Source organism: Micromonospora sp. ATLC16 (assembly GCF_057196645.1).
In genome coordinates this window covers 1-57,205 of the sequence record NZ_JBXUOW010000013.1, presented here as the reverse complement: position 1 = coordinate 57,205, position 57,205 = coordinate 1, and the positions used below count along the sequence as shown (strand labels likewise).

The window sequence follows — 57,205 nt, the reverse complement described above, 5'->3', positions numbered from 1 at the left end:
CGGATCTGCTGGGCGCAGAGCACGTCCAGCATGGCGGCGCAGCCGGCCGGTGCGGCGATCGGGCCGGGTCGGCTCGCGCCGGTGGCGACGGCACCGAGCAGCGCGGCCAGATCGGCGGCGGTGACCAGGTTGGTGATCTGGGCCTCGCGGGCGGCGAAGTCCTCGATGCCGCGCCCGGTGACGCTGTGCCGAGCGCCGGCCAGCCGCCAGACCTCGGCCACCGCGGGCAGGCCGACGTGTTGGATGACCAGGTTGGTGGCGAGGTTGCTGGAGCGGACGATCATCCGTTCGGCCAGCCAGCGCAGCGACGCCCGCCCGCCGAGGCGGTCCCACACGGCCCCGTCGTTGTCGTACGCACGGCGGCAGGAGTACGGCGGGGCGTCCGGCCGGGCGGAGGTGAACCGGTTGACCACCTCGACCGGGGCGTCCAGGTCGAGCTGGCCGGCCTCGGCGGCGCGGTGCAGGGCGGCGAGCACGGCCAGTTTCATCGTGCTCGCCGCGTAGTGGGTGGCCTCGGCGTACCGGGTCCAGGTGGGTGGGGCACCGAGGTGCCCCGCGTACACCGAGATGGTGCCGGGCTCCCGGTCCAGCCGCGCGTGGAGATCGGCTGCGGCCATCGGTCGCCTCAGCCGGCGTGCTTGCGGCGGGCTGCGGTGCGGGCCCGCTGGGTCTGGTCGAGCACGACCTTGCGGATGCGCACGGCGGCCGGGGTGACCTCGACGCACTCGTCCTCGCGGCAGAACTCCAGCGCCTGCTCCAGTGACAGCTTGCGCGGCGGAATCAGCTTCTCGGTCTCCTCGGAGGTGGAGGAGCGCATGTTGGTGAGCTTCTTCTCCTTGGTGATGTTGACGTCCATGTCGTCGGAGCGGGAGTTCTCCCCGACGATCATGCCCTCGTACACCTCGGTGCCGGGCTCGACGAAGAGCGTGCCGCGCTCCTGGAGGTTCATCATGGCGAACGCGGTGGCGGCGCCGGAGCGGTCGGCGACCAGCGAGCCGTTGTTGCGGGTCCGCAGCTCGCCGAACCACGGCTCGTACGACTCGAAGACGTGGTGCAGGATGCCGGTGCCCCGGGTCTCGGTGAGGAACTCGGTGCGGAAGCCGATCAGTCCACGGGCCGGTACCAGCCACTCCATCCGGATCCAGCCGGTGCCGTGGTTGACCAGCTGCTCCATCCGGCCCTTGCGGGTGGCCAGCAGCTGGGTGATCGCGCCGAGGTACTCGTCGGGCGCGTCGATGGTGAGCCGTTCCACCGGTTCGCAGGTGCGCCCGTCGATCTCCCGGGTGACCACCTGGGGTTTGCCGACGGTCAGCTCGTAGGACTCGCGGCGCATCTGCTCCACCAGGATGGCCAGGGCGAGCTCGCCGCGGCCCTGCACCTCCCAGGCGTCCGGTCGCTCGGTGGGCAGCACCCGCAGCGACACGTTGCCGACGAGTTCCTTGTCCAGGCGGTCCTTGACCATCCGGGCGGTGACCTTGGCGCCCTTGACCCGGCCGACCAGGGGCGAGTTGTTGGTGCCGAGGGTCATGGAGATCGCCGGCTCGTCGACGGTGATCAGCGGTAGCGGGACCGGGTTCTCGGCGTCGGCGAGGGTTTCGCCGATCATGATCTCGGGGATGCCGGCGACCGCGATGATGTCGCCCGGGCCGGCACTGTTCGCGGGCTTGCGCTCCAGACCCTCGGTCATCAGCAGCTCGGAGATGCGGACCCGCTGGGTGCTGCCGTCAGTGCGGCACCAGGCCACCGACTGGCCCTTGGCGATGGTGCCCTGCCGCACCCGGCACAGCGCGAGGCGGCCGAGGAACGGGGAGGCGTCGAGGTTGGTGACGTGCGCCTGCAGCGGGGCGTTCTCGTCGTACGCGGGCGGCGGGATGGTGTCCAGCAGGGCGCGGAACAGCGGCTCCAGGCTCTGGCTGTCGTCCGGCACCGAACCGTCGGCGGGCTGGGTCAGCGAGGCGATGCCGTCGCGGGCGCAGGCGTAGACGATCGGGAAGTCGATCTGCTCCTCGTCGGCGTCGAGGTCGAGGAAGAGTTCGTAGGTGTCGTCGACGACCTCCTTGATCCGGGCGTCCGGGCGGTCCACCTTGTTGATCACCAGGATGATCGGCATCCGGGCCTTGAGGGCCTTGCGGAGCACGAACCGGGTCTGCGGCAGCGGCCCTTCGCTGGCGTCGACCAGGAGCACCACCCCGTCGACCATGGTCAGGCCACGCTCGACCTCGCCGCCGAAGTCGGCGTGACCGGGGGTGTCGATGATGTTGATGGTGACCGGGTCCGAGCCGTCGGCGGGCAGGTAGCGCACGCCGGTGTTCTTGGCCAGGATGGTGATGCCCTTCTCCCGTTCCAGGTCCATCGAGTCCATCACCCGCTCGGTCACCTCGCCCCGGGCGCCGTAGGCGCCGGACTGCCGCAGCATGGCGTCGACCAGGGTGGTCTTGCCGTGGTCGACGTGGGCGATGATGGCGACGTTGCGGAGGTCCGTGCGAAGCTGCATGAGCTCCATCCTCCCGCCTGCGCGGTAGCCGCGTGGCGTCGGGGTCACCGGAGAGCGGGGCGGCACGGTGACGGAGGGGACTGTCACACTTGCAGGGCAGTTCTGCCGAGGTGATCCGGGGGCGCCGTGCACGATCTGCTCAGTTCGGTGCAGAGCCTGCCACCGTGGCTGATCTATGTGGTGGCGGCGCTGATCGTGGCCGCCGAGACGGCCCTGATCATCGGTCTGGTCGCGCCCGGTGAGGCGACCCTGCTGCTGGTGGGCTTCCTCACGTACACCGGCACGGTGCGATTCGGACCGGCGTTGCTGGCGATGATCGCCGCCGCCGCGCTGGGGGACGCGTTGGCGTTCCGTGCCGGCCGGCGCTACGGGCCCCGGCTGCGGGCCAGCAGGTGGGGTGCCCGGGTGGGGCCGGAGCGCTGGGCCCGAGCCGACGCGATGCTCGACCGGATGGGTGGGCGAGGTGTGCTGACCGCCCGCTGGGTGGCGTTCGCCCGCACGCTGGTGCCCCGACTGGCCGGTGCGGCCGGCATGCCGTACCGCCGGTTCGCGCCGTGGAACCTGGCCGGGGTGAGCACCTGGGTGGTTGCCTCGGTGCTGGTCGGGCAGCTGGCCGGAGAGTCGTACGAGACGGTCTCCCGGCTGCTGGGCCGGGCCACCGGGGCGGTGCTGGTGCTGCTGGCCGCGCTGGTCGCGGTGGTGCTGGCCGGTCGCTGGCTGGGCCGGAACCCCGATCCGGCCCGGGCGTTGCTGACCCGGGCGGCCCGGCTGCCGCCGCTGCGGTGGCTGTCGGCCCGTTACGGACTGCTGTTCTTCCTGCTGAGCCTGCGCCTCGGGCCGGCGTGGGCGTTGCTGGCGAACCTGGCCGTCGGGGTGGTGCTGCTGTTCGTGGTGGCGCTGGTGATCGCGTGGGTCCTGCGGGTGGTGGTCCGGCACAGTGGGTTGGCCCTGGTCGACGGGGCGATCGCGGGCTGGTTCGCGGCGCGGCGTACACCCGATGCGGTGGAAGCGACCCAGGCGGCGGTGTCGCTGCTGCGTGGCTCGTCGCTGATCGTGATGGTGGCGGTGGTGGCCCTGGTGCAGGCATGGCGGCAGCGACCCTGGCGGGCGGACCTGCTCAGTGTGGTCGGCACGGTGGGTGCCTTCGTGCCGCTGGTGGTGCTGGCGGCCGTGGCGGACCTGGCCGCCGGTGGGCGGGTGGTCCTGTTCTCCACGCAGAACGTGGTGGTGACGGCGAGCCTGTGCACGCTGGCGTGGTTGCTGTCGCGAGGTGCCCGTTGGCCGGTGGCGGTGGCCGCGTGGACGGTGGCGGCGGTCGGCGTGGTCACCATCGGCGGTGCCCGGCTGTACCTGGGGCTGAGCACGGCCAGCGGCACGGTGGGCGCGGTGCTGCTCGGTGCCGCCTGGACGGCGGTGTTCATGGTCGCCTGGGCCACCCGGGACCGTGCGGTGACCGGCGGTACGTCCGCCGCCGGGTGAGGCGGGCGCCGGGATCCCGGCGGCGGTCGCGGGGCCACGCGCGACGGGCGGTAGCTGTTAGTGTGCGGCGAGTTCGTCAGCGCCAGAGGAGGTCGACATGGGACGCGGCGTCGCACGGTGGGGTGTCGCGGTGGTCGCCGCGATGCTGCTGCTCATCGGCGGTGGGTGTGCCAAGGTGGACACTCCCGCGGCGGAGGTGCCGGCTCCGGTCGCACTTCCGGAGGAGTTGCCGGACGCCGCGGGGGAGCCCACCGGCTCGCCGGCGCCGGAGGAGGCGTCGGCGACACCGTCGGCAGCGGAGGCGATGGGCGCCGCGCCGAAGGCCACACCCAGCGCCAGCGCGTCTCCGTCGGCGGCGAAGCGGAGCGCGAAGCCGAAGCGCACCACGGCCACCGCTCCGCGGGCGGTGCCGAAGCCGCCGACGGAGACGGAGGTGCCGCCGGATCCGCCGAAGCCGCCCTCAAGCGGCGACTGCAAGCCCAGCTACAAGGGCGATCAGGCCAGCCGCGCAAAGGTCAAGGCGGCGTTGACCGACGCGGCCGGGCGCACGTACTGGCCGACGTCGGCGCCGGACATCCGCGTTCCGCTGAATCTGATCAAGGCGACGGCGTGGCAGGAGAGCGGTTGGCAGTCCAACATCGTGGCCTGCGACAAGGGCATCGGCCTGATGCAGGTGATGCCGGAAACCGCAGCCTGGATGAACCAGCGTTTCGGGCAGAGCTACGACGTGTGGGACTACCGGGACAACGCCTACCTCGGCGGCACCTTCCTGGCCTGGCTGACCAAGTACATCGGTGACATGTACTTCGACGCCGACTACCGGCTCGACGCCGACCTGTGCACCGCCGAGCTTGACTCGTGCCTGTTGAACGCGGTCATCGCCGCGTACAACTACGGGCACGGCGAGGTGGCCCCGGAGAATGAGCCGCTGAACATCCCCAACGCGAGCTACGTGCGCAACGTCCGGGCGTTGATGACGGAGTGCGTCTGCCTCGGGTTCTGACCGTCGCCGATCCGGCCGGGCCACCAGAAGCGTTCCCCGAGCACGAACGCCAGGGCCGGGACGACGACCGTGCGGACCAGGAGGGTGTCCAGCAGGACGCCGAGGCAGACGATGATCCCGATCTGGGTCAGGGTGATCAGAGGTAGCACGCCGAGGACGGCGAAGACAGCGGCCAGCAGGATGCCGGCGCTGGTGATGACGCCGCCGGTGACCCGCAGCGCGGAGAGCATGCCCTGCCGGGTGCCGACGGTGCGGGCATCCTCGCGGGCGCGGGTGACCAGGAAGATGTTGTAGTCCACGCCGAGCGCCACCAGGAAGACGAAGGCGAGCAGCGGCACGGTGGTGTCCAGTGCGGGGAAGCCGAGCACGTGGTCGAAGAGCAGCCAGGCGCCGCCGAGGCTGGCGAAGTACGACGCGACGACGGTGACCACCAGCAGCACCGGGGCGACCAGGCCGCGTAGCAGCAGGATCAGCACGGCGCCGACCAGCAGCAGGATCAGCGGCAGGATGACGCGCAGGTCCTCGGCGTCGGCGGCCGACGCGTCGTACGTGCCGGCCACGCTGCCGCCGACGATGGCGCCGGTCGGGGTGTCGCCGCCCGCCGGGGCGGGCGGCGCGGAGTCCGGTACGGCGGCGACCGCGTCCCGCAGGGCCTCCAGCGTCCGGTCGGAGGCGGTGGTGCCCGGTTCGGCGTCGAGCACCACGTCGACCTGGGCGACGGTGGGGCCGGCGGTGCCGGGACGGGCGGAGGCGACCCCGGGCACCTCGGTGGCGGCCGCGGTGACCGCCGGTACGGTGTCGGGTCGGGTCATCACCGCGACCGGCTGGGTGGTGCCGGCAGGGAAGGCGCTTGCCAGGGTCTGTGCCCCGGCGACCGCTTCCGGCTGTACCCGGAACTGCTCGGTCTCCGACAGCCCGGTCCGCAGGCCGAGGCCGCCCAGGGCGAGTGCGGCCAGCAGCAGCGTGGCCAGTGCCGCGACGGGAACCGGGCGGCGGATCACGGCGGCACCGAGTCGACCCCAGACCCGGCCCTCCCGACCTTCGCTGCCGACGTGCGGTACGAACGGCCAGAACAGGCGCCGCCCGAGTAGCACCAGCGCGGCCGGCAGCAGGAGCAGCGCCGATGCCATGGCCAGCAGGATGCCGGTGGCGCAGGCGACGGCGAGGGCCCGGTTGAGTTCCCGCTCGCTGAGCAGCAGGGTGAGCACCCCGAGCATGACGGTGCCGCCGCTGGCGAGGATCGGTTCGGCGGTGCGGCGCAGCGCAGCCCGCATGGCCGCGAAGCGATCCGCTTCCCGGCGTAGCTCCTCCCGGTAGCGGGCGATCAGCAGCAGGGCGTAGTTGGTGGCGGCGCCGAAGACGAGGACGCTGGCGATGCCGCTGACAGCGCCGCCGGCGTAGTTGATGCCGACGGCGGGGATGACCGTGTCGAGGGCCCGCAGCGCCACCTGTTCGGTGGCGGCCACCACGGCCAGCGGCACCATCCACAGCAGCGGACTGCGGTAGGTGACGAGCAGCAGCAGCGCGACGACCGCGGCGGTGACGGCGAGCAGGGTGGTGTCGGCGCCCTCGAAGACCTTGGTGAGGTCGGCGGTGAAGGCCGGCGCGCCGGTCACCTCGACGGTCAGTTCGGCCGGTAGGGCGGTCAGCGCATCCCGAACCTCGGCCACGGTGGCGGCCACCGCTTCCTGACCGCCCTCGGTGCTCAACGGCACGGCGACCAGGGCCACCGTGCCGTCGGGAGACAGCTGCGGCGGGGAGACCTGGCCGCCGACGGTGAAGCCACCGAGGGTGCCGGTGCCGCTGGTGACGGCGGTGCGGTCGCCCTCGGTCAGCGACGCGCCGTCATCGCGGGTGACCACGACGATGGCCGGCTGGACGTCGCTGGCGGGCAGTTCCTCCTGCAACCGCTCGACCTGGGTGGACTGCCAACGGTCGGACAGGCCGGTGGCGGAGACGGGCGCCGGGTTGTCGGGGGCGGGCAACCAGAAGACAGCCGTGCCCACGGCCAACGCCGCGAGGATGGTGGACAAGGCGCTCAGGCGACCGCCCGCCACCCGGGTGAACACGGACATCGAGGACGACCCCCAGTCGACAAAGTATCTAGACTGTCGAGATTCTCGCCTATCAAGAAATACACTGCAACAGTGTGACGGCAGAGAATCTCGACGGCCGAGACGAGACTTCGGCTCGGGTTATGCTGCGAGCCCGGACCTCGGGAGGAAGCGGCGGCAGGTGGCAGCTCACGGTATGTACCGCAGGCGCGACACACGCCGGGACGTGCTGATCGCCGAGATCACGGCTGAGCTGCGGCGCTACGGCGTGGACGCGCAGCACGTCGGACACGCCTTCGCCGGCCAGCACGGCCTCAACGCCACCGACCTGCAGGCACTGATCGCCGTGATGGACGCCGAGCTGCTCGGCGATCCGATCACTCCCGGCCGGCTCGGCGAGCACCTCGGGCTCTCCTCCGGCTCGGTCACCGCCCTGATCGACCGGCTGGAACGCGCCGGGCATCTGCGCCGTGACCGGGCCACCATGGACCGACGCAAGGTGCTGCTGCGCTACGCCCAACGCGGCGCCGAGCTGGCGATGGGCTTCTTCCGGCCGCTGGGCGAGCGCACCGACCGGGTGATGGCCGGCTTCCGTGACGATGAGCTGGAGGTGGTGTACCGGTTCGTGACGGCGATGGGAGCCTCGCTGAGGGAGCACCGGGACGAGGTCCGTGCCGCCCGGACCGAGCCACACCGACGCCGGTCGGAGTGAGTCGTGCTTGATCGTCTGGCGGCCGGGCTCGCCGCCGCCGCCCTGCGACTGCCCCCGGCGCGGACCCGACGGGTCACCGTCACCCGGGACGTCGCGCTGCGGGTACGCGACGGAGTGACGCTGCGCACCGACCACTACGCGCCCGACCTGCCCACCGCGCCCACCGTGCTGATCCGAACCCCGTACGGCCGGGCCGGACCGATGCGGCTGCTCTGCCGACTCGCCGCCGAGCAGGGATTCCACGTGGTGATCCAGTCCTGCCGGGGCACCGGCGGCTCCGGCGGTGCGTTCGAGCCGTTCGTGCACGAACGCGACGACGGCCTGGACACACTCGACTGGCTGCGCCGGCAGCCGTGGTGGACCGGCGCGTTCGGCATGTTCGGCGCCAGCTACCAGGGGTTCGTACAGTGGGCCCTGGCGGCGGACGCGGGCCCGCAGTTGCGCGCGATGGTCGCGGTCGCCACCGCCTCGACCACCCGCGACTCAACCTACGCCGGGGAGTCGTTCGCCCTGGACACGGTGCTGACCTGGGCCGAGCTGCTCCAGGCGCAGACCGTCCCGTGGCTGGCCCGTCAGTGGGAGCTCAAGCGTGGCCAGCCGAAGCTGACCGCCGCCCTGTCGCACCTTCCGTTGATCGAGGCCGACCGGGTCGCCACCGGGGTGACCGTGCCGTTCTTCCAGGAGTGGCTGCGGCACCACACCCCACTGGCCGACTATTGGCGCAGTCGGGTCTTTGACGACCGACTTCACCTGGTCAGCTCCCCGGTGGCGATGGTCAGCGGCTGGCACGACATCTTCCTGCCGGCCCAACTGCGCGACTACACGACGCTGCGGGCCACCGGTGCCCGTCCGCGTCTGGTGATCGGGCCGTGGACGCATGGCAGCCCCGGGCTGTTCATCGCCGCCCTGCGTGAGGGACTGAGCTGGCTCGACCTCCACCTGTCCGACGACCAGGCCGGTGATCGGCGGGCAGCAGGTGCCGTCCACCCGCCCGACACCTCCGTGCGGGTGCACGTCGGTGGCGTCGGTGGCGGCTGGCGTGACCTGCCCGACTGGCCGCCGCCCGCCGACGCCGTGCGGTGGCACCTGCAGCCGGGGGCGGCCCTGAGCCCCGGGGACCCGGTGCCGTCGCCGCCGGACGGGTTCTGGTACGACCCGGCAGACCCGACACCGTCGCTCGGCGGTCCACTGCTGGTGGCCCAGCGGGCCGGACCATTCGACAACCGCCCGGTCGAGGCCAGGCCCGACGTGTTGACCTGGACCAGCGAGCCGTTGGCCGCCGGCATCGAGGTGATCGGGCCGGTACGCGCCGAGATCCACCTGCGCAGCGAGCTGACGCACCTGGACGTGTTCGTGCGACTGTGCGACGTGGACGAGCGGGGACGCTCGTGGAACATCTGCGACGGGCTGGTCCGACTCGATCCGCAGCGGTTTCCCGCCGACGACACCGGCGCCGTCACGGTGCCGGTCGAGATGTGGCCCACCGCCCACCGCTTCGCCACCGGGCACCGACTGCGGTTGCAGGTCTCCGGCGGGGCACATCCCCGCTACGCGCGCAACCCCGGCACCGGCGAACCCCTCGGCGCGGCTGTCACGCTCCGTGGTGGATTTCGGGAGATCCTGCACGACCCGGATCATCCGTCCGCAGTGGTCCTACCGGTCGTCCACTCTGCCTCTCAGCCTTCTCCAAGCTGAATCGAAGCGCCTCTGAGCTGGGCATTCTCCGATTGCCCGAGCTATCGTGGTGTCACGCCCGGCGCCGTGCACCCGATTGGCCGGGCTCGCCGGTGAGTATCCACCGCGCACGCGGTGTCACCGTCGCGCCTGGTCCCCAACACAAGCGAAGGGGGATCAATGACGCGGGCCCCGGCAAATCTGCTCGCCGTTCGTAGTCTGTTGCTTGCGCACCTCAACCGCGATCCCAACCGCAGTCGAGACGACGACCTCGAACCGAACGAGGTCGGCATCGTCGGCGACGCCAACCATCGAGGGGGCTACCACTGCGGGTCGGACCGGGTCGTCACCAACGACTACTCGGTGGTCGAGTCGCCCCGCGACCGCAACGGCCTCACCCTGGACGCGGCCGCCCTGGACGTGGGGACGTTCCGGCTCAACTCCGGTGGCCGTACCCACACCCTGTTCACGTTCTCGACCTGGTGCGTGGCGCAGTGCGCCGCCAACGCCCCGGACACCCGTGACATCCGCGAGATCATCTATTCGCCGGACGGCAAGGTGGTCCGGCGCTGGGACCGGCTCGGTCGCCGTAGCACCGGCGGCCGGTCCCACCTGTGGCACACCCATTTCAGCTTCTTCCGGGACTCGATCAAGGCGAACCGCGACCAGCGGCCGCTGTTCCGTCGCTACCTGACCGCGATCGGACTGCTGAACTCCGAGGAGGGGAAGAACGACATGACACCCGAGGAACACAACTGGCTCAGGACCGTCCACCGCAACCTCACCGTCCTGGACGGACGCAACCCGGTCGGGCAGATCTACACCCGGATGGCGATGGGCGAGGATCACAAAGATCCCGACTTCCGGGTCTCCCACCCGACACTGCGCACCATCGGCACCCAACTCACCGCGCTGCAGAGCACGTTGGAATCGCTGATGAACCGGGACTTCACCGACGAGCAGGCGATCGTCACCGGGGTGCTGGCCGGTCTCACGCCGGAGGAGATCGCGGCGGCGATCCCGCCCACCGTGGCGCAGCAGGTCGTCAGCGAGCTGAGTCGCAGGCTGGCGGCCTGAGGCGACGCCCCGACGAGTGGCGGCCGGTGCCGGCCGCCACTCACCGCCGTGCGATCAGCCCCGTCGGACCGTACGAGTCAGAGCGGGCGGACGTTGTCCGCCTGTGGGCCCTTCTGCCCCTGGGTCACGTCGAACTCGACCTTCTGGCCCTCGGTCAGCTCGCGGTAACCGCTGGACTGGATGGCCGAGTAGTGGACGAAGACGTCGGGCCCTCCGCCGTCCTGCTCGAGGAAGCCGAAGCCCTTTTCGGAGTTGAACCACTTCACGGTGCCGGTTGCCATGCGTACTCTCTCCCTGTTCCATGCGGGCGACCGCTGGCTTGCGCGCCGGTGATCGCCCAATACCTTCCCGACAGTAACCGGTGAATAGCGGATTTGCCGGGCGAAGCGCCTCAGGTGATGGAGCGGATGGCGCCGACACGACCGGCGGCATCCCGAGGATGGGGAGGAAAGCCGATGCCCACGGTGGCGGCCAGGTCCTAGCGTACGAGGCATGGCGGACCAGCTGGCCCAGGTCGGAGAGCTGCCCCTGGTGGTGCTGATGGTGGTGCTCGGGGTGGTCATGCTCTTCGACGCGGTGCCGCTGTTCGGGGTTCTCGTGCCCGGTGACGTGGCGGTGCTCGCGGTAGTGGCGGTGGGTAGCCCCGCCACCGGGGTGGCGACCTTCGTCGCCGTGGTCACCGGATGCCTCACCGGTTGGTCACTGAGTTTTCTCGTCGGCCGGCGGTGGGGCGGCCGGCTGCGGCACAGCCGCTTCGGCGGGTGGGTCGGCGAGGCGAGGTGGGTGGCCGCGGAGGCCATCCTGCGCCGCGACGGCGGCCGACTGGTGCTGATCGCGCCCTTCCTGCCGGTGTTCAACGCGCTGCTGCCGCTGGCCGCGGGCGGGTTGCACATGTCGTACCGACGGTTTCTCGGATTCGCGGCGCTGGGCGCGGCCGGATGGGCCGGCCTCTACCTGGTGGTGGGCACCGCGTCGCGGACACTGGCCGGGCTGCTGCCCGCCGGCGCGAGTCCACTGCTGGTGACCACGGCCGGCGGACTGCTGTTGGCGGCCCTGGTGTTGCTCGGCACCCGGCGACGGTTGCGCGCGGTCACCCGCTGACCCGGCTGGTCAGGTCCGGCGAACGCGGCCGGGCGGTCCTGGAACTGATCGAACCGAGGGCGGCCGTCGCAACCGTGCGGCAGGATCGTGCAGGTCCGCAGAGCTGCACGACGCTTCCGTGGGGAGTTCCGCCATGAGCGCCGCACCGCCACTCATTGGTCGCTACTTCGCGCTCGCCGGCGAGGCCGACAGCGACGCCTACTTCGCGCTCTTCGCCCCCGACGCCGTGGTCGAGGACGAGGACAGGACCTACGCGGGCCTCGCCGAGATCCGGGCCTGGCGGCAGGAGGTGCCGCTGGTGTCGTACGAGATCACCGACGTGGCGCAGACGCCGGAGGGGACGGTGGTCACCGCCACCATCACCGGCGACTTTCCCGGCAGCCCCTTCGCCGGCCTGCGGTACCGCTTCGAGGACTACGACGACAACCAGATCCGACGCCTGCGCATCGCTCCCTGACCGGCGCGAGGGTCACCAGCCGCGGGCGCGCCACTCAGCCAGGTGGGGGCGCTCCGCGCCGAGCGTCGAGTCCCGGCCGTGCCCGGGGTAGAACCAGGTCTCGTCCGGCAGCCGGTCGAACAGCTTGCGCTCGACATCGTCGATCAGCGCGGCGAACCGCTGCGGATCCTGGTCGGTGTTGCCGACCCCACCGGGGAAGAGACTGTCGCCGGTGAAGAGGTGCGGCACGCCGGCGGGGTCGCGGTAGAGCAGCGCCACCGAGCCCGGGGTGTGTCCCCTGAGGTGGATGACCTCCAGGGCGCAGTCGCCGACCGGCACGACATCGCCCTCGGTGAGGGTCTGCGCCTCGATCGGCAGCCCGTCCGCGTCGTCGGCGTGCGCCAGCGCGCGGGCGCCGGTCTTGGCCACCACCTCTTCCAGACCCACCCAGTGGTCCATGTGCCGATGGGTGGTCACCACCGCGGTGATCCCGGCGTCGCCGATCAGTTCCAGCAGGCGGGGCGCCTCGTTCGCGGCGTCGATCAGCACCTGTTCGCCGGTGCTGCCGCAACGCAGCAGGTACGCGTTGTTGTCCATCGGTCCGACCGACACCTTGGTGATGGTCAGCCGGTCGAGTTCGCGTACCGCCGGCGGGCCGCCGGGGGTGACTTCTCCGCTGTAGGTCATGGCTTCCTAGATCCATTCGGGCGGGTGTGGCAACTGCCCGTCGGGGGTGACGGTCAGGGTGGTGCCGGGGTCGCGGCCGGTCAGCCATGCGGCGAGTTCGGCCGCCGGACCGGCGACGACCGGTGCCTGTGCCCGGTCGCCGAGCACCAGTTCGTGGCTGCTGCCGTCGAAGCGCAGCACCATCGCCGGTACGTCGCTCCGGTCGGCGAAGCCGCTGGCGACCTCGTGCAGCAACCGGTGACCGAAGTCCGGTGACCAGTCCGTGGGCCGGTAGCCGGCCGCCAGGTCGACGTGGTGGATCTCCAGCTCCCGCAGCCGACCCCAGACGAGCAGGGCCGCCGGCCGCGAGCCGTGTCGGGTCTCGACGGTGGCAGCCCACGCCGGCACCGGCATGGCGGCGACGGCCTCGGCGAACCGGTCCGCGCTGCGCCGCAGGTCGTCCAGCTGTTCCTCCGGGCTACGCGGGGCCCCCGCCTCGATGTCGGCGGTCCGGGCGGCGGTGCTGGCGTACATCGGGATCGGCTCGCCGGTGCGGGCCGAGGTGAGCAGGTTGACGAAGCCGTCGGCGTTGCGGCACACGTGGGCGAGCACGTGCCCTCGGGTCCACCCGGGCAGCAGGGACGGCGCCGCGAGGTCGGCGGCGTCGAAGGTGGCGGCGGTCCGCAGCAGGCGGGCCGTGGCGTCCTCCACGTCGCCGGTCAGCAGCAGCGGATCCATCGTCACGGTGCTGACCCTAGCGGCCCCGCGCCCACCGCGTCGCCGGGGAATTCACTTCCGGCGTGGCACGGTGCGACCTACCGTCTGTGCCAGCGACCCCCTCGAACCCGGGTCCGGGACGTAGCCGCCTTGTCTGCTGCCTCGCGGCCCGGTCTCACCGGGGAGGTCGACCAGGTTCGTGCGTGACGCCGGAGCGGAGGAGGTGGTGGTCATGCCGGTCACCGCACCCATGTATCACCCGCGCCGACACTGAACGAGGAGCCATGACCATCTCGCTGACCGCCCTGGGCTGGGACACCGACCGGGCGGCCCATCTGCGACGTATCCGTACCGGTCAGCGCCCCGGCCGGGTGGCCCGCGTCGACCGCGGCGTCTGCACCGTGCTCACCGACGACGGGCCGGTGCGCGCCTCGACCGGCGGGACCGTGCTGGCCGCCGCCGTCGGCGACGCGACCCGGCTGCCTGGCGTCGGCGACTGGGTGCTGCTGTGCGCCTGGCCCGATGGGCGGGTGACGGTGGAGGCGGTGCTGCCCCGGCGTACCGCGTTGATCCGGCGCACCGCCGGCAAGGACGCCAGCGGCCAACTGCTGGCCGCCAACCTGGACGTGGCCGCCGTGGTCGAGCCGGTGCACCCGGCGCCGGATGCCGCCCGGATCGAGCGGCTGCTCTCCCTGGTCCACGAGTCGGGTGCCCGGCCGCTGGTGGTGCTGACCAAGACCGACCTGGCGGCCGATCCGGCAGCGGTGGCGCGTCAGCTCGCGGCTCTCGCCCCGGGCGTGCCGGTGCTGCCGGTCAGCGCCGAGCACGGCGCCGGGCTGGAGCCGTTGCGCGCCGAGGTCGGCCCCGGCCGCACCCTCGGCCTGCTCGGACCCTCCGGCGCCGGCAAGTCCAGCCTGGTCAACGCGCTCGTCTCGGCGGTGGTGATGCCCACCCAGGCGATTCGTCGGGTCGACGGCAGGGGTCGGCACACCACCACCTGGCGGTCGCTGGTGCCGCTGCCGGGCGGCGGCGCCGTGGTGGACACGCCCGGGGTCCGGGCCGTCGGCCTGCTCGACGGCGCGACCGGGCTCGACCGCGCCTTCGCCGACATCGCCGAGCTGGCCGCCGGCTGCCGGTACGGCGACTGCGGGCACGAGGCCGAACCCGGCTGCGCGGTGCGTGCGGCGCTGGATGCCGGTGCGCTGACCGCCCGCCGCTACGAGAGCTGGCGTCGGCTGCGACGGGAGATCGCCCACGAGACCCGTCGCCGCGCCACCCGTGTGTCCCGCACCACCCGCCGCACCTCCCACTAACCACCCACCCCACCCGGTTCGCGATCATGCAGTTCTGGTCGTCGGTACGAGTGATTTGACCGCTTTGGTGCATGCCACAACTGCATGCTCGGCGCAGCTGGGGTGGGGGCGGGGTGGGGCGGGGTGGGATGTGTGGATGGGGGAAGTTGTCGGGGGTCGGGTCTACAGTTGCCGGGGCGCACTCTCCGCGCTGACACAACCGCTGGGGTCACCTCAAAAGCGGACAGATCTTCCTCTTCATTCTCACCCGGGAGTACACGGACCGTGGCCGACCGTTTGATCATTCGTGGCGCGCGCGAGCACAACCTGCGCGACGTCAGCCTCGACCTGCCCCGGGACGCCCTGATCGTGTTCACCGGGCTGTCCGGGTCGGGCAAGTCGAGCCTGGCCTTCGACACGATCTTCGCCGAGGGGCAGCGGCGTTACGTCGAGTCGCTGTCGTCGTACGCCCGGCAGTTCCTCGGCCAGATGGACAAGCCGGACGTCGACTTCATCGAGGGTCTGAGCCCGGCCGTCTCCATCGACCAGAAGTCCACCTCGCGCAACCCCCGCTCCACCGTCGGGACGATCACCGAGGTCTACGACTACCTGCGGCTGCTCTTCGCCCGCGTCGGGGAGCCGCACTGCCCGGTCTGCGGCGAACGGATCTCCAAGCAGAGCCCGCAGCAGATCGTCGACCGGGTCCTCGCCATGGCCGAGGGCACCCGCTTCATGGTGCTCGCGCCGGTGGTGCGCGGGCGCAAGGGCGAGTACGTCGACCTGTTCGCCGAGCTCCAGGCCAAGGGGTACGCCCGGGCCCGGGTCGACGGGGTGGTGCACCAGCTCACCGACCCGCCGAAGCTGAAGAAGCAGGAGAAGCACACCATCGAGGTGGTGATCGACCGGCTCAGCGTCAAGCCCAGCGCCAAGCAGCGGTTGACCGACTCGGTCGAGGCGGCCCTGGGCCTCTCCGGTGGTCTGGTCCTGCTCGACTTCGTCGACCTGGCCGAGGGTGACCCCGACCGGGAGCGGCGCTACTCCGAGCATCTGGCCTGCCCCAACGATCACCCCCTCGCCATCGAGGACCTGGAACCCCGGGTCTTCTCCTTCAACGCGCCCTACGGCGCCTGCCCGGAGTGCACCGGCCTGGGCACCAAGAAGGAGGTCGATCCGGAACTGGTCGTCCCCGACCCGGAACGCAGCCTGCGCGAGGGCGCGATCCAGCCCTGGGCGACCGGGCACAACCTGGAATACTTCCTCCGCCTGCTGGAGGCGCTCGGCGAGGCCGAGCACTTCGACGTCGACACCCCGTGGCGGGCGCTGCCGTCGCGAGCGCAGAAGACGATCCTGCACGGCTCCGACGACCAGGTGCACGTGCGTTACCGCAACAAGTACGGCCGGGAGCGCTCGTACTACACCGGTTTCGAGGGCGTGGTGCAGTGGATCGAGCGCCGGCACTCCGACACCGAGAGCGAGTGGTCGCGGGAGAAGTACGAGGGTTACATGCGCGACGTGCCCTGCGCGGCCTGCGGGGGTGCCCGGCTCAAGCCCGAGGTGCTCGCGGTCACCCTGGCCGGGCGCAGCATCGCCGAGGTGTGCAACCTGTCCGTCGGTGAGTGCGCCGACCTGCTGGCCGGCATCGAGTTGACCGACCGGCAGAAGCTGATCGCCGAGCGGGTGCTCAAGGAGATCAACGCCCGGCTGCGCTTCCTGCTCGACGTCGGGCTGGACTACCTCTCCCTGGACCGTCCGGCCGGCACCCTCTCCGGCGGTGAGGCGCAGCGTATCCGGTTGGCCACCCAGATCGGTTCCGGCCTGGTCGGCGTGCTCTACGTGCTCGACGAGCCGTCGATCGGCCTGCATCAGCGGGACAATCACCGGCTGATCGAGACGCTGATGCGTCTGCGTGGCCTGGGTAACACGCTGATCGTGGTCGAGCACGACGAGGACACCATCCGCACCGCCGACTGGATCGTCGACATCGGTCCCGGCGCGGGGGAGCACGGCGGTCGGATCGTGCACAGCGGCTCGGTGCCGGCGCTGCTGGAGAATCCCGAGTCGCTGACCGGGGCGTACCTTGCCGGTCGCCGGGAGATCCCGACGCCCAGGGGACGCCGCCCGCAGGCTTCCGGGCGGGAGTTGGTCGTGCACGGGGCCCGCGAGCACAACCTGCGCAACCTGACCGTGAGCTTCCCGCTCGGCCAGCTGATCGCCGTCACCGGGGTCAGCGGCTCGGGGAAGTCGACCCTGGTCAACGACATTCTCTACGCGGTCCTGGCCAACCAGATCAACGGCGCGCGGCTGGTGCCGGGCCGGCACACCCGGGTTTCCGGCCTGGAGCACGTCGACAAGGTCGTCGGCGTCGACCAGTCGCCGATCGGCCGCACCCCGCGATCCAACCCGGCCACCTACACCGGCGTCTGGGACCATGTGCGCAAGCTGTTCGCCGAGACCGCCGAGGCCAAGGTCCGGGGGTACGGCCCCGGCCGGTTCTCCTTCAACGTCAAGGGCGGTCGCTGCGAGGCGTGCTCCGGTGACGGCACCATCAAGATCGAGATGAACTTCCTGCCCGACGTGTACGTGCCGTGCGAGGTCTGCAAGGGCGCCCGGTACAACCGGGAGACCCTGGAGGTGCACTACAAGGGCAAGACCGTCTCCGACGTGCTGGAGATGCCGATCGAGGAGGCGGCCGAGTTCTTCTCCGCCATTCCGGCCATCCACCGGCACCTCAAGACGCTCGTCGACGTGGGTCTGGGCTACGTACGGCTGGGGCAGCCCGCGCCGACCCTCTCCGGTGGCGAGGCGCAGCGGGTCAAGCTCGCCTCGGAGTTGCAGAAGCGCTCGACCGGGCGGACGGTCTACGTGCTCGACGAGCCGACCACCGGCCTGCACTTCGAGGACATCCGCAAGCTGCTGCTGGTGCTGGAGGGCCTGGTCGACAAGGGCAACACGGTGATCACGATCGAGCACAACCTGGATGTGGTCAAGAGCGCGGACTGGTTGATCGATATGGGCCCCGAGGGCGGTCACCGGGGCGGCACCGTGCTCGCCACCGGCAGCCCGGAGGAGGTCGCCGAGGTCGCCGAGAGTCACACCGGGCAGTTCCTGCGTACCGTCCTCAAGCTCGACGGCACGGCCAAGGGCGCCGTGTCGGCCACCGCCCGGGCGGCGAAGGCCAACGGTGGCCGGGGTCGGGGCGGCCGCAAGGCCACCGCCGCCGCGCGCTGACGGGCCGATCCGGCCGGACGGCAGGCCCGTCGGCGGGCGGCGGGTCCGGGTGGCCGATCGGGTGAACCGCCGGGCAGAGTGGTGCGTGCAGGGAGAGTAGCGACACATCATGCACCGGAGTGAGCGACGGAGGGCGAGGCATGAGCGAGCCGCAGGGCAGCGCTGACATGAGCGACGGGCAGGCGCCGGCCGGGCCCGGAGTGCGTACCCGCCGGGCCGTGCTCACGGGCGCGGGAGCGGTCGGCGTGGCGGTGGTCCTGGCCGCCTGCGGCGGTGCGGACGGCGACGGCGGTCAGGACGGCGACGGCGGCGCGGCACCCAGCCCTGGCCCGCAGATCACCAACACCGGCGACGCCGGTGGTGGCGATCGTGAGGGCGCCCAGTCACTGGCCCGGACGACGGACATCCCGGTCGGCGGCGGCGCGGTCTTCGCCGCCCAGGGCGTGGTGATCACCCAGCCCACCGCGGGCGACTTCAAGGGATTCGATCCGGTCTGCACCCATCAGGGCTGCCCGGTGTCGAACGTCGACGGCGGCACCATCAACTGCACCTGCCACGGCAGCAGGTTCTCCATCGAGGACGGCTCCGTCACGGCCGGCCCAGCGACCACGCCGCTGCCGGCCAAGAACATCAAGGTCGACGGCGACCAGATCGCGCTGGCCTGAGCCGGTCGAAGGCCGCCTCCCAGGTCAGGACCACCCGACCGACCTGCCGTATGGACCCGAGGTCCACCCGCAGCCACTGGTTGTCCGACCAGGAACTGGCCCACCGGGTGCCCAGGTCGCTGTCGACGGCGCGCGCCGAGCGGTTCCCGGAACATGCCCCGGACCAGCAGCGGCCACCAGGCGTCGAGGGTCCGGATCGCCTCGGCGTGGACGGGGGCCATCGGACGGGATCATTACATGAAGAACATTCGGTTACTGGATGGTGGGCCGCCCCGCTCAATATTGGAGGGAAGTCGATAAGTGCGTCGCGTGCTGCCGCCCCGCCACGGGAAGAACGGGCATCAGGGGATGATCCGGGCTGTCGGGGGCGGCGACTAATCTCGGAGTGTGGCTGATCCGTCGACCTACCGTCCCGCGCCGGGCACGATTCCCGAGGCACCGGGGGTGTACCGCTTCTACGACGGCACCGGCCGGGTGATCTACGTAGGCAAGGCGAAGAACCTGCGCAGTCGACTCAACTCCTACTTCGCCGACCTGTGGGGGCTGCACCAGCGCACCCAGCAGATGGTCACCACCGCCGAGGCGGTCGACTGGGTCACCGTGGCCACCGAGGTCGAGGCGCTCCAGCTCGAATACCTCTGGATCAAGCAGCACGACCCGAGGTTCAACGTCCGGTACCGCGACGACAAGTCCTACCCCTACCTGGCGGTGACCCTCGACGAGGAGTACCCACGGCTCCAGGTGATGCGCGGCGCCAAGCGCAAGGGGGTGCGCTACTTCGGGCCGTACTCACACGCCTGGGCGATCCGCGAGACGCTCGACCTGCTGCTGCGCGTCTTCCCGGCCCGCACCTGCTCCGCCGGGGTGTTCAAGCGGGCCGGCCAGGTCGGTCGCCCGTGCCTGCTCGGATACATCGGCAAGTGCTCGGCCCCCTGCGTCGGCAGCGTCTCCGCCGAGCGGCATCGCGAGATCGTCGACGACTTCTGCGACTTCATGGCCGGGCGCACCGACACCATGGTCCGCAAGCTGGAACGCGAGATGACCGAGGCCAGCGAGCAGTTGGAGTTCGAGCGGGCGGCCCGGCTGCGCGACGACGTCGCCGCGCTGCGCCGGGCGATGGAGAAGCAGACAGTGGTGCTCGGCGACGGCACCGACGCCGACGTGGTGTCCTTCGCCGACGACCCGCTCGAAGCCGCGGTCCAGGTCTTCCACGTTCGCGGCGGCCGGGTACGCGGCCAGCGCGGCTGGGTGGTGGAGAAGACCGAGGAGTTGACCAAGGGCGACCTGGTCCACCACTTCTGCACCCAGGTCTACGGCGGCGAACACGGCGAGGCCGACGTGCCACGGGAGCTGCTGGTACCCGAGCTGCCCGCCGACGCCGAGGCCCTGGCCGACTGGCTCTCCACCCACCGCGGCGCCCGGGTGACGCTGCGGGTGCCGCAGCGCGGCGACAAGCGGGCCCTGATGGAGACGGTGGAGCGCAACGCCAAGGACGCCCTGGCCCGGCACAAGCTCAAGCGGGCCGGTGATCTGACCACCCGCAGCAAGGCCCTCGACGAGATCACCGAGGCACTCGGTCTGCGGACGGCGCCGCTGCGCATCGAGTGCTTCGACATCTCGCAGATCCAGGGCACCGACGTGGTGGCGAGCATGGTCGTCTTCGAGGACGGGCTGCCCCGCAAGAGCGAGTACCGCCGCTTCATCATCCGTGGTGCCACCGACGACCTCTCGGCGATGTCCGAGGTGCTGCGTCGCCGCTTCGCCCGCTACCTCGACGCCCGCGCCGAGACCGGTGAGGCGGGCGTCGAGTCCGCCGCCGTTGACCGCGCCGCCGCCGACCTCGCCGCCGTGGGCCGCGTCCCCGGGGACACCGCCGCCATTGACTCGGCCGCCGTGGACCGCATCCCCGCTGACGCCGTCGCCGGAACCGACGTTTCCGGCACCACGCCGGCCGTCGTCAACGCGGACGACGGTGACGCAGGCGTCGTCGACGGCAGCGACGAGCCGCGGATCGGGGCGCTTGTCGACCCGACCACCGGTCGGCCGCGCAGGTTCGCGTACCCGCCGCAGCTGGTGGTGGTCGACGGCGGAGCGCCGCAGGTGGCCGCCGCCGCGCAGGCCCTCGCCGAGCTGGGCATCGACGACGTGGCGCTGTGCGGGTTGGCCAAGCGGCTGGAGGAGGTCTGGCTGCCCGACGACGACTTCCCGGTCATCCTGCCGCGCGCCTCCGAGGGGCTCTACCTGCTGCAACGGGTACGCGACGAGGCGCACCGCTTCGCCATCACCTTCCACCGGCAGCGCCGCTCCAAGCGGATGACCACCTCGGCGTTGGACAACGTCCCCGGCCTGGGCGAGGTACGCCGCAAGGCGCTGCTGCGTCACTTCGGCTCGCTGAAACGCCTCTCGGCCGCCACCGTCGAGGAGATCACCGAGGTCCCCGGCGTCGGCCGGCGTACCGCCGAGGCCATCCTCACCGCCCTCCACACCCCCACCCCCACCCCCACCCCCACCCCCACCCCCACCCACGAACCTCCCGCGAGCTGACAACTTCGGCGATGTTGCGGTCTCCACGGCGCCTGAGAGAGCAACATCCCCGAAGTTGCGCAGATCGTGATGGGAGTGGATGGCACCTCAGGCGGGGGCGGCGAGCACTCCGAGGAGCTGCTCGCCGTACTTGGCCAGCTTGTTGTCGCCGACGCCGCTGATCCGGGACAGCTCGGCCAGCGACGACGGCGCGTCGGCGGCGATCTGGCGCAGCGTCGCGTCGTGGAAGATGACGTACGCGGGTACGCCCTGCTCCTTCGCGGTGGCCGCCCGCCAGGCCCGCAGCCGTTCGAACGTGCCGGCCGCCTCCGCCGGCAGCTCGGCGACCACGGTGGCCGCGCCCCGGGGCTTGGCCGCCTTCGTCGGGCGTGCCGCCTCGCGGCGCAGCATCACGGTGCGCCGCCGGCCGAGCACCTCGGCGCTGGCGTCGGTGAGCGTCAGGGTGCCGTAGTCGCCCTCGACGGTGAGCAGTCCCTCGGCGAGCAGTTGTCGAACCACGCCGCGCCACTCCGCCTCGCTCAGCTCCCCGCCGATGCCGAACACGGTGAGCGAGTCGTGCCGATGCTGGGTGATCTTGTCGGTGCTGCGACCCAGCAGGATGTCGATGCAGTGCCCGGCGCCGAATCGCTGGTTGCGCTCCCGGTCCAGCCGGAAGACGGTGGAGAGCAGTTTCTGCGCGGCCACCGTGCCGTCCCAGGACTCGGGCGGCTCCAGACAGGTGTCGCAGTTGCCGCAGCCGCCGGTGGCCGGCTCACCGAAGTACTCCAACAACTGCGCCCGGCGGCAGCGGACCGTCTCGCAGAGCGCCAGCATCGCGTCGAGATGGGCGGCGAGGTTGCGCCGGTGCGCCAGGTCACCCTCGGAGGTGTCGATCATCTTCCGCTGCTGGACCACGTCCTGAAGCCCGTACGCCAGCCAGGCGGTCGACGGTAACCCGTCGCGGCCGGCGCGGCCGGTCTCCTGGTAGTAGCCCTCGACCGACTTCGGTAGGTCGAGATGGGCGACGAACCGCACGTCAGGCTTGTCGATGCCCATCCCGAAGGCGATCGTCGCCACCATCACCACGCCGTCGGCGCGCAGGAAACGCTGCTGGTTGGCGGCGCGGGTGCCCGCGTCCAGACCGGCGTGGTAGGGCAGGGCGTCGATGCCGTTGGCGACCAGGAAGTCGGCGGTCTTCTCCACCGAGGCGCGGGACAGGCAGTAGATGATGCCCGCCTCGCCGGGATGTTCGTCGCGCAGCAGGGCGAGCAGCTGCTTGCGCGCCTCCCGCTTCGGCACGATCCGGTACTGGATGTTGGGCCGGTCGAAGCTGGCCACGAAGTGTCGTGCCTCGGTGAGGCTGAGGCGGGTGGCGATCTCGGTTCGGGTGGCGCTGGTCGCGGTGGCGGTCAGCGCGATGCGGGGTACGCCCGGCCAGCGTTCGTGCAGCATGGACAGGTTGAGGTAGTCGGGCCGGAAGTCGTGGCCCCACTGCGACACGCAGTGCGCCTCATCGATGGCGAACAGGCTGATCCGACCCCGGTCCAGCAGGCTCAGGGTGGCCCGGCTGGCCAGCGCCTCCGGCGCGAGGTAGAGCAGGTCGATCTCGCCGGCCACGAACTCCGCCTCGACCAGCCGGCGGGTGTCCAGATCGAGGGTGGAGTTGAGGAAACCGGCCCGTACCCCGACCGCGGTGAGCGCGTCGACCTGGTCCTGCATCAGCGCGATCAGCGGCGAGACCACCACCGCGACGCCGTCGCGCACCAGCGCGGGAATCTGGTAGCACAACGACTTGCCGCCGCCGGTGGGCATCAGCACCAGCGCGTCGCCGCCGGCAACCACGTGGTCGATGACCTCCCGCTGGAAGCCCCGGAAAGCGTCGTACCCGAACACCCGCCGCAGCACCTCGAGCGTCGCGGTCACCTTCTCGCCGGTGGGCGCGTCGGAGGCGGCCAGATCGGTGACGCTCACGTCGGCGGGGGAGACCATCCGAGGATTCTACGAGCGGCTGTCTTCGGCGCTGCATCTGTGGCAGTTCCGGCGCGGTCGCCTCGGCGTGTCGACGACCTACGGTGCCACGGTGCGAGCCGAGCGGGTCACGGGGTCTGCGGGACGGGGACGCGCTTGGCCCAGCGCACGTCACCGTCGGGGTCGACGTGGCAGAACGCCACCGCCAGACGCGACGGGTCGGTCAACGGCAGGGCGCCGGGCACCATTCGGAAGACGGCGACCAGGCTGCCGGTGGCGGTCGCGCGGGTGCCCACCGCGCCGACGTTGTCCGGGGTGGTGAACGTGCCCTCGGGGTCCTCGCGGGTGGCGGTGTCGGCGAGCCAGGCATACCGCTCGGCGAGCACGTCGTACGCTCCGGCCCAGTTGGAACCGGTGTCGCCGTCGCGGTCCCAGCCGGCGTACGGCTGCACCACCCGGGCGGGTTCCACCCGGCCGTCGAGCAGGATGACCTGGTAGTGGCCCTGGTGGTGCGGCCCGGACCAGCGCAGCCGCAGCACCACGGACTGCCGGTCCGGGTCGCCGATGACGTTGTCCACCGGCTCCGGCCAGCCCAGCGCGACGACCGCGTCCGTCACCCCGTCCGGCTCCGGCAGCACGGCCTCGACGGTCACCGTCACCTGGTCGCCGCCCCGTGCCCACTCGCGTTCCCGGTCGACGTAGCGGTCCACCGTGGCCAGCACGGCGATGGTGACCGACACCAGGGCAACCACCCAGCGCAGCCGCGCCCCGTGCCTGCCCATGGCAGGAGGATAGCCGTGTCGCGCGTCGCGCGCCGTCAGTCAGCCGACACGACGGGTGCGCGCCTCCGACGGCCCTTCGACGCGGCGGCGGTGCGTCCACCGGCACCGGACACCGGCGAGCTAGAGTCGCTGCTTGACCATGCCCGGCCGGATCGGTCGGGGCAGCACGGTTGGAGGGGCAGACGGGTGGGCGAGGCGCACACGACCGGTCACCGTACGGGCGTACCCGGTGAGCAGACCGCGGTGCCCGCCGCCGAGACGGACACCACGCTGGTCGTGGTCACCGGGCTGTCCGGCGGTGGACGCAGCACGGTGGCCCGGGCACTGGAGAACGTGGGCTTCTACGTCGTCGACAACCTGCCGCAGGCGCTGCTGCTGGACATGGCCGAGCTGGCCGTGAAGGCGGGTGGGGCGGCCCGGCGTACCGCGATGGTGCTGGACGTGCGTTCCCGGGCCTTCTCCACCGATCTGGCCGAAGCGATCCGGGAGCTGAAGGAGCGTGGCTACGCCCCCCGGGTGGTATTCGTCGATGCCGACGACGAGGTGCTGATCCGCCGGTTCGAGAGCGTGCGGCGCTCGCATCCGTTGCAGGGCGACGGCCGGCTCGCCGACGGCATCGCCGTCGAGCGGGGGCTGCTGGAGGAGGCCCGCGACCAGGCCGACGTCATCATCGACACCAGCCACCTGAACGTGAACCAGCTGCGCCGTCGGGTCGAGGAGCTGTTCGGCGGGGAGGACGCCCGCCGGTTGCGGCTGACGGTGATCTCCTTCGGCTTCAAGTACGGCCTGCCGCCGGACGCCGACTTCGTGATGGACGCCCGGTTCCTGCCCAACCCGTACTGGGTGCCCGAGTTGCGTGAGCACACCGGGCGCGAGGAGGCGGTCAGCGCGTACGTGCTGGGGCAGGAGGGCGCGGACGCCTTCGTCGACGGGTACGCGGATCTGGTGAACGCCACCACGCCCGGCTTCGAGCGCGAGGGCAAGCGGTACCTGACCGTGGCGGTCGGTTGCACCGGCGGCAAGCACCGCAGCGTGGCGATAGCCGAGGAGCTGGCGGCCCGGCTGCGCCGCGCCGGGCTGGCCGCCAACGCCCAGCACCGCGACCTGGGGCGGGAATGACGATCCGGGTGGTGGCGTTCGGCGGCGGGCACGGCCTGTCCGCCTCGCTGCGGGCGTTGCGGCGCTGCGCGCCGGAGCTGGATCTGGACATCACGGCGGTGGTGACCGTCGGCGACGACGGCGGCTCCAGCGGCCGGCTGCGCGCCGAACGGGGCGGACTGCCCCCCGGTGACCTGCGACAGGCACTGGTGGCCTTGGCCGGGGACCACCCCGCCACCCGGCGCAGCGCGGGGCTGTTCCAGCACCGCTTCGCGGAGCTGACGGCAGGCGGCCGGGTCGACGGGTTGGCCGGGCACGCGGTGGGCAACCTGGTGCTCTGCGGGCTGATGGAGCTGCTCGGCGATTCGGTGGCCGCCCTGGAGCACGCGGGGGCGATGCTCGGCTCGGTCGGCCGGGTGCTGCCGATGTCCCGTCAGCCGGTCGACATCGAGGCCCGGGTCCGCGGGGCCGACCCGGCACGCCACGACGAGGTGAGCACCGTACGCGGACAGCACCAGGTCGCGGTCACCACGGGCCGGGTCGAGTCGCTGCGGCTCACCCCGCAGGCGCCGGCGGCGTGTGTCGAGGCGGTCGCCGCGATCGGCGCCGCCGACTGGCTGATCTTCGGGCCGGGCAGCTGGTACACCAGCGTGCTGCCGCATTTGCTGGTGCCGCAGCTGGCCGCGGCGATCCTGGCCAGCCCGGCTCGGCGGCTGGTCACCCTCAACCTCGCCGCCGAGAAGGAGACCCTCGGTCTCTCCGTCGCCGATCACCTGGCGGCGCTGCGCTGGTACCTGCCGGAGCTGACGGTCGACTTCGTGCTCGCCGACGCGAAGGCGGTCGGTGACCCCGAACCGGTCCACGGTGCGGCAGAATCCCTGGGAGCCCGGCTGGTCCTCGCTCCCGTCGCGGTCGACGACGGCACGCCCCGTCATGATCCGGCTGCTCTGGGCGCCGCCCTGGTGCCTGTACTGGGCGCCGATCGTTAGACACGTACGTAATCTCCGGCGACACGCCGGAACCGGTCCGTGAGGGGACGCACAATGGCGATGACGGCTGCGGTCAAGGACGAGCTGAGTCGGGTCGACGTGCCCAAGCCCTGCTGCCGGCGGGCGGAGATGGCGGCGCTGCTGCGGTTCGCCGGTGGCCTGCACATCGTGTCGGGGCGGGTGGTGGTGGAGGCCGAGCTCGACACCGGCGCGGTGGCCCGGCGGCTGCGGCGCGAGATCGCCGAGGTCTACGGCTACCCGAGCGAGATCCACGTGCTCGCCTCCGGTGGCCTGCGCAAGGGCAGCCATTTCATCGTCCGCGTCGTCAAGGACGGTGAGGCCCTGGCCCGGCAGACCGGGCTGCTCGACGTGCGCGGCCGGCCGGTGCGGGGGCTACCGCCGCACGTCGTCGCCGCCAGCGTCTGCTGCGCGGTGTCCGCCTGGCGGGGCGCGTTCATGGCGCACGGCTCGTTGACCGAGCCGGGTCGCTCCAGCGCCCTGGAGATCACCTGTCCCGGACCGGAGTCGGCGTTGGCGCTTGTCGGTGCGGCCCGGCGGCTGGGCATCACCGCCAAGAACCGTGAGGTGCGCGGCGTCGACCGGGTGGTGGTGAAGGACGGCGACGCGATCGCCGCGCTGCTCACCCGGATCGGTGCCCACTCCAGCGTGCTGGCCTGGGAGGAGCGCCGGGTCCGGCGCGAGGTGCGGGCGACGGCCAACCGGCTGGCGAACTTCGACGACGCCAACCTGCGGCGTTCGGCCCGAGCGGCGGTCGCCGCCGCGGCCCGGGTGACCCGGGCGTTGGAGATCCTCGCCGACGATGCGCCGGAGCACCTGACCTCGGCCGGCCGGCTGCGCCTGGAGCACCGGCAGGCGTCCCTGGAGGAGTTGGGCGCGCTGGCCGACCCGCCACTGACCAAGGACGCCATCGCCGGGCGGATCCGTCGGCTGTTGGCGCTGGCCGACAAGCGGGCCCGCGACCTCGGCATCCCGGATACCGAAGCGGCCGTCACGCCCGACATGCTCGTGGTCTGATAGGACGGCGGGGCGACCACCCGGCGCAGCGTGGCTCGGCGCGCTCGGATAGGGTCGCTGCGTACGGCAAGGGGGCCGGCACCGGCGCTCCCGCCGTACCCACCGCCTCGACGGCGGTCCGGTCCCCTGGACCGCGGCGGGGTGGCCGGGATGAACCGTCAACGGCCGGCTCCAACGGTCGGCGCACACCTTTTCGCCGGCCGAGGGTCTCCACGCCGGCGGACCAGAACGCGAGGAGATGGGACCTGTGACCATCCGGGTTGGCATCAACGGCTTCGGCCGGATCGGCCGTAACTTCTTCCGGGCAGTGCTGGCGTCCGGCGCTGACGTCGAGGTCGTGGCCGTCAACGACCTGACCGACAACGCGACGCTCGCCCACCTGCTCAAGTACGACAGCATCCTGGGCCGCCTCCCGCAGGAGGTCAAGGCCACCGCCGACGAGATCACCGTCGGTGGCAAGTCCATCAAGGCGTACGCCGAGAAGGACCCGGCGGCGCTGCCGTGGGGCGACGTCGGCGCGGACGTGGTCATCGAGTCGACCGGCTTCTTCACCGACGCCACCAAGGCCAAGGCGCACATCGACGGCGGGGCCAAGAAGGTCATCATCTCCGCTCCGGCGAAGAACGAGGACGTCACGGTCGTGATGGGCGTCAACGACGGCCAGTACGACCCGGCCAGCCACAACATCATCTCGAACGCCTCCTGCACCACCAACTGCCTGGCGCCGATGGCGAAGGTGCTGCACGACACGTTCGGCATCCAGCAGGGTCTGATGACCACGATCCACGCGTACACCCAGGACCAGAACCTGCAGGACGCGCCGCACAAGGACCTGCGTCGGGCCCGGGCCGCCGCGCTGAACATCGTGCCGACCTCGACCGGCGCGGCGAAGGCCATCGGCCTGGTGCTGCCGGACCTCAAGGGTAAGCTCGACGGGTACGCGCTGCGGGTGCCGATCCCGACCGGCTCCGCCACCGACCTCACCGTCACGGTCGGTCGGGAGACCTCGGTGGACGAGGTCAACGCCGCGCTGAAGGCCGCCGCCGAGGGCCCGCTGCGGGGGATCCTGACCTACAACGAGGACCCGATCGTCTCCGCCGACATCGTCACCGACCCGGCGTCGTGCATCTTCGACGCGCCGCTGACCAAGGTCATCGGCAACCAGGTCAAGGTCGTCGGCTGGTACGACAACGAGTGGGGCTACTCGAACCGCCTGGTCGACCTGGTGAAGCTGGTTGGTTCGTCGCTGTGAGCATCCGTAACCTCGACGATCTGCTCGCCGAGGGGGTTTCGGGTCGGCGCGTGCTGGTGCGCGCCGACCTGAACGTCCCGCTCGACAAGCAGACCGGTGCGATCACGGACGACGGCCGGATCCGGGCCGTGCTGCCGACCCTCGGCGCGCTGACCGAGGCCGGCGCCAAGGTGGTCGTCTGCTCCCACCTGGGCCGGCCGAAGGGCGCGCCGGATCCGCAGTTCAGCCTCGCCCCGGTCGCCGGGCGGCTCGGCGAGCTGCTCGGCACGCCGGTGCACGCCGCCACCGACACGGTCGGCGAGTCCGCCCGGGCGACGGTGACGGCGCTCGCCGACGGCGAGGTGGCGCTGCTGGAGAACCTCCGCTTCAACAAGGGTGAGACCAGCAAGGACGACGCCGAGCGGGCCGCCTTCGCCGACCAGCTCGCCGCGCTCGGTGACGTGTACGTCGACGACGCGTTCGGGGCGGTGCACCGCAAGCACGCGAGCGTCCACGACGTGCCCGCCCGGCTGCCGCACTTCGCCGGCCGGTTGGTGCTGCGCGAGGTGGAGGTGCTGTCGAAGCTCACCGGCGACCCCGAGCGGCCGTACGTGGTGGTGCTCGGCGGGTCGAAGGTCTCCGACAAGCTCGCCGTGATCGAGGCGCTGCTGCCCAAGGTCGACCGGCTGCTCATCGGTGGTGGCATGTGCTTCACCTTCCTCAAGGCCCAGGGCCACGAGGTCGGCTCATCCCTGCTGGAGGCGGAGATGGTGGAGACCTGCCGCAACCTGCTGGAGCGTTCCGAGGGCAAGATCATGCTCCCGGTCGACGTGGTGGCCGCCGACGCGTTCGCCCCGGACGCGGCGCACGACACCGTGCCGGCCGAGGGCATCCCCAGCAAGCGGGTGGGGTTGGACGTCGGCCCGAAGACGGTGGCGGGCTTCGCCGCCGCGCTCAAGGGTGCCCGGACGATCTTCTGGAACGGCCCGATGGGCGTGTTCGAGATGCCCGCGTTTGCGCACGGCACCCGTGGGGTGGCCGAGGCGATCGCCGGCTCGGACGCGTTCAGTGTGGTCGGTGGTGGTGACTCAGCCGCCGCGGTGCGGGCCCTGGGCCTGGACGAGAAGTCCTTCGGGCACATCTCCACCGGCGGTGGCGCGTCCCTGGAGTACCTGGAGGGCAAGACCCTCCCCGGCATCGCGGCTCTGGAGAACTGATGGCGAGCGCTCCCCGCCGGCCGCTGATGGCCGGCAACTGGAAGATGAACCTCAACCACCTCGAGGCCAACCTGCTGGTGCAGAAGCTGGCGGCCAGCCTCACCGAGAAGCAGCTGACCGAGGTGGAGACGGTGGTACTGCCGCCGTTCACCGACCTGCGCACGGTGCAGACCGTGGTGGAGGGCGACAAGCTGCTCGTCGGCTACGGCGGACAGGACCTGTCACCGCACGCCTCCGGCGCGTACACCGGAGAGATCTCCGGCGCGATGCTGGCCAAGCTCGGCTGCACGTACGTGGCGGTCGGGCACTCCGAGCGGCGGCAGTACCACCGTGAGGACGACGCGTTGGTGGGCGCCAAGGTGCGGGCGGCGCTGACCCACGGGCTCACCCCGATCATCTGCGTAGGGGAGGGGCTGGACGTCCGGGAGCAGGGAACCCACGTGGCGCACTGCACCGATCAGCTCGACGCGGCGCTCAAGGGGCTCAACCCGGAGCAGATCCTCCGCGTGGTGGTCGCGTACGAGCCGGTCTGGGCGATCGGCACCGGCAAGACCGCCACCCCGGAGGACGCCCAGGAGGTGTGCGGCGCGCTGCGGGCACGGCTGGCCGACACCGTGGACCAGGCCACCGCCGACGGCGTGCGGATCCTCTACGGCGGCTCGGTCAAGTCGTCGAACGTCGCCTCGATCATGGCTCAGCCGGACGTGGACGGCGCCCTGGTGGGCGGCGCCAGCCTGGACGCCGAGGAGTTCGCGAAGATCTGCCGGTTCCCGGAGCACATCACCGGCTGATCGCTCGCTATCCTTGACTCCGCCCGTCCGCCGGTCGGTGCCGCCGTGCCCGAACTGTCCGGGCGAGGATCGTAACGAGAGGACTGACCCCCGCCATGCCGATCTGGTTCGCCTACACGTTGATCGTGTTGCTGGTCATCACGAGCGTCCTGCTCGTCCTACTCATCCTGCTGCACCGCGGTAAGGGCGGTGGGATGTCCAGCATGTTCGGCGGTGGTGTCAGCTCCAGCCTGGCCGGATCGTCAGTGGCCGAGAAAAACCTGGACCGCTACACCGTCCTGGTGGGCATCGTCTGGTTCGCCTGCATCATCGGGATCGGTCTCTGGCTCCGGCTTGAGGTGGGTACGGGCGTCTGATTCGACCCCCCGAGGCGTACAATCTGCGCGCGGTCCGTCACCGACGGGCCGCGCGCAGTCCGTTTCACCCGCTGCACCGCGTCGCCCGCCGTCCACCCCCACGACGGCGGTCCCCCTCCGACGACAGGAGTCAGCGCCGTGCCGAACGGCCACGTCATCCGGGGCGCCCGCGTCGGGTCCGCGCCCCCGCGTCCCCCTGAACGCCACCAGCCGGTCCCGTGCCGGTCGGTCAGCTACTGGTGCCGCAACGGGCACCGCACGGACATCCGGATCGTCGCCGACGTGGCGGCACCGACCGTCTGGGACTGCCCGCGTTGTGGGCTGCCCGCCGGGCAGGACGCCCAGGACCCGCCGGGCCGGACCCGGGCCGAGCCGTACAAGACCCATCTGGCGTACGTGAAGGAACGGCGTACCGAGGCTGAGGGGGAGGCGATCCTCGCCGAGGCCCTCGCCGCGTTACGCCGGCGCCGCGGCAGCCGAAGCTAGGGGCGGTCGCCGCCGTCTTCCTCAGCGCAGGCTGCGGAAGCGGGCCGGCAGGTCGGCCGCCGCGGCCCGGTCCAGCAGCCAGAGGGTACGCCCGGTGCCCTGCACGCCGGCCGCCGGCACCTGCACCGGGCCGGCACCGGCCAGCGCCATGCCGACCGCGTGGGCCTTGTCACCGCCGCCGGCCACGAGCCACACCTCCTCGGCGGTGTTGATCGTCGGAAGGGTGAGGGTGATGCGTACCGGCGGTGGCTTCGGGCTGCCCCGCACCGCGCTGACCGGTCGGCTGTCGTAGTGCACCGGGTGCTCCGGGAAGACCGAGGCGACGTGCCCGTCCTCGCCGACGCCGAGCATCAGCACGTCGAAGTGGGGCAGCACGGCGGTGCCGGGCCGGGCCGACCGGGCGAGTTCGGCGGCGTACCGGGCGGCGGCTTCCTCCGGGTCGGCACCCTCGTCCGAGGCCGGCATGGCGTGGATCCGGGCCGGGTCCACCGGCAGCGCGTCGAGCAGCGCCGCGCGGGCCTGGGTCTCGTTGCGTTCCGGGTCGCCGGCGGGCAGGAACCGCTCGTCGCCCCACCAGAAGTCGACCCGGGACCAGTCGACCGCGTCCCGGGCGGGCAGTGCGCCCACCGCCCGGTAGACCGCCGCGGCGATCCGACCGCCGGTGAGTACCACCGACGCCTGGCCGCGTTCGGCCTGGGCGTCGAGCAGTCGTACCACCAGTCGGGCCGCGACCGCCTGCGCCAGCAGGTCGGCGTTGGCGTGGACGGCGACACTCGCCTCACTCATGGTGTCCTTCCGCGACCGCGTAACGGTCGGTGTCGTGGTACCGGAGGGGTGGGAGGGTCAGGAGCCGGTGTTCGTCGTGGCGTGCGCGGTGACGCCGGCCTCGGCCCGCTGGGCGGTGGCCGGATCCTTCCACACGTGCACCCGCTGGCTGGGCCGTCGATCCAGGTTGCTGATCCCGGCGAACGCGCCCAACGCCTCCGCGTACACCTGGTCGGTGCCGAGCCGACGCAGTTCCTCGGCCAGTTCGTCGCCGAGCGGCCGGCGCACCAGCGGCAGGATACGGTCCTCCTGGCCGGCACGCCGGAACGTGGCCACGCTGTCTTCGCGGGTCAGCGTCAACTCGTCACCGTTGGCGCAGCGCAGCTGGACCTCCCGCATCCGGGGAAACTCCCGGGTGCGATCCCAGCGCGGCTTGATACCGAGCCGGCTACGCAGCCAGCCCCGCATCAGCGCGGCAGTCGGGTCGGTCGGCGGTGCGACCACCACCGCCTCGGTCAGCTGCGCGTCCGTGGTGTCGAAGGCGCCGGCCACCAGGGTGCGCCACGGCGTGATCCTGGTCCAGGCGAGGTCGGTGTCGCCCGAGACGTAGTCGCGGGCCCGCTGCCGCAGCGCCGCGATCGGGTCGGCGGCCTGCGCGGAGTCGGTGATGCGCCGGTCCGCGACCACACCGAGGTAGTCGGTGGCGATCTCCTCCGGCGGCTCACCGTGCCACCAGGTGACCACCGGCACGTCCGGCACCAGCAGCGGCATCACCACGGACTCGGCGTGCAGCGCCAGACGCCCGTACATCCGCATCACCACGGCCTCGCAGGGGCCGAGCCGGCCGCCGACCACGATCTCCGCGTCGAGCCGGTTGCGGTCCCGGTCCACGTCGGAGCGGACCACCACCAGCAGCCGGCACGGGTGCGCGGCGGCGGCGATGGTGGCCGCCGCCTCCGCCTCACGAACCCGCTTCTCGTCGACCACCACGATCAGGGTCAACGCCATGCCACTGGCCACCCCGCCGGCGCTGCGCCGTTCCGCGGCGAGCGCCTTGACCACCTCGTTACCGGTGGTGTCCCACAGTCCGATCACCGCAGCCTCCTGCTTCGCTCGCCTCGCGTCGCCTCGCTCCGCTCACCGGCGGCGCAAGCCGCGGCGCTGCTGAGCCCGATGATTCGCTCGCTCACGCCCGCCGCCAGGCCCGGCCCTCGCGGGCCAGCATCTCGTCGGCGGCCCGAGGGCCCCACTCGCCGGACCGGTAGGGCTCGGGCTTCGTGCCCTCCCAGGCGTGCTCCAGCGGGTCCACCACGGCCCAGCTCTGCTCGACCTCGGCGGCGTCGGGGAACAGCGTCCGGTCGCCGATCAGCACGTCCAGCACCAGCCGCTCGTACGCCTCCGGGCTGGACTCGGTGAACGCCTCGCCGTACTGGAAGTCCATCGCGATGTCGCGGACCTCCATTGTGGTGCCGGGTACCTTCGAACCGAACTTGAGCACCACGCCCTCGTCCGGCTGGACCCGGATCACCAGCTGGTTGTTGCCGAGCATCTCCATGTCGGCAGCGGTGAACGGCAGGTGCGGCGCCTGCTTGAACATCACCGCGACCTCGGTGACCCGCCGCGGCAGCCGCTTGCCGGCCCGGATGTAGAACGGCACCTCCGCCCACCGGCGGTTCTGGATGCCGAGCCGCACCGCCACGTACGTCTCGGTGGTCGACGTCGACGGGACGCCGTCCTCCTCCAGGTAGCCTCTGGCCCGCTGCCCGCCGACCCAGCCGGGCAGGTACTGACCGCGTACCGTGCCGTCGCCGACGTCCTTCGGCAGCGTGATGGCCTTGAGCACCTTGAGCTTCTCGGCCCGGATCTCGTCGGCATCGAAGCTAGTCGGTTCCTCCATCGCCACCAGGGCGAGCAGTTGCAGCAGGTGGTTCTGCAACACGTCGCGGGCGGTGCCGACCGAGTCGTAGAAGCCGGCCCGGCTGCCGATCCCGACATCCTCGGCCATGGTGATCTGCACCGAGTCGACGTACTGCGAGTTCCACAGCGGCTCGAAGAGGCTGTTGGCGAAGCGCAGCGCGAGGATGTTCTGGACCGTCTCCTTGCCCAGGTAGTGGTCGATGCGGAAGACGTCCTGCCGGGTGAAGACGTCGTCGACCAGGTCGTTGAGCGCCTTGGCCGAGGGCAGGTCGTTGCCGAACGGCTTCTCCACCACCACCCGGCGCCAGCCGCCGCACTTCTCGTTGTCGGCCATGCTGGTGCGGGCCAGCTGTTTGAGCACCACCGGGAACGCCGCCGGCGGGATGGAGAAGTAGAAGGCGACGTTGCCGTGGATGCCGTGGCTGTCGCGCAGACCGTCCAGGCAGCGCGCGAGATTGTCGAAGGCGGTGTCGTCGTCGAACGACCCACCGACGAACTTGATGTTTTGTTCGAGTCGCGACCACACCTCCTCCCGCCACGGTGTCCGGGAGTGGGCCCTGGCCGCCTCCCGGGCCACCACAGCGAAGTCGCCGTCGCCCCAGTCCCGCCGGGCGAACCCGACGATCACGAAGCCGGGCGGTAGCAGCCCCCGGTTGGCCAGGTCGTAGACCGCAGGTAGCAGTTTTTTCTGGGCCAGGTCGCCGGTCACCCCGAAGATCACCAGAGCGCACGGCTCCGGGATCCGAGGGAGTCGCCGGTCCTGCGGGTCGCGCAGCGGGTTCACGCCGCCTCCTCGCTCCGCTCGTCCACGTCGTTCATCGTCATGCCCGTAACGAACCCATCACGCCGGACGGCCGGGCCGGGTCCGCCGACCGCCCGGTCGGATGCCGGCACGGCAGTGGATGGTCCCGACCGGCCGGCGACGCCGCCCGGTCGCGGTGACCCCGCACAGGGGTACGGGTTTCGGGCACCGGTAGATCGACGTCGACCGTACCGGTTGTCTGAAGACAGCTATCCACCTGTGAGCCACTCGGGTACCACCGCCGACTCACGCCGCCACCCGGTGCGGGTGGCGGCGTGAGTACTGCCGGACGACAACGTCACGCATTGCCCCCGGCGCGTGCGGCGGCGTCGGCGTTGCCACGGGCGGCGTCGCTGGGGTTGCTGCTGCCCTGATCGGCGGCGGCCAGTGACTTCTGGACGCCGCCGAGCAGTTCCTGCCAGCTCGCCTCGAACTTCTCCACGCCCTCCCGCTCCAGCGTGGTGATCACGTCGGCCAGGTCCACGCCCACCGACTCCAGGGTGGCGAAGACGCCCCGGGCGTCGTCGTACGCGCCGGTGATCGTGTCCGGGTGGGTTTCGCCGTGCTCGGCGTACGCGTGGATGACCGACTCCGGCATGGTGTTCACCGTGCCGGGCGCGATCAGCTCCTCGACGTAGATGACGTCCCGGTAGTCCGGGTTCTTGGTCGAGGTGGAGGCCCACAGTGGACGCTGCGGATGGGCGCCGGCATCGGCCAGCGCCCGCCACCGGTCGGTGGCGAAGACCTCGCTGTAGCGCTCGTACGCCAATCGGGCGTTCGCCACCGCCGCCTTGCCGCGTAGCGCCCTGGCCTCGGTGGAGCCGATCTTCTCCAACCGGGCGTCGACCTCGCTGTCGACCCGGGACACGAAGAACGAGGCCACCGAGCCGATCGTGCTCAGGTCGTGGCCGTTGGCCTTCGCCTGCTCCAGCCCGGCCAGGAACGCCTCCATCACCTGGGAGTAGCGGTCCAGGCCGAAGATGAGCGTGACGTTGACGCTGATGCCGTCGGCCAGCGCCGCGGTGATCGCCGGCAGGCCGGCCTCGGTCGCCGGGATCTTGATGAACAGGTTCGGCCGGTCGACCAGCCACCACAACGCCCGGGCCTCGGCCACGGTGCGCTGCGAGTCGTGGGCCAGGCGCGGATCGACCTCGATGGAGACCCGACCGTCGACACCCCCGCTGGAGTCGTACGACGGGCGCATCACGTCGCAGGCCCACCGCACGTCGTACGTGGTGAGCATGCGGACGGCCTCTTCCACGTCGACGCCCCGGGAGGCCAGGTCGCGCAGCTGCCAGTCGTACTCGTCGGCGTCGCTCAACGCCTTGGCGAAGATCGTCGGGTTGGTGGTGACCCCGGCCACGTGCTTGTCCCGGCGCAGCTGGTCCAGCCCGCCGGAGTTCAGTCGTACCCGGGAAAGATCATCGAGCCAGACCGCCACTCCCGCGGCGGTCAGTTCGCCCAGCCTGTCGGTCGTCATGTGCGCCAACGCCTCCCTCAGTTGCCGGTCGTGAAACCGGTGATGTCGCCGACCCGGGTCTGCGCCGCGTGCGCGGCGGCGACGATCCGGTCCGGGGTGAAGCCGAACTGCTCGAAGAGCACGGAGTGCGGGGCACTCGCGCCGTAGTGCTCCAGGCTGACGCTCTCGCCGCAGTCGCCGACGATGCCGCGCCAGGACATCGCGATGCCCGCCTCCACGCTCACCCGAACCTTTACCCCACGCGGCAGCACCGACTCCCGGTATGCCTCGTCCTGCTCGAAGAACCACTCCTGGCAGGGCATCGACACGACCCGGGTGGGGGTGCCGTCGGCCTCCAGCCGCTCCCGGGCGGTGAGGCAGAGCTGCACCTCGGAGCCGGTACCGACGATGATCACTTCGGGCTTGCCGTTGGACGCCTCGGCCAGCACGTAGCCGCCCTTGGTGACGCCTTCCGCGCCGGCCAGCTGCGAGCGGTCCAGCGTCGGCAGCGGCTGCCGGCTCAGCGCCAACGCGGTCGGCCGGTCGGTGTGCTCCAGGGCCTGCCGCCAGGCCCAGGCCGTCTCGTTGGCGTCGGCCGGGCGGACCACGTCCAGGCCGGGAATGGCCCGCAGCGCGCTCAGCTGTTCCACCGGCTGGTGGGTCGGGCCGTCCTCGCCGAGGCCGATGGAGTCATGCGTCCAGACGTAGATCACCGGGAGCTTCATCAACGCGGCCAACCGGACGGAGGGCCGCATGTAGTCGCTGAACACCAGGAAGGTGCCGCCGTACGGGCGGGTGCCGCCGTGCAGGGCGATGCCGTTGAGGATCGCGCCCATGGCGTGCTCGCGAATGCCGAAGTGCAGCGTCCGGCCGTACTCGTGGCCGGGGAACGCCTTGGTGGCGTACTGACTGGGGACGAAGGAGGGCTCGCCCTTCATCGTGGTGTTGTTGCTCTCGGCCAGGTCGGCCGAGCCGCCCCACAGCTCGGGCAGCACCGGCGCGAGCGCCGCCAGCACCTTGCCGGAGGCGGCCCGGGTGGCGACGCCCTTGGCGTCGGCCGGGAACTCCGGCAGCGCGTCGGTCCACCCCTCGGGCAGGATTCGACCGGCCAGCCGGTCGAAGAACGCCCGGCGCTCCGGGTTGGCCTTGGCCCAGGCGTCGAAGGTGGTCGTCCACTTCCGCTGCTCGGCCTCCCCGCGGCTCAGGGCCGTCCGGGTGTGGGTCAGCACCTCCTCGGAGACCTCGAACGACACGGCCGGGTCGAAGCCGAGGACCTCCTTGGTGGCGGCCACCTCGTCGGCGCCCAGGGCGGAGCCGTGGATCTTGCCGGTGTTCTGCTTGTTCGGTGCCGGCCAGCCGATGATGGTGCGCAGGACGATGAACGACGGACGGCCGGTCTCGGCCTTGGCGGCCAGCAGTGCCTGGTACAACTCGTCGACGTTCTCGTGGTAGTCGCTCTTCTCGGCCTCGCCGCGCCGCCAGTCGACCTGCTGCACGTGCCAGCCGTACGCGGCGTAGCGGGCCGCCACGTCCTCGCTCAACGCGATCCGGGTGTCGTCCTCGATCGAGATCTCGTTGTCGTCGTAGATCACGCAGAGGTTGCCCAGCTGCTGGTGTGCGGCCAGGGCGCTGGCCTCGTGGCTGATGCCCTCCTCGATGTCGCCGTCCGAGGCGATGCACCAGATGTGGTGGTCGAAGACGGACTGGCCGGCCTCGGCCTCCGGGTCGAACAGGCCGCGTTCGCGCCGCGCCGCCATCGCCATCCCGACGGCGTTGCCCAGACCCTGCCCGAGCGGGCCGGTGGTGGTCTCCACGCCGGGGGTGTGCCCGTGCTCGGGGTGCCCGGGGGTGAGTGAACCCCACTGCCGCAGCGACCTGAGGTCGTCCAGGCTGAGCGGATAGCCGGCGAGGAAGAGCTGGATGTACAGCGTCAGGCTGGAGTGGCCGGCGGAGAGCACGAAGCGGTCCCGGCCGGGCCAGTTCGGGTCGGCGGGGTTGTGCCGCATCACCCGGTTGAACAGCAGGTAGGCCGCGGGAGCGAGGCTCATCGCGGTGCCCGGGTGGCCGTTGCCGGATTTCTCCACGGCATCCATGGCCAGGACGCGGACGGTGTCCACGGCACGGCGGTCAAGGTCGGACCAGTCAAGTGCGGGGTGCGCGGGTCGGTTGGCAGCCACGGTGGTTTGTGCTCCTCGGCGAGATGGGCGGAACCCTCACTAGTGACCCTATCGAGCGCGGCTAAACGTGCACCCGAGGATCTCAGCATGCTGTTCTGTACGTTTCGCCTCTACGGTGCGGTTCACCGCGCCGCCGGGTCGCCCGCCTGCCGCCGGGTGTGACGACTCGCACCGTTGCCGGGTCGCCCGGGCAGCCAAAACGACAACGCGTAGTGTGTGGTCGGTGCGTGGATCCCTGTCGGTCCCGCCGCCGTGACCTCCCCTCCCGACGCCGGAAGGTGGCAATCCGTGAGCATGATCACCGGGCGCCCCGTCAGCAACCCTGCCGGGCAGCCGCCGGTGCGTACGGCTGGGGAGACCCCAGCCCGCACCCGCGACCTGCGGGCGGTGGTGGCGGCGTACGTGACGCTGACCAAGCCGCGGATCGTGGAGTTACTGCTGGTCACCACGGTGCCCGCGATGATGCTCGCGCACGACGGGTTTCCGTCGCTGTGGCTGGTCGCGGTGGTGCTGGTCGGTGGCTCGTTCGCGGCGGGCGCGGCCAGCGTGTTCAACTGCTACATCGACCGGGACATCGACCAGTTGATGCGGCGGACGAAGCGACGGCCGCTGCCGGCGCACACCGTGACGCCCCGCAACGCGCTGGTCTTCGGCCTGGTGTTGGCGGTGGTCTCGGTCGTCTTGATGGCGGTCTTCACCAATCTGCTCGCCGCCGGGCTCACGCTGGCCGCGATCGTCTACTACGACCTCGTCTACACCCTGTGGCTCAAGCGCACGACGACGGCGAACACCTTCTGGGGCGGCGCCTGCGGTGCCGCGCCCGTGCTGATCGGCTGGGCGGCGGTGACCGGCTCGCTGTCGCCGGTGGCGTGGGCGCTGTTCGGGGTGGTCTTCTTCTGGCAGATGCCGCACTTCTACCCACTGGCCATGAAGTACAAGGACGACTACGCGCGGGCCGGCATCCCGATGCTCCCGGTGGTCGCCTCGGTCCGGCGGGTCAACGCCGAGATCGTGCTGTTCGCCTGGCTGACCGTGCTGACCTCGCTGGCCGTGTGGGCGTTGGGGCTGAGCGCGGTCTACGGCGTCCCGACGCTGGTGGTCGGCGCGATCTTCCTGGTCGAGGCACACCGCCTCGCGGGTCGGGCCCGTCGGGGCGAGCCGGCCAAGCCGATGCGGCTGTTCCACTGGTCTACGTCGTACCTGACCATCGTCTTCGCCGCCGCGGCCCTCGACGCGCTGCTCTGACGGCTGGCGCGCCGGGGGTCTCCCACCTGGCAGAGCCCGCTTGATGGCGTTTTGTGGCTTCGATTGACCCGTTTTGAGGCTGCTAATACGGGCGAAACGTCTTTGGTCTTCCTTAAACCCGCGGGTAATGGGTATCACAAAAGGTTGATGGTTCTCGCCCGTCCGGGTGCGTCTCTGCTTAGTCTTCACGTTATGGCAGATGGTTCCGATACGACGCTGACGGCCGGTGAGACCGCCTCCGGGAAGGCCCCCAACGGCTTGATCGCGGGCATTCGGTCGTTCACCGCCGAGCATGGCGGGGCGAAGGCGGTCATCGAGTATGTCGGCAAGCGCGGTGCCCGCATCGTCCTGGTGGGCTCCGACGGCGTGTGGGGCGACCAGTTCGCCGAGGACACGGTGACCGCCCGCGAGGCCTGCGCGCAGGCCGGGGTCGCCGTGGAGAACGCCTGGGAACGGGAACTGATGGACCAGATGCGCCCGAGCAACGACCTCTGGCGTTCGATGGCCCGCCGCACGATGGCCCGTTGAGATAACTGACCGATCACCACCAGCCGACCCGGGGGAAACCCCGGGTCGCTCTCGTTACCTGCGTGGACCTGGCCGACCGCCTAGCCGACGCCATCCTCACCCACCTGGCCCACCCCACCCTCGCGTCGTCCCGAGCCGAGGTCAGACGGGGGTCGGGGTCGGGCGGGAGGGGGTGGCGGGGGCGGGGTTAGGGAGTGGGGTTGGGGTTTCGGCGGGGTGGCGTTGGTGGGTTGACCAGAGCAGGGCGAGGGTGGCGAGCCAGACCAGGCAGGAGCCGAGCATGTGCAGGCCGACCAGCAGGGCCGGCAGGTTGGTGAAGTACTGCACGAAGCCGATCACCCCCTGCCCCAGCTCGACCAGGAGCAGGGTCAGCGCCGCCCGCACCGCCCGCGCCGGTGCGCCGACCGCGCGCAACGCCAGCCACAGACCCACGGTCAGGCCGACGAGCAGGAACACCAGGTCGGCGTGGACCTGGGAGATCGTCTGCGGGTCCAGGCCGTTGCGGACGGCGTCGGCGTCGCCCGCGTGCGGGCCGCTGCCGGTCACCGCCACCCCGACCAGGATGACCGCCGCGCTGGCCACCAGGGTGATCCAGGTCAGAGACCGCAGCGCCGGCGGCACCACCGGGACCTTACGGCCGTCCGGCTCGCTGACCCGACGCCACAGGGCGTACGCGACGAGCAGCAGCAGCATCGACACCACGAAGTGGATGCCCACGATCGAGGGATGCAGCTGGGTTCGGACGGTGATCCCGCCGATCACCGCCTGCGCCACGATGCCGAGCACGACGGCCAACGCCAGCGGCACCACACCGCGCCGCCGGGGCCGGTACGCCAGCGCGGCCAGCAGGGTCGCCCCCGCGATCAGCACCAGCACGAAGGTGAACAGCCGGTTGCCGAACTCGATCACCCCGTGCGAGCCCATCTCGGCGGTCACGGTGTACGACTCGTCGGTGCACCGTGGCCAGGTGGGGCAGCCCAGCCCGGACGCGGTCAATCGCACCGCCCCGCCGGTGACGACGATCGCGGCGTTCGCGACGACGTTGGCGAACGTCAGACGGCGCAGCAGGGTGCTGGGGACCAGGGGACGGTCGGGTCGCTTCACGAGGCAAATCCTACGCAACGTAGTTGTCGCCGATCGGGTGACTCCGTCTGTGCGGTGGTTCGGATCACCGGGGTCACGTTTGCGGGCCCTGGTCGAATTACGTAACGTGGGCGTTGTGAAAAAGGCGGCGCTCACCGGGCACCAGCCGACGACCGGTACGGTCGCCGGCCGGTCGATGCCCGGTGTCGACCTCACGCCTGCGCCGCCGGCTCCGGTCGGCACGCTCGCCAGTGAGCCGTCGACCCGGGACCGGGTAACCCTGCTGCTACTGGAACGCCGCGCCGTGACCGCCGCGCAGTTGGGCGACGCGCTCGGGCTCAGCCCGGCGGCGATCCGCCGGCACCTGGACGCGATGCTCACCGACGGTGACGTCGTGGCCCGTGAGCAGACCGTACGCGGCCACCGCGGGCGGGGCCGGCCGGCCAGGGTGTTCCTGCTCACTGACGCCGCCCGCAGCCGGTGCGGCACCCACCACTACGACAACATGGCCACCGCCGCGCTGCGCTGGATCGCTCGCGCCGGTGGCACGCAGGCGGTGGAGCGATTCGCCGCCGAGCAGGTGGCAGCCCTGGAGGCGCGCTGTCAGGCAGCCCTGGCCGACGCCAGCGACGATCCGATGGCCCGTGCCGCGGCTCTCGCCGCGGCGCTGACCGCCGAGGGATACGCTGCCAGTGCCTCCACGATCGCCTCCGGCGGCCAGCTTTGTCAGCACCACTGCCCGGTGGCGCACGTGGCTGCCGAGTTTCCCCAACTGTGCGAGGCCGAGACCACGGTGATCTCCCGCCTGGTCGGTACCCACGTGCAGCGCCTGGCCACCATCGCGCACGGCGACGGGGTGTGCACCACGCACATCCCAGGTCCGCCGCACGCCCAGTCCGGTAAGACCGTCACCACTGTGAGGACAGATAGATGACCGAGCAGATCGTCCAGCCCCTGACCCAGGAGGAGCAGCTCGCAGCCCTGGGCAACTACGAGTACGGCTGGGCCGACTCGGACGTCGCCGGGGCCTCGGCTCAGCGCGGCCTCACCGAGGCGGTGGTGCGGGACATCTCGGCCAAGAAGAACGAGCCAGCCTGGATGCTCGACCTGCGCCTGAAGGGCCTGCGGCTGTTCGAGCGCAAGCCGATGCCGGCCTGGGGCGCCGACCTCACCGGGATCGACTTCAACAACATCAAGTACTTCGTGCGCTCCACCGAGAAGCAGGCCACCAGCTGGGAGGACCTGCCCGAGGACATCAAGAACACCTACGACAGGCTGGGCATCCCGGAGGCGGAGAAGCAGCGCCTCGTCGCCGGTGTCGCCGCCCAGTACGAGTCCGAGGTGGTCTACCACAAGATCCGCGAGGACCTGGAGGAGCAGGGTGTCGTCTTCGTCGACACCGACACCGCCCTCAAGGAGCACGAGGACCTGTTCAAGGAATACTTCGGCACGGTGATCCCGGTCGGCGACAACAAGTTCGCCGCCCTGAACACCTCCGTGTGGTCCGGCGGCTCGTTCATTTACGTGCCGAAGGGCGTGCACGTGGAGATCCCGCTGCAGGCGTACTTCCGGATCAACACCGAGAACATGGGCCAGTTCGAGCGGACGCTGATCATCGTCGACGAGGGTGCCTACGTGCACTACGTCGAGGGCTGCACCGCGCCCATCTACTCCTCGGACTCGCTGCACAGCGCCGTGGTGGAGATCGTCGTGAAGAAGAACGCCCGGTGCCGTTACACGACCATCCAGAACTGGTCGAGCAACGTCTACAACCTGGTCACCAAGCGCGCCGTGTGTCACGAGGGCGCGACCATGGAGTGGATCGACGGCAACATCGGCTCCAAGGTCACCATGAAGTACCCGGCGGTCTACATGACCGGTGAGCACGCCAAGGGCGAGGTGCTCTCGGTGGCGATGGCCGGCGAGGGGCAGCACCAGGACGCCGGCGCCAAGATGGTGCACGCGGCACCGCACACCAGCAGCACCATCGTGTCGAAGTCGATCGCCCGGAGTGGCGGCCGGACCTCGTACCGGGGTCTGGTGCAGGTGCTGGAGGGCTCGCACGGCAGCGCCAGCACGGTCAAGTGCGACGCCCTGCTGGTCGACACCATCTCCCGCTCCGACACCTACCCGTACGTCGACATCCGTGAGGACGACGTGTCGATGGGGCACGAGGCGACCGTCTCCAAGGTCAGCGAGGACCAGCTCTTCTACCTGATGAGCCGGGGCATGAGCGAGGACGAGGCGATGGCGATGATCGTGCGCGGCTTCATCGAGCCGATCGCCAAGGAACTGCCCATGGAGTACGCCCTGGAGCTCAACCGCCTGATCGAGCTGCAGATGGAGGGCGCGGTCGGCTGACCCCGGCCGCCACCAGAGCACCGGACACCGTCGTCGTAGAGACAAGCAAGGACGAGATGACTACCCAGGCTTCCGCGCCGCCCAGCACCAAGTCGCAGGCGCTGCGCTCGTACGATGTCGCCGACTTCCCGGCCCTGACCGGCATGGAGGAGGAGTGGCGTTTCACCCCGCTCAAGCGGCTGCGCGGGCTGGTCGGTGACGATCCGACCGCCACCGGCGAGGTCCGGCACGAGTACGCCGACCTACCCGAGGGCGTGTCCGTGGAGCGGGTCGGTCACGACGACCCACGGGTCGGCAGCGTGCTCACCCCGATCGACCGGGTCAGCGCGCTGGCCTACGGCGGGGCCGGGCAGGCGCTGCTGGTGCGGGTGGCGCAGGATGCCGTCATCAGTGGTCCGGCCATCGTCCGGGCGGTCGGCGGGGGCGTCGAGGGCCTGGCGTTCGGGCACACGGTCGTCGAGGTGGGCCGGTTCGCCGAGGCGGTCCTGGTGCTGGAGCACGTCGGTTCGGCCACCCTCGCGGACAACGTCGAGGTGTCGGTGGGCGACGGGGCGAAGCTCACCCTGGTCACCGTCGCCGACTGGGCCGACGACGCGGTGCAGGCGCAGCACCTGAAGGTGCGGCTTGGCCGCGACGCGCGGGTGCTGCACGTCCAGGTCACCCTCGGCGGCGACCTGGTCCGGCAGTACACCTCCGTGGAGTACACCGACCGGGGCGGCGAGGCCGAGCTGTACGGCGTCTACTTCGCCGACTCCGGCCAGCACCAGGAGCACCGCCAACTGGTCGACCACACCGTGCCGGACTGCCGCAGCTACGTGGGCTACCGGGGCGCGTTGCAGGGGGAGAGCGCCCGTACCGTCTGGGTCGGTGACGTGCTGATCCGGGCCGAGGCGACCGGCACCGACACGTACGAGATCAACCGGAATCTGCTGCTCACCGACGGTGCCCGGGCCGACTCGGTGCCGAACCTGGAGATCGAGACCGGCGAGATCGGCGGTGCCGGCCACGCCAGCGCCACCGGCCGCTTCGACGACGAGCAGTTGTTCTACCTGATGGCCCGGGGCATCCCGGAGGCCGAGGCGCGCCGGCTGGTGGTGCGCGGCTTCTTCGCCGAGCTGCTGCACAAGATCCCGGTGGAGTCGCTGCGGGAGCGCCTGGGGGACGCTATCGAGGCGCGGCTGACCAAGGCGGGTGCCTGATGATCCGCATCTGCGCCGTCGAGGACGTGCCGAAGGGCACCGTGATCAGCGCCGACGTCGACGGCACCCAGATCGCGTTCGTGCACGGTGAGGACGACCAGTTCTACGCCGTGTACGACGAGTGCTCGCACGCGGCCGTGCCGCTCTCCGAGGGCGAGGTCGAGGGCTGCACGCTTGAGTGCTGGCTGCACGGCTCCCGTTTCGACCTGCGTACCGGCGAGCCCACCGGGCTGCCCGCCACCGAACCCGTACCCGTCTACCCCGTCGAAGTCCGCGACGGTGGCATCTACCTTCCCGTGGGCGACGACGGCCGCCCGAAGTCGAGCAATGGAGTGACCCGATAATGAGCACCCTGGAGATCCGCGACCTACAGGTGTCGGTGAAGCTGCCCGAGGGTGAGCTCAAGCCGATCCTGCACGGTGTCGACCTGACCGTGAGGTCGGGGGAGACCCACGCGATCATGGGCCCGAACGGCTCCGGCAAGTCGACCCTGGCGTACTCGGTCGCCGGCCACCCGAAGTACGAGATCACCGGTGGCTCGGTGACCCTGGACGGCGAGGACGCCCTGAAGATGTCCGTCGACGAGCGGGCCCGCGCCGGCCTCTTCCTCGCCATGCAGTACCCGGTCGAGGTGCCCGGCGTGTCGGTGGCGAACTTCCTGCGTACCGCCAAGACCGCCATCGACGGCGAGGCGCCGAAGCTGCGCACCTGGGGCGGCGAGCTGCGCGGCGCCATGGAGCGGCTGCACATGGACCCGGCCTTCGCCCAGCGCAACGTCAACGAGGGCTTCTCCGGCGGTGAGAAGAAGCGCCACGAGATCGTGCAGTTGGAGCTGCTCAAGCCGAAGGTGGCCATCCTCGACGAGACCGACTCCGGTCTCGACGTGGACGCGCTGCGGGTGGTGAGCGAGGGCGTGAACCGGGTGCGTGACACCGGCGACACCGGCCTGCTGCTGATCACCCACTACACCCGGATCCTGCGCTACATCAAGCCCGACTACGTGCACGTCTTCGTCGCCGGCCGGATCGTCGAGCAGGGCGGCCCGGAACTGGCCGACAAGCTCGAAGAGTCCGGCTACGAGCGGTACGCGGCCGGGGCCGGGCCGGCGCGGGTCTGATCCCGAGGGAAGGGGCGGTCACCACGATGACCACCATCGCGATCCCGCCGGGGATGCCGCAGTACGACGATGTGCCCCGCTTCGACGTGGCGGCGGTACGCGCCGACTTCCCGATTCTGGACCGGGACGTCAACGGGCATCCGCTGGTCTACCTGGACAGCGCCAACACCTCACACAAGCCGCGTCAGGTGCTCGACGTGCTGGCCGAGCACTACGCCCGGCGCAACGCCAACGTGTCGCGCTCGGTGCACACGCTGGGCACCGAGGCGACCGAGGCGTACGAGGGGGCCCGGGCGAAGGTCGCCGCGTTCGTCAACGCGCCCAGCGTGGACGAGGTGGTCTTCACCAAGAACTCCACCGAGGCGATCAACATCGTGGCGTACGCGTTCTCCAACGCCTCGCTGCGTCCCGACGCCGACCCCCGGCTCCGGCTGGGACCGGGTGACGAGATCGTCATTTCCGAGATGGAGCACCACTCGAACATCGTCCCGTGGCAGTTGCTGGCCGAGCGGACCGGCGCGACGCTGCGCTGGTTCCCGGTCACCGACAACGGCCGGCTGGACGAGTCGGGCCTGACCGACCTGGTCAACGAGCGGACGAAGATCGTCTCGTTGGTGCACATGTCGAACATCCTCGGCACCGTCAACGCCACCGCGCGGATCACCGCCCGGGTCCGCGAGGTCGGGGCGCTGCTGCTGCTGGACTGCTCGCAGTCGGTGCCGCACATGCCGATCGACGTGGTCGACCTGGACGCGGACTTCATCGTCTTCACCGGGCACAAGATGTGCGGCCCGACCGGCATCGGCGTGCTCTGGGGCCGTGCGGAGCTGCTGGCGGCGATGCCGCCGGTGTTCGGCGGCGGTTCGATGATCGAGACGGTGACGATGGGTGGCTCCACGTACGCCGCGCCGCCGGCCCGGTTCGAGGCCGGCACTCCGCCCATCGCCGAGGCGGTCGCGCTCGGCGCGGCCGTGGACTACCTCACCGGCGTCGGCATGCGGTCGATCCAGTGGCACGAGAAGCAGCTCACCGCGTACGCGCTGGACGCCCTGGGCGGCGTACCCGGACTGCGGATCTTCGGTCCGGAGGTGCCGGTGGGCCGGGGCGGCACCATCTCGTTCGCGCTCGGCGACGTGCACCCGCACGACGTGGGTCAGGTGCTCGACTCCCTCGGCGTGCAGGTGCGGGTGGGGCATCACTGCGCCCGCCCGGTCTGCACCCGGTTCGGGGTGCCGGCCACCACCCGGGCCTCGTTCTACCTCTACACCACGACCGACGAGATCGACGCGCTGGTGGCGGGCCTGGAACAGGTGCGGAAGGTGTTCCGATGAGCCGGGCGACGCAGGAGCCCGGCGAATCGACGGGAGTTCAGCCTGATGCAGCTTGAGACTCTCTACCAGGAGATCATCCTGGATCACTACAAGCACCCGCACGGTCGCGGGCTGCGCGACGCCGTCGACCCGGCCGCCCGGGTCGGTGAGGCGCACCACGTGAACCCGACCTGCGGCGACGAGGTCACCGTCCGGGTGGCCACCGACGGTACGACGTTGCACGACCTGTCGTACGACGGGATGGGTTGTTCGATCAGCCTGGCGTCCGCGAGCGTGCTGCACGAGCTGTTGACCGGTCGGGGTGCGACGGAGGCGTTCGAGGTGCACGAGGCGTTCCTGGCGTTGATGTCCGGTCGTGGTCAGGTCACGCCGGACGAGAATGTGCTCGGCGACGGGGTGGCGTTCGAGGGCGTGGCCCGCTATCCCGCCCGGGTCAAGTGCGCGCTGTTGCCGTGGATGGCGTTCAAGGACGCCGCGGCACGCGCCGGTGTGGGCGCGAGCCCGACGGAGGTGAAGGCATGAGTGAGAACACTGCGCCGGCCGGCGGTAAGGCCGCCGCCGCCGATATCGAGGAGGCGATGAAGGACGTCGTCGACCCGGAGCTGGGCATCAACGTGGTCGACCTCGGCCTGGTGTACGGCGTACACGTCGACGAGCAGAACGTCGCCACCCTGGACATGACGCTGACCTCGGCGGCCTGCCCACTCACCGACGTGATCGAGGACCAGACCCGTCAGGCGCTGACCACCGGCCCCGGCGGCGGCCTGGTCGACGACATCCGGATCAACTGGGTCTGGCTGCCCCCGTGGGGACCGGACAAGATCACTGACGATGGTCGCGAGCAGCTTCGCTCCCTCGGCTTCAACCTCTGACAGCGCCTCCGAGCATCGCCGGAGTGCCATGTCGGGTGCGGCATCCCACCGGATGCCGCACCCGACGTTTCTCCGCCTGGCGTAGACACCGGACCGCCCATCGACGGCTCCGGCTGCCGGAGCACAGCCAACCTCTCGACAGCGGCCAGCGTGCCCGGCACCGGCTGGTGGTGGCTGCGGCGCAGGCGCCTGAGGGCGTGACCGGTTCAGCCCGACAGCGTTGATGAGACGGCGATGCCGGGCGATCGGCCGTCCGGCCGAGTCGGTAGCGTCATCATCACCGTGTTCGCCGTCGGCATGCTCCTCGGTGGCTGACCCGCGCCGGTCGTGCCGTACGGTCGGCTGATGAGCAGCCGACCCGCCGCCGGCGGTGGCAGGTGGGTGGAGGTCGATCCGGGCCGTGCCGCCCGCTGGGTCGTCGGCTTCGCCGACCGGCACGGCCCGCCTACCGCCAGCGCGCAGGCGTACGGCCTGCTGCTGTCCGCTCCGGACGGTGCCACCGCCGAACTGCACACTCCTCCAGGTGCGCCGGCCGCGCCGGATCTGGACACCTTCATCAGGGAGGTCGTCGCGCCGCGCCGGATCGGACTGTTGCTGGCCCGCAAAGGTGCGGTGGCGATGGGGGTAGCCGAGGGTACACAGCTGAGCGTGCACAAGGTGGACACCCGCTACGTGCAGGGACGTACCGCCGCCGGTGGTTGGTCGCAGCAGCGTTTCGCCCGCCGCCGGGACAACCAGACGAAGGCGGCGCTGGCCGATGCGGCGGATCTCGCCGTACGCCTGCTGCTGCCGGAGGCCGACCGGCTCGACGCGCTGGTCGCCGGTGGCGACCGTCGGGCGGTGGACACCGTGCTGGCCGACCGCCGGCTCGCCCCACTCGCCGCGCGGCGCGCCGACCGGCTGCTCGACGTTCCGGAACCCCGGTACGCGGTGCTTGTCGCCGCGCTCGCGACCGCCCGGTCGGTTCGGATTCTGGTCCGCGAGCCGCAGACGGAGGCCGGCCGCTAGGACCCGCAGGTGGCGGGCTGGTTCGTGGCGCGGGCCCGGTCACCTTTGACCGGGCCCGCTGACCGTCGATAGGTCAGACCGCGCCGCTGAACGTGTCGCAGGAGGCCGGGTCGCCGCTCTCGTAGCCCTGGTTGAACCACTGCTTGCGCTGCTTCGACGAGCCGTGGGTGAACTCCTCCGGGTTCACCGGCCGGTCGGCGCGCTTGGAGATGGCGTCGTCGCCGATCGCCTCCGCGGTGTCGATGGCCTCGGCGATGTCCCGCTCGGTGATGCTGGTGAAGATCTTCTGGCCGCTCTCGTCGGCCGTGCCGGTGGCGTTCTTCGCCCACGCGCCCGCGTAGCAGTCGGCCTGCAACTCCAGGCGTACCGACAGGTCGTTGGCGTTGCCGGGGTCGCGCTGCTGCTGGCGGTGCACCTGCTCGTTGGTGCCGAGCAGGTTCTGCACGTGGTGGCCGTACTCGTGGGCCAGCACGTACGGCTGGGCGAACTCGCCCTCGGCGCCCAGTTGGGTGGCGAGCACCTCGTAGAACGACAGGTCGATGTACACCAACGAGTCGGCCGGGCAGTAGAACGGGCCGACGCCGGAGTTGGCCTGGCCGCAGGCGGTGTTGACGGCCTGGCTGAAGAAGACGGTGCGGGTCGGTTGGTACTGCTCGCCGAGAGCCTGCGGCAGGGCGGTGCGCCAGTACGCCTGGATCGAGTTGACGTAGAGGGTGTTGCGGCAGTCGAGCCGCTCCAGCGCGTTCTCGGCGGCGCAACGCTGCTCCAAGGCGGCGTTGTCGCCCTGCTCCTCGCCGCCGGTCATGGCGTTCAGGCCGAAGCCGCCACCGACGAGGGCCACCAGCACGGCGATGACGATGCCGACGATGCCGCCCCGCCCCCCGCCGACCGGGATGGGGATGCCCATCCCGCCGCCGCCTCCGCCGCTACCTCGCCGGTCCTCCACCTGGCTGGTGTCGATCCGCGCGTTTTCGTTCAGCTCCATGGTGACCCCGATCAGTCGGTGGCTCGTGGGCCGGAACCGGGCCCGGTTTCGGCGATCCGGTACCCGACGATCTTGGTCGGTAATCCGCATGGGGTGTCGGCCGGCGCCGAGTACACTTGGTGCCGTGCTGCGCTGCGAAGGCTGAACGCCCCGCGCCGACGGGTCACCAGGATCCGCCGGCGCTTTCGTGTGCCCTGAGTCAGCCCTTCGGAACCCGAGAGCGAGTACCTGGAAATGATCACTGCCACCGGCCTGGAACTGCGCGCCGGAGCCCGGATCCTGCTGTCCGACACCACGCTGCGGGTGCAGCCCGGTGACCGGATCGGCCTGGTCGGGCGCAACGGCGCCGGCAAGACCACCACGTTGAAGGTGCTCGCCGGGGAGGGCCAGCCGTACGCCGGGCAGGTCGACCGGCGTAGCGCCGTCGGCTATCTCCCGCAGGACCCGCGTACCGGCGACCTGGACGTCACCGGCCGCGACCGGGTGCTCTCCGCCCGCGGGCTGGACGCGCTGATGGCCGGGATGAAGGAACTGGAGGCGCGGCTCGCCGAGGACGCCGACGAGCGCCTGGTGCGCCGCTACGGCGCGCTGGAGGACCAGTTCGCGGCGCTCGGCGGATACGCGGCCGAGGCCGAGGCGGCGCGCATCTGCGCCAACCTGGGGCTGCCCGACCGGGCCCTGGCGCAGACCATCGGCACCCTTTCCGGCGGTCAGCGTCGCCGCATCGAGCTGGCCCGGATCCTGTTCCGGGACGCGGGCGAGAACGGCGGCGGCATTCTGCTGCTGGACGAGCCGACCAACCACCTCGACGCCGACTCGATCACCTGGCTGCGGGGTTTCCTCGCCAACCACAAGGGCGGCCTGATCGTGATTTCCCACGACGGCGACCTGCTGGAGTCGGTGGTCAACAAGGTGTGGTTCCTCGACGCCACCCGCAGTGTGGTCGACGTCTACAACCTGGGCTGGAAGGCGTACCTGGAGGCGCGGGAGACCGACGAGCGTCGTCGTCGCCGGGAGCGGGCGAACGCCGAGAAGAAGGCCGGCGCGCTGATGGCCCAGGCCGACAAGATGCGGGCCAAGGCCACCAAGACCGTCGCCGCGCAGAACATGGCCCGCCGCGCCGAACGGCTGATGTCCGGCCTGGAGGAGGTACGCGTCGCCGACAGGGTGGCGAAGGTGCGGTTCCCCGCACCGGCGCCGTGCGGCAAGACGCCGCTGACCGCGACCGGCCTGTCCAAGTCGTACGGTTCGTTGGAGATCTTCACCGACGTGAACGTGGCGGTGGACCGGGGTTCCCGGGTGGCCATCCTCGGGCTGAACGGCGCCGGCAAGACCACGCTGCTGCGGATGCTCGGCGGTCTGCTGGAGCCGGACACCGGTGAGGTGCGTCCCGGTCACGGTCTGCGTCTGGGCTACTACGCTCAGGAGCACGAGACGCTGGATGTGGAGCGGACCGTATTGGAGAACATGCGCGCCGCGGCGGTCGAGCAGACCGACACCGAACTGCGGAAGATCCTGGGCGCCTTTCTCTTCTCCGGCGAGGACGTCGACAAGCCCGCCGGGGTGCTCTCCGGTGGGGAGAAGACCCGGCTGGCCCTGTCGACGCTGGTCTGTTCCGGTGCCAATGTGCTGCTGCTCGACGAGCCGACGAACAACCTGGACCCGGTCAGCCGGGAGCAGGTGCTCGACGCCATCGCCCGCTACCCGGGCGCGATCGTGCTGGTCACGCACGACCCGGGGGCGGTCCTCGCGCTCAAGCCGGACCGGGCGATCCTGCTGCCGGACGGTGACGAGGACGCGTGGAGCGACGACCTGCTGGAACTGGTCGAGCTGGCCTGAGCCCCCGTGCGGCATCACCTATCGGGAAGCTGACACTGCATAGCGTGTCGGTTGGCGAATAGTTGATATCTGGCGCATGATCGTTCGAGACGGTCTAATAGGTGGGACCGTATCCGAACCGCACAGTCTGGGACGTGAGGACACAGCATGGCAGCCACTGGCACAGCCACCAGCACTGAGAAGGGTCGCCGGATCGTCGGAGCCGAGCGTCAGACGCTCGCGAAGGACCTCGTCAAGCGGTACACCGGGGGCGAGAGCATCCGGGCGCTCGCGGCCTCGACCGGGCGATCGTACGGGTTCATCCACCGCGTACTCACCGAGTCCGGGGTGCAGCTGCGGCAGCGCGGCGGCGCCCGGCGCCGCAAGAAGGCGTGACCCGCCCGTCAGCGTCGTTCAGCAGCACCGCCACCACCACCGTGACCCGGGCCGCCCGGTGACCGCCGAGGCGACCGGGGTCCGGCTGGAATGCGACGGGCCGGTCGCCACGGTCACCCTGTGCCGGCCCGACGTGCTCAACGCGCAGACCCCGGCGATGTGGCGCGCGATGAGCGACTTCTCCCGGGAGCTTCCCGGTGACGTGCGGGTGGTCGTGGTACGCGGCGAGGGGCGGGCGTTCTCCGCCGGTCTCGACCTGGCGGTGGCCGGTGCCTCCGGCCCCGGTTCCTTCGTCGAGCTGACCACCCTGCCGGAGCAGGAGTGCGCCGACAAGATCGCCGAATACCAGGCCGGTTTCACCTGGCTGCACCGCCCGGACGTGATCTCGATTGCCGCCGTGCAGGGGCATGCCATCGGTGGCGGACTCCAACTCGCGCTCGCCTGTGACCTGCGGGTGCTGGCCGAGGACGCGACGTTGTCCATGGCCGAGGTGACGTTGGGCCTGGTGCCGGACCTGGCCGGCACCAAGCGCCTGGTCGAGTTGGTCGGCTATGCCCGCGCGCTGGAGATCTGCGCCACCGGGCGGCGGATGAACGCTGCCGAGGCCGACCGGATCGGTCTGGCCACCCTGGTGGTCCCGGCCGCCGAGCTGGACGACGCGGTGCGGGACCTGGCCGCCGGGCTGCTCGCCCACGACCGGGACGCCGTTGTCGAGATCAAGGCGCTGCTCGCCGGAGCCGCCGGGCGTACCCACGCCGAGCAGCAGCGCGCCGAGCGGGAGGCGCAGACGCGCCGGCTGCGAGATCTCGCCGGACGGGGCGAATAGTAAGGACCGTTCGGGAAGATATGGGTTACTCACCTGGTTGTCGTAGGCATCGGGAGAATTGACCCGACGGTTGACGACGTCCTGACCCGGAGGTGAGCGTGTCCAACCCGATGGCCGCTGGCGGCATGGGCGGTTGGAGCATGCTCCGCTCGATGCGCAGCCAGGACGACATCTCCGCACACCGGCTGAAGCGCGGGGTGGCCCGCCGGATCGTCGCCTTTGCCCACCCCTACCGGCGCGACATCGTCGTCTTCCTGCTCACCGTGGTCGTCGCCGCGGTGATCGGGGTGGCGACCCCGCTGCTGGCCGGCGACGTGATCGACGCGATCAGCCGGGGCGGCGCCGAGGCCGGGGCGCTGGTGGTCCGGCTGGCCCTGTTCATCGGTGCGCTCGCGGTCGCCGACGCGCTGCTGTCACTGGCCCAACGGTGGTACTCGGCCCGCATCGGCGAGGGCATCATCCTCGACCTGCGTACCCGGGTGTACGACCACGTGCAGCGGATGCCGTTGCAGTTCTTCACCCGGACCCAGACCGGTGCGCTGGTCAGCCGGCTCAACAACGACGTGATGGGTGCCCAGCGGGCGTTCACCTCGACGTTGTCGGGCGTGGTCAGCAACGTGATCCAGCTGGTCCTCACCGCTGCGGTGATGCTGACTCTCTCCTGGCAGATCACGGCGCTGTCGCTGGTGATGCTGCCCGTGTTCATCATCCCGGCGCGTCGGGTGGGCCGGCGGCTGGCCGAGATCACCCGTGAGTCGTACAATCTCGACGCCAAGATGAACGCGACGATGACCGAGCGATTCGGGGTCGCCGGCGCGATGCTGGTGAAGCTCTTCGGGCGACCCGACGCCGAGGCGGCCCGCTTCGCCGCCCGCGCCGAACGGGTCCGCGACATCGGCATCACCTCCGCGATGTACTCGCGAACCTTCTTCGTGGCCATGCTGCTGGTGGCCTCGCTGGCTCAGGCCCTGACCTACGGCCTCGGTGGCTGGCTCGCGATCAGCGGCCAGGTCAGCGCCGGCACCGTGGTGACCCTCGCGTTGCTGCTCACCCGCCTCTACGGCCCGCTCACCGCGCTGAGCAACGTCCGGGTGGACGTGATGAGCGCGCTGGTCTCGTTCGATCGGGTCTTCGAGGTGCTCGACCTGCAACCCGGCATCAAGGAACGACCCGACGCGGTGCGGATCCCCGAGGGCGCGGGGACAGTTGAGTTCCGCGACGTCCGGTTCCGCTACCCGAGCGCCGCCGAGATCTCGCTCGCGTCGCTGGAGGAGGTCGCCGCCCTGGATCGTACGGTCAACGAACCGGTGCTCAAGGGCGTCTCGTTCCGGGTCGAGCCGGGGCAGATGGTGGCGCTGGTCGGGCCCTCCGGCGCCGGCAAGTCCACGCTGTCCATGCTGATCTCCCGCATCTACGACGTGACCGACGGGCAGGTGCTGGTGGGCGGCGTCGATGTCCGGGACGCCCGGCTCGACTCGCTGCGCGACGAGATCGGCGTGGTCACCCAGGATTCGCACCTGTTCCACGAGACCATCGCGGAAAACCTGCGCTACGCCAAACCGGAGGCCACCGACGACGAGCTGTGGGCGGCCCTCGCCGGCGCGCAGGTCGCCGACCTGGTCAGGGCGCTGCCAGACGGGCTCGACACCACTGTCGGCGAGCGCGGGTACCGCTTCTCCGGTGGCGAGAAACAGCGCATCGCCATCGCCCGGTTGCTGCTCAAGGCGCCGTCGATCGTGATCCTCGACGAGGCTACCGCCCACCTGGATTCGGAGAGCGAGGCGGCGGTGCAACGGGCGCTGTCGGTGGCGCTGACCGGGCGTACCGCCCTGGTGATCGCCCACCGACTCTCCACCGTCCGGGACGCCGACCAGATCCTGGTCCTCGACGACGGCCGCATCGTGGAGCGGGGCCGCCACGCCGAGCTGGTCGCGGTCGGCGGCCTCTACGCCGAGCTGTACCGCACCCAGTTCGCGGTGGCGGACTCACCCACGCCGTACGCCGACGCCACCGGCCCGGAGCCGGTGGTCATCCCCGCCCGGGAGTACATCGCCGACGAGGCCATGCCCCCCGCCGCCGCCAACTGAAAGACGTCTCGCCGCTCGGTGAGGGTCGGGGCTCCGCTTTTTCCATCGCCGCCCGAATCGATGCCTTCGCCCGTGTCGCACCGATTACCCCTTCTGCATTTCTAGGACCACATCAATGACGGAGCCGGCAGTCGTTCCGGTGTCTTACACCGGACACAAGAGCGGACGAACATGTCAACAATCCCGAAGTGGGTCGTTGGTATTGCCTGCTGACCTGGAATGATCCGCAACCCGGCCGCATCGTTGTCTTCAGGGTGACCGAGGTCGTCGGTGGAGGCTTCCACCTCCAAGCGACAGTGTGGGACCGCGACGATCAGTGACCTCGACCAGCAGCGGCCCATCTGCCGGCCCGTCCCGCTCATTCGCGCGTGGCCGAGTGGAGTTCGGCGAAGGCGGCACCGAGGGTCTGCGGGGTGTAGTGGGCGTTCAGGCCGCTGGGGTTGGGCAGCACCCACAGCCGGGCATCGGCCAGCTGCTCCGGTTGCGGCCCGAACCCCGCCTTCGGTCGGGCAAAGCCGATCCGGTACGCCGTCACCCCGACCACCGCGACCCAGCGCGGCCGGTACCGGGCCACCTTGTCGATGAGCTGTCGGGCGCCGTCGACAAGTTCGGCGGCGGTCAGCTCGTCGGCGCGGGCGCTGGCCCGGGCCACCATGTTGGTGATGCCGAGGCCGAGCGCCGGCAGGTCGTCCTGCTCGCTGGGGTGCAGCAGGCGGGGGGTGAACCCGCCCCGGTACAGCGCCGGCCAGAATCGGTTTCCGGGGCGGGCGAAGTGCCACCCGGTCGCGGCCGACCATAGCCCGGGGTTGATCCCGACAAAGAGCACGTCCAGCCCGATGTCGATGACGTCCGGGATGGTCTTGTCGGCCGCGGCGGCCAGCTCCTCCCGGCTCGGGCGTGGGTACGCGCGCGGCTGGGGCTTCTCGCCCACCGGCGGGGACGGGTCCGCCGGTCTGTGGATGCCCTGCCGGTCGCGGCGGGCCGGCCGGCCGGCGGTCACAGGCCGCGCAGCGCGCCGCCGTCGACCGGAACGGTGACGCCGGTGAGGTAGCTGGCCGCGGGGGAGAGCACGAAGGCGGCGACCCGACCGAACTCGGCGGGATCACCGATGCGGCGCAGCGGAATAGTGGCCTCCACCTCGGCTCGGGCCCGGTCCGGGTCGCCGGAGGCGGCGAAGAGTTCCCGGTTGCGGTCGGTCAGGATCCGCCCCGGCAGCAGCCCGACCACCCGTACGCCGCGCGGGCCGTACTCGTCGGCGACGTCCTTGGCGACCCCGGCCAGACCTGGCCGCAGGCCGTTGGAGATGCCCAGCCCGGTTACCGGGCCGCGCGCCGAGGTGGAGAGGACCAGCGCGATGGCGCCGCCGTCGGGCAGGGCGGCGGCGACCGTTCGTACCGTGCGGACGCTACCGAGGAAGACCGTCTCGAAAGACTGCCGCCACTGCTCGTCGTCGACTGACGCGGCGCTGCCGGTGGGCGGTCCGCCAACGGAGACCAGGGCACCATCGACGCGGCCGAAGTGGTGCTGTGCGGTGGTCAGCAGCCGTTCGGGTGTCGCCGGATCCGCCAGGTCGGCGGTGACGCCGACGGCTCGGTCGGGCCCGCCGAGGTCGGCCACGGCGGCCTCCACCGCGTCGGTGCGCCGGGCGGAGAGCACCACCCGGGCACCATCGGCCACCAGGCGCTGTGCGGTGGCGAAACCAAGCCCACGGGAGGCGCCGGTGAGCACGTACACCCGATCGGTCAGCCCGAGATCCATGCCGACGATCCTGCCCCAGCCCGCCCGGCGGGAAACAGGGGGGCGGTCCCCGGTCGTGAGTCGGGTTCAGGGGCGGGCCGGGCGCAGCAGGCGTACCCGGCCGGCGACCTGGAGTGCGATCGCGCCGCCGGCCCGGCCGAGGCCGGGGGACCGGCGGCGGCGCGGTGCCGTCTGCCCGTGGTAGCGGAACTCCGCCTCGCGGACGGCCAGTTCCTCCGCGCCGAGTGCCGGCAGGGCGGTGCGGGCGTGCAGTGCGCGGGCCAGGTCCCAGCCGTCGCGCAGCCCGCCGGCGGTGGGCCGGTCGGCCGCCCAGTCGATGAACACCGTCGGCCAGCTGGGGCCGAGCCCGGCGGCGAGCAGTGGCCAGTGCCGGGCGACCTCGCCGGCCCGCTTGCGC

Annotated in this window: 52 protein-coding genes and 1 pseudogene (1 of these 53 cut by a window edge); 34 read left to right on the top strand and 19 right to left on the bottom strand. The window is 71.2% G+C overall.

Annotated features, from left to right (window positions below):
• A protein-coding gene (locus tag AC2CHE_RS08190; RefSeq protein ID WP_484504285.1) for a serine hydrolase crosses the window boundary here: on the bottom strand, positions 1-617 show its 5' portion. The gene continues 286 nt to the left of window position 1, outside the view; 617 of the gene's 903 nt are visible here — the first part of the coding sequence; the start codon lies at positions 615-617; the stop codon falls past the left edge of the window.
• An 8-nt stretch (positions 618-625) separates the two neighbouring features.
• Positions 626-2,494: a translational GTPase TypA gene (gene typA / locus AC2CHE_RS08185; RefSeq protein ID WP_484504284.1), complete on the bottom strand. Its 1,869-nt coding sequence runs from the start codon at positions 2,492-2,494 to the stop codon at positions 626-628.
• Positions 2,495-2,620: 126 nt separating this feature from the next.
• Between typA and AC2CHE_RS08180 the strand changes: the two genes are divergently transcribed.
• Positions 2,621-3,973, top strand: coding sequence for a DedA family protein (locus tag AC2CHE_RS08180; protein WP_484504283.1), 1,353 nt, complete (start codon positions 2,621-2,623; stop codon positions 3,971-3,973).
• Positions 3,974-4,070: 97 nt separating this feature from the next.
• Positions 4,071-4,976 (top strand): transglycosylase SLT domain-containing protein, encoded by a 906-nt coding sequence (locus AC2CHE_RS08175; RefSeq protein WP_484504282.1) that lies wholly within the window; start codon positions 4,071-4,073, stop codon positions 4,974-4,976.
• Here the strand turns inward: AC2CHE_RS08175 and AC2CHE_RS08170 are convergent.
• A complete protein-coding gene (locus AC2CHE_RS08170; protein ID WP_484504281.1) occupies positions 4,922-7,051 on the bottom strand; it encodes an MMPL family transporter in 2,130 nt (709 codons plus the stop codon). The genes AC2CHE_RS08175 and AC2CHE_RS08170 overlap by 55 nt on opposite strands.
• A 175-nt stretch (positions 7,052-7,226) precedes the next feature.
• Between AC2CHE_RS08170 and AC2CHE_RS08165 the strand changes: the two genes are divergently transcribed.
• The 3 genes from AC2CHE_RS08165 to AC2CHE_RS08155 all read left to right on the top strand — a co-directional run bounded on the left by AC2CHE_RS08165 (position 7,227) and on the right by AC2CHE_RS08155 (position 10,493).
• Positions 7,227-7,742, top strand: a complete 516-nt coding sequence (locus AC2CHE_RS08165) for a MarR family winged helix-turn-helix transcriptional regulator (protein ID WP_484504324.1) — start codon at positions 7,227-7,229, stop codon at positions 7,740-7,742.
• A 3-nt stretch (positions 7,743-7,745) separates the two neighbouring features.
• Positions 7,746-9,437 carry a CocE/NonD family hydrolase gene (locus AC2CHE_RS08160; RefSeq protein ID WP_484504280.1) on the top strand — a complete coding sequence of 564 codons (1,692 nt, stop codon included), beginning with the start codon at positions 7,746-7,748 and terminating at the stop codon, positions 9,435-9,437.
• A gap of 159 nt (positions 9,438-9,596) precedes the next feature.
• The gene (locus AC2CHE_RS08155; RefSeq protein ID WP_484504279.1) at positions 9,597-10,493 is read left to right on the top strand and encodes a hypothetical protein; all 897 of its coding nucleotides are present in this window, start codon (positions 9,597-9,599) and stop codon (positions 10,491-10,493) included.
• 77 nt (positions 10,494-10,570) lie between these two features.
• Here the strand turns inward: AC2CHE_RS08155 and AC2CHE_RS08150 are convergent, their stop codons facing one another.
• A complete protein-coding gene (locus AC2CHE_RS08150) occupies positions 10,571-10,774 on the bottom strand; it encodes a cold-shock protein (protein WP_484504278.1) in 204 nt (67 codons plus the stop codon).
• 211 nt (positions 10,775-10,985) lie between these two features.
• Between AC2CHE_RS08150 and AC2CHE_RS08145 the strand changes: the two genes are divergently transcribed.
• Together AC2CHE_RS08145 and AC2CHE_RS08140 are read left to right on the top strand one after the other, a co-directional pair.
• Positions 10,986-11,594, top strand: coding sequence for a DedA family protein (locus AC2CHE_RS08145; protein ID WP_484504277.1), 609 nt, complete (start codon positions 10,986-10,988; stop codon positions 11,592-11,594).
• Between the two features lie 133 nt (positions 11,595-11,727).
• A complete protein-coding gene (locus AC2CHE_RS08140) occupies positions 11,728-12,051 on the top strand; it encodes a nuclear transport factor 2 family protein (RefSeq protein WP_484504276.1) in 324 nt (107 codons plus the stop codon).
• 12 nt (positions 12,052-12,063) lie between these two features.
• On the opposite strand, the gene AC2CHE_RS08135 is transcribed toward AC2CHE_RS08140, so the two are convergent.
• Together AC2CHE_RS08135 and AC2CHE_RS08130 are read right to left on the bottom strand one after the other, a co-directional pair.
• The gene (locus tag AC2CHE_RS08135; RefSeq protein ID WP_484504275.1) at positions 12,064-12,717 is read right to left on the bottom strand and encodes an MBL fold metallo-hydrolase; all 654 of its coding nucleotides are present in this window, start codon (positions 12,715-12,717) and stop codon (positions 12,064-12,066) included.
• Positions 12,718-12,723: 6 nt separating this feature from the next.
• Positions 12,724-13,440, bottom strand: coding sequence for a maleylpyruvate isomerase family mycothiol-dependent enzyme (locus AC2CHE_RS08130; protein WP_484504274.1), 717 nt, complete (start codon positions 13,438-13,440; stop codon positions 12,724-12,726).
• Positions 13,441-13,697: 257 nt separating this feature from the next.
• On the opposite strand from AC2CHE_RS08130, the gene rsgA reads away from it, so the two are divergent.
• From rsgA to AC2CHE_RS08115, 3 genes are all read left to right on the top strand, one after another.
• Entirely contained in the window at positions 13,698-14,726 is a 1,029-nt protein-coding gene (rsgA, locus tag AC2CHE_RS08125; protein WP_484504273.1) for a ribosome small subunit-dependent GTPase A, read from the top strand.
• A 264-nt stretch (positions 14,727-14,990) separates the two neighbouring features.
• On the top strand, positions 14,991-17,933 hold the full coding sequence (gene uvrA, locus AC2CHE_RS08120) for an excinuclease ABC subunit UvrA (RefSeq protein ID WP_484504272.1): 2,943 nt from the start codon (positions 14,991-14,993) through the stop codon (positions 17,931-17,933).
• Between the two features lie 167 nt (positions 17,934-18,100).
• A complete protein-coding gene (locus AC2CHE_RS08115; RefSeq protein WP_484504323.1) occupies positions 18,101-18,598 on the top strand; it encodes a Rieske (2Fe-2S) protein in 498 nt (165 codons plus the stop codon).
• A 1-nt stretch (position 18,599) separates the two neighbouring features.
• On the opposite strand, the pseudogene AC2CHE_RS08110 reads toward AC2CHE_RS08115, so the two are convergent.
• Positions 18,600-18,731 (bottom strand): annotated as a pseudogene (locus tag AC2CHE_RS08110) (discoidin domain-containing protein); the annotation flags it as partial.
• A 254-nt stretch (positions 18,732-18,985) separates the two neighbouring features.
• Between AC2CHE_RS08110 and uvrC the strand changes: the two are divergent.
• Positions 18,986-21,142 carry an excinuclease ABC subunit UvrC gene (gene uvrC, locus AC2CHE_RS08105; protein WP_484504271.1) on the top strand — a complete coding sequence of 719 codons (2,157 nt, stop codon included), beginning with the start codon at positions 18,986-18,988 and terminating at the stop codon, positions 21,140-21,142.
• Between the two features lie 87 nt (positions 21,143-21,229).
• On the opposite strand, the gene recQ is transcribed toward uvrC, so the two are convergent.
• Positions 21,230-23,110 (bottom strand): DNA helicase RecQ, encoded by a 1,881-nt coding sequence (gene recQ / locus AC2CHE_RS08100; protein WP_484504270.1) that lies wholly within the window; start codon positions 23,108-23,110, stop codon positions 21,230-21,232.
• A 107-nt stretch (positions 23,111-23,217) separates the two neighbouring features.
• Positions 23,218-23,871, bottom strand: a complete 654-nt coding sequence (locus AC2CHE_RS08095) for a hypothetical protein (RefSeq protein WP_484504269.1) — start codon at positions 23,869-23,871, stop codon at positions 23,218-23,220.
• A gap of 243 nt (positions 23,872-24,114) precedes the next feature.
• Between AC2CHE_RS08095 and rapZ the strand changes: the two genes are divergently transcribed.
• The 8 genes from rapZ (at position 24,115) to AC2CHE_RS08055 (ending at position 31,074) form a co-directional block, all read left to right on the top strand.
• The gene (gene rapZ, locus AC2CHE_RS08090; protein ID WP_484504322.1) at positions 24,115-24,990 is read left to right on the top strand and encodes an RNase adapter RapZ; all 876 of its coding nucleotides are present in this window, start codon (positions 24,115-24,117) and stop codon (positions 24,988-24,990) included.
• Positions 24,987-25,958, top strand: coding sequence for a gluconeogenesis factor YvcK family protein (locus AC2CHE_RS08085; protein ID WP_484504267.1), 972 nt, complete (start codon positions 24,987-24,989; stop codon positions 25,956-25,958). Before rapZ ends, AC2CHE_RS08085 begins: the two co-directional genes overlap by 4 nt.
• 54 nt (positions 25,959-26,012) lie before the next feature.
• Entirely contained in the window at positions 26,013-26,993 is a 981-nt protein-coding gene (gene whiA, locus AC2CHE_RS08080; protein ID WP_093401454.1) for a DNA-binding protein WhiA, read from the top strand.
• Positions 26,994-27,240: 247 nt separating this feature from the next.
• Complete coding sequence (gene gap / locus AC2CHE_RS08075) at positions 27,241-28,245, top strand: type I glyceraldehyde-3-phosphate dehydrogenase (RefSeq protein WP_281563824.1); 1,005 nt, start codon at positions 27,241-27,243, stop codon at positions 28,243-28,245.
• Positions 28,242-29,441: a phosphoglycerate kinase gene (locus tag AC2CHE_RS08070; RefSeq protein WP_484504266.1), complete on the top strand. Its 1,200-nt coding sequence runs from the start codon at positions 28,242-28,244 to the stop codon at positions 29,439-29,441. Before gap ends, AC2CHE_RS08070 begins: the two co-directional genes overlap by 4 nt.
• On the top strand, positions 29,441-30,232 hold the full coding sequence (gene tpiA, locus AC2CHE_RS08065) for a triose-phosphate isomerase (RefSeq protein WP_484504265.1): 792 nt from the start codon (positions 29,441-29,443) through the stop codon (positions 30,230-30,232). The genes AC2CHE_RS08070 and tpiA overlap by 1 nt, the downstream gene beginning before the upstream one ends.
• 95 nt (positions 30,233-30,327) lie before the next feature.
• On the top strand, positions 30,328-30,588 hold the full coding sequence (gene secG, locus AC2CHE_RS08060) for a preprotein translocase subunit SecG (RefSeq protein WP_484504264.1): 261 nt from the start codon (positions 30,328-30,330) through the stop codon (positions 30,586-30,588).
• 138 nt (positions 30,589-30,726) lie between these two features.
• A complete protein-coding gene (locus AC2CHE_RS08055; protein WP_484504263.1) occupies positions 30,727-31,074 on the top strand; it encodes an RNA polymerase-binding protein RbpA in 348 nt (115 codons plus the stop codon).
• 21 nt (positions 31,075-31,095) lie between these two features.
• Here AC2CHE_RS08055 and pgl read toward each other — a convergent pair whose 3' ends face one another.
• The 5 genes from pgl to tkt form a co-directional block, all read right to left on the bottom strand.
• Complete coding sequence (gene pgl / locus AC2CHE_RS08050; RefSeq protein WP_484504262.1) at positions 31,096-31,860, bottom strand: 6-phosphogluconolactonase; 765 nt, start codon at positions 31,858-31,860, stop codon at positions 31,096-31,098.
• Positions 31,861-31,917: 57 nt separating this feature from the next.
• On the bottom strand, positions 31,918-32,934 hold the full coding sequence (locus tag AC2CHE_RS08045; protein WP_484504261.1) for a glucose-6-phosphate dehydrogenase assembly protein OpcA: 1,017 nt from the start codon (positions 32,932-32,934) through the stop codon (positions 31,918-31,920).
• 91 nt (positions 32,935-33,025) lie between these two features.
• On the bottom strand, positions 33,026-34,540 hold the full coding sequence (gene zwf, locus AC2CHE_RS08040; protein WP_484504260.1) for a glucose-6-phosphate dehydrogenase: 1,515 nt from the start codon (positions 34,538-34,540) through the stop codon (positions 33,026-33,028).
• Between the two features lie 316 nt (positions 34,541-34,856).
• Entirely contained in the window at positions 34,857-36,038 is a 1,182-nt protein-coding gene (gene tal / locus AC2CHE_RS08035) for a transaldolase (RefSeq protein WP_484504259.1), read from the bottom strand.
• A gap of 17 nt (positions 36,039-36,055) precedes the next feature.
• Positions 36,056-38,194, bottom strand: coding sequence for a transketolase (gene tkt, locus AC2CHE_RS08030; protein WP_484504258.1), 2,139 nt, complete (start codon positions 38,192-38,194; stop codon positions 36,056-36,058).
• 288 nt (positions 38,195-38,482) lie between these two features.
• Here tkt and AC2CHE_RS08025 point away from each other — a divergent pair, with 288 nt between their 5' ends.
• On the top strand, positions 38,483-39,439 hold the full coding sequence (locus AC2CHE_RS08025) for a heme o synthase (RefSeq protein ID WP_484504257.1): 957 nt from the start codon (positions 38,483-38,485) through the stop codon (positions 39,437-39,439).
• 192 nt (positions 39,440-39,631) lie between these two features.
• Positions 39,632-39,967 carry a hypothetical protein gene (locus tag AC2CHE_RS08020; protein WP_484504256.1) on the top strand — a complete coding sequence of 112 codons (336 nt, stop codon included), beginning with the start codon at positions 39,632-39,634 and terminating at the stop codon, positions 39,965-39,967.
• A gap of 141 nt (positions 39,968-40,108) precedes the next feature.
• On the opposite strand, the gene AC2CHE_RS08015 is transcribed toward AC2CHE_RS08020, so the two are convergent.
• Positions 40,109-41,071, bottom strand: a complete 963-nt coding sequence (locus AC2CHE_RS08015; protein WP_484504255.1) for a COX15/CtaA family protein — start codon at positions 41,069-41,071, stop codon at positions 40,109-40,111.
• A 175-nt stretch (positions 41,072-41,246) separates the two neighbouring features.
• Here AC2CHE_RS08015 and AC2CHE_RS08010 point away from each other — a divergent pair, with 175 nt between their 5' ends.
• The 9 genes from AC2CHE_RS08010 (at position 41,247) to AC2CHE_RS07970 (ending at position 48,938) form a co-directional block, all read left to right on the top strand.
• Positions 41,247-41,984 carry a helix-turn-helix transcriptional regulator gene (locus AC2CHE_RS08010; protein WP_484504321.1) on the top strand — a complete coding sequence of 246 codons (738 nt, stop codon included), beginning with the start codon at positions 41,247-41,249 and terminating at the stop codon, positions 41,982-41,984.
• On the top strand, positions 41,981-43,411 hold the full coding sequence (sufB, locus tag AC2CHE_RS08005; RefSeq protein ID WP_484504254.1) for a Fe-S cluster assembly protein SufB: 1,431 nt from the start codon (positions 41,981-41,983) through the stop codon (positions 43,409-43,411). The genes AC2CHE_RS08010 and sufB overlap by 4 nt, the downstream gene beginning before the upstream one ends.
• Before the next feature lie 56 nt (positions 43,412-43,467).
• Positions 43,468-44,610: a Fe-S cluster assembly protein SufD gene (gene sufD, locus AC2CHE_RS08000; RefSeq protein ID WP_484504253.1), complete on the top strand. Its 1,143-nt coding sequence runs from the start codon at positions 43,468-43,470 to the stop codon at positions 44,608-44,610.
• On the top strand, positions 44,610-44,954 hold the full coding sequence (locus AC2CHE_RS07995; protein WP_484504252.1) for a non-heme iron oxygenase ferredoxin subunit: 345 nt from the start codon (positions 44,610-44,612) through the stop codon (positions 44,952-44,954). Before sufD ends, AC2CHE_RS07995 begins: the two co-directional genes overlap by 1 nt.
• A complete protein-coding gene (sufC, locus tag AC2CHE_RS07990) occupies positions 44,954-45,727 on the top strand; it encodes a Fe-S cluster assembly ATPase SufC (RefSeq protein ID WP_484504251.1) in 774 nt (257 codons plus the stop codon). The genes AC2CHE_RS07995 and sufC overlap by 1 nt, the downstream gene beginning before the upstream one ends.
• A 26-nt stretch (positions 45,728-45,753) precedes the next feature.
• A complete protein-coding gene (locus tag AC2CHE_RS07985; RefSeq protein ID WP_484504250.1) occupies positions 45,754-47,058 on the top strand; it encodes a cysteine desulfurase in 1,305 nt (434 codons plus the stop codon).
• A gap of 45 nt (positions 47,059-47,103) precedes the next feature.
• Complete coding sequence (sufU, locus tag AC2CHE_RS07980; RefSeq protein WP_484504249.1) at positions 47,104-47,580, top strand: Fe-S cluster assembly sulfur transfer protein SufU; 477 nt, start codon at positions 47,104-47,106, stop codon at positions 47,578-47,580.
• The gene (locus AC2CHE_RS07975) at positions 47,577-47,930 is read left to right on the top strand and encodes a metal-sulfur cluster assembly factor (RefSeq protein WP_484504248.1); all 354 of its coding nucleotides are present in this window, start codon (positions 47,577-47,579) and stop codon (positions 47,928-47,930) included. The genes sufU and AC2CHE_RS07975 overlap by 4 nt, the downstream gene beginning before the upstream one ends.
• Positions 47,931-48,275: 345 nt before the next feature.
• Positions 48,276-48,938 carry an acVLRF1 family peptidyl-tRNA hydrolase gene (locus tag AC2CHE_RS07970; protein WP_484504247.1) on the top strand — a complete coding sequence of 221 codons (663 nt, stop codon included), beginning with the start codon at positions 48,276-48,278 and terminating at the stop codon, positions 48,936-48,938.
• A 73-nt stretch (positions 48,939-49,011) separates the two neighbouring features.
• Here AC2CHE_RS07970 and ypfJ read toward each other — a convergent pair whose 3' ends face one another.
• Positions 49,012-49,923 carry a KPN_02809 family neutral zinc metallopeptidase gene (gene ypfJ, locus AC2CHE_RS07965; RefSeq protein WP_484504246.1) on the bottom strand — a complete coding sequence of 304 codons (912 nt, stop codon included), beginning with the start codon at positions 49,921-49,923 and terminating at the stop codon, positions 49,012-49,014.
• A gap of 234 nt (positions 49,924-50,157) precedes the next feature.
• On the opposite strand from ypfJ, the gene AC2CHE_RS07960 reads away from it, so the two are divergent.
• The 4 genes from AC2CHE_RS07960 (at position 50,158) to AC2CHE_RS07945 (ending at position 55,050) form a co-directional block, all read left to right on the top strand.
• On the top strand, positions 50,158-51,762 hold the full coding sequence (locus AC2CHE_RS07960) for an ABC-F family ATP-binding cassette domain-containing protein (RefSeq protein WP_484504245.1): 1,605 nt from the start codon (positions 50,158-50,160) through the stop codon (positions 51,760-51,762).
• Positions 51,763-51,909: 147 nt separating this feature from the next.
• The gene (locus AC2CHE_RS07955; RefSeq protein WP_007072022.1) at positions 51,910-52,137 is read left to right on the top strand and encodes a helix-turn-helix domain-containing protein; all 228 of its coding nucleotides are present in this window, start codon (positions 51,910-51,912) and stop codon (positions 52,135-52,137) included.
• Between the two features lie 58 nt (positions 52,138-52,195).
• Positions 52,196-52,963: an enoyl-CoA hydratase/isomerase family protein gene (locus tag AC2CHE_RS07950; protein ID WP_484504244.1), complete on the top strand. Its 768-nt coding sequence runs from the start codon at positions 52,196-52,198 to the stop codon at positions 52,961-52,963.
• Between the two features lie 110 nt (positions 52,964-53,073).
• Positions 53,074-55,050 carry an ABC transporter ATP-binding protein gene (locus tag AC2CHE_RS07945; protein ID WP_484504320.1) on the top strand — a complete coding sequence of 659 codons (1,977 nt, stop codon included), beginning with the start codon at positions 53,074-53,076 and terminating at the stop codon, positions 55,048-55,050.
• Between the two features lie 358 nt (positions 55,051-55,408).
• Here the strand turns inward: AC2CHE_RS07945 and mug are convergent, their stop codons facing one another.
• From mug to AC2CHE_RS07930, 3 genes are all read right to left on the bottom strand, one after another.
• Complete coding sequence (gene mug / locus AC2CHE_RS07940) at positions 55,409-56,050, bottom strand: G/U mismatch-specific DNA glycosylase (RefSeq protein WP_484504243.1); 642 nt, start codon at positions 56,048-56,050, stop codon at positions 55,409-55,411.
• Positions 56,047-56,808 carry an SDR family oxidoreductase gene (locus tag AC2CHE_RS07935; RefSeq protein WP_484504242.1) on the bottom strand — a complete coding sequence of 254 codons (762 nt, stop codon included), beginning with the start codon at positions 56,806-56,808 and terminating at the stop codon, positions 56,047-56,049. The genes mug and AC2CHE_RS07935 overlap by 4 nt, the downstream gene beginning before the upstream one ends.
• A gap of 66 nt (positions 56,809-56,874) precedes the next feature.
• Positions 56,875-57,205: SCO6045 C-terminal-like domain-containing protein (locus AC2CHE_RS07930; protein ID WP_484504241.1), on the bottom strand; the 331-nt coding region annotated here is incomplete at its 5' end.

Coding starts and splice junctions, on each gene's coding strand:
- tpiA (WP_484504265.1), top strand. CDS start 29,441: ATGGCGAGCGCTCCCCGCCGGCCGCTGATGGCCGGCAACTGGAAGATG.
- pgl (WP_484504262.1), bottom strand. CDS start 31,860: ATGAGTGAGGCGAGTGTCGCCGTCCACGCCAACGCCGACCTGCTGGCG.
- AC2CHE_RS08175 (WP_484504282.1), top strand. CDS start 4,071: ATGGGACGCGGCGTCGCACGGTGGGGTGTCGCGGTGGTCGCCGCGATG.
- AC2CHE_RS08145 (WP_484504277.1), top strand. CDS start 10,986: ATGGCGGACCAGCTGGCCCAGGTCGGAGAGCTGCCCCTGGTGGTGCTG.
- sufB (WP_484504254.1), top strand. CDS start 41,981: ATGACCGAGCAGATCGTCCAGCCCCTGACCCAGGAGGAGCAGCTCGCA.
- AC2CHE_RS07995 (WP_484504252.1), top strand. CDS start 44,610: ATGATCCGCATCTGCGCCGTCGAGGACGTGCCGAAGGGCACCGTGATC.
- AC2CHE_RS08135 (WP_484504275.1), bottom strand. CDS start 12,717: ATGACCTACAGCGGAGAAGTCACCCCCGGCGGCCCGCCGGCGGTACGC.
- tal (WP_484504259.1), bottom strand. CDS start 36,038: ATGACGACCGACAGGCTGGGCGAACTGACCGCCGCGGGAGTGGCGGTC.
- AC2CHE_RS08010 (WP_484504321.1), top strand. CDS start 41,247: ATGCCCGGTGTCGACCTCACGCCTGCGCCGCCGGCTCCGGTCGGCACG.
- AC2CHE_RS07955 (WP_007072022.1), top strand. CDS start 51,910: ATGGCAGCCACTGGCACAGCCACCAGCACTGAGAAGGGTCGCCGGATC.
- AC2CHE_RS08150 (WP_484504278.1), bottom strand. CDS start 10,774: ATGGCAACCGGCACCGTGAAGTGGTTCAACTCCGAAAAGGGCTTCGGC.
- recQ (WP_484504270.1), bottom strand. CDS start 23,110: ATGGTCTCCCCCGCCGACGTGAGCGTCACCGATCTGGCCGCCTCCGAC.
- AC2CHE_RS07970 (WP_484504247.1), top strand. CDS start 48,276: ATGAGCAGCCGACCCGCCGCCGGCGGTGGCAGGTGGGTGGAGGTCGAT.
- AC2CHE_RS07960 (WP_484504245.1), top strand. CDS start 50,158: ATGATCACTGCCACCGGCCTGGAACTGCGCGCCGGAGCCCGGATCCTG.
- rsgA (WP_484504273.1), top strand. CDS start 13,698: ATGACCATCTCGCTGACCGCCCTGGGCTGGGACACCGACCGGGCGGCC.
- AC2CHE_RS08165 (WP_484504324.1), top strand. CDS start 7,227: ATGTACCGCAGGCGCGACACACGCCGGGACGTGCTGATCGCCGAGATC.
- AC2CHE_RS07975 (WP_484504248.1), top strand. CDS start 47,577: ATGAGTGAGAACACTGCGCCGGCCGGCGGTAAGGCCGCCGCCGCCGAT.
- AC2CHE_RS08115 (WP_484504323.1), top strand. CDS start 18,101: ATGAGCGACGGGCAGGCGCCGGCCGGGCCCGGAGTGCGTACCCGCCGG.
- sufU (WP_484504249.1), top strand. CDS start 47,104: ATGCAGCTTGAGACTCTCTACCAGGAGATCATCCTGGATCACTACAAG.
- ypfJ (WP_484504246.1), bottom strand. CDS start 49,923: ATGGAGCTGAACGAAAACGCGCGGATCGACACCAGCCAGGTGGAGGAC.
- secG (WP_484504264.1), top strand. CDS start 30,328: ATGCCGATCTGGTTCGCCTACACGTTGATCGTGTTGCTGGTCATCACG.
- whiA (WP_093401454.1), top strand. CDS start 26,013: ATGGCGATGACGGCTGCGGTCAAGGACGAGCTGAGTCGGGTCGACGTG.
- AC2CHE_RS08170 (WP_484504281.1), bottom strand. CDS start 7,051: ATGTCCGTGTTCACCCGGGTGGCGGGCGGTCGCCTGAGCGCCTTGTCC.
- AC2CHE_RS08085 (WP_484504267.1), top strand. CDS start 24,987: ATGACGATCCGGGTGGTGGCGTTCGGCGGCGGGCACGGCCTGTCCGCC.
- AC2CHE_RS07985 (WP_484504250.1), top strand. CDS start 45,754: ATGACCACCATCGCGATCCCGCCGGGGATGCCGCAGTACGACGATGTG.
- AC2CHE_RS08140 (WP_484504276.1), top strand. CDS start 11,728: ATGAGCGCCGCACCGCCACTCATTGGTCGCTACTTCGCGCTCGCCGGC.
- AC2CHE_RS07935 (WP_484504242.1), bottom strand. CDS start 56,808: ATGGATCTCGGGCTGACCGATCGGGTGTACGTGCTCACCGGCGCCTCC.
- sufC (WP_484504251.1), top strand. CDS start 44,954: ATGAGCACCCTGGAGATCCGCGACCTACAGGTGTCGGTGAAGCTGCCC.
- typA (WP_484504284.1), bottom strand. CDS start 2,494: ATGCAGCTTCGCACGGACCTCCGCAACGTCGCCATCATCGCCCACGTC.
- AC2CHE_RS07945 (WP_484504320.1), top strand. CDS start 53,074: ATGGCCGCTGGCGGCATGGGCGGTTGGAGCATGCTCCGCTCGATGCGC.
- AC2CHE_RS08020 (WP_484504256.1), top strand. CDS start 39,632: ATGGCAGATGGTTCCGATACGACGCTGACGGCCGGTGAGACCGCCTCC.
- sufD (WP_484504253.1), top strand. CDS start 43,468: ATGACTACCCAGGCTTCCGCGCCGCCCAGCACCAAGTCGCAGGCGCTG.
- AC2CHE_RS08095 (WP_484504269.1), bottom strand. CDS start 23,871: ATGGGCAGGCACGGGGCGCGGCTGCGCTGGGTGGTTGCCCTGGTGTCG.
- AC2CHE_RS08155 (WP_484504279.1), top strand. CDS start 9,597: ATGACGCGGGCCCCGGCAAATCTGCTCGCCGTTCGTAGTCTGTTGCTT.